Annotated in this window: 43 protein-coding genes, 1 tRNA gene and 1 riboswitch (1 of these 45 cut by a window edge); of the genes, 17 read left to right on the forward strand and 27 right to left on the reverse strand. The window is 53.8% G+C overall.

Going from position 1 to position 57671, the window contains the following annotated elements; all coding sequences use genetic code 11:
* The 3 genes from ACGG9R_RS10620 to ACGG9R_RS10630 form a co-directional block, all read left to right on the forward strand.
* Positions 1–247: the 3' end of a GntP family permease gene (locus ACGG9R_RS10620; protein WP_390154869.1), read on the forward strand. The gene continues 1139 nt to the left of window position 1, outside the view; the window shows 247 of its 1386 coding nt (coding positions 1140–1386); its start codon lies beyond the left edge, outside the window; it ends in the stop codon at positions 245–247.
* 18 nt (positions 248–265) lie between these two features.
* Positions 266–1405: a glycerate kinase gene (locus ACGG9R_RS10625; protein ID WP_390154872.1), complete on the forward strand. Its 1140-nt coding sequence runs from the start codon at positions 266–268 to the stop codon at positions 1403–1405.
* Positions 1406–1865: 460 nt separating this feature from the next.
* Positions 1866–2441: a nitroreductase family protein gene (locus ACGG9R_RS10630; RefSeq protein ID WP_390154874.1), complete on the forward strand. Its 576-nt coding sequence runs from the start codon at positions 1866–1868 to the stop codon at positions 2439–2441.
* 619 nt (positions 2442–3060) lie between these two features.
* Here ACGG9R_RS10630 and ACGG9R_RS10635 read toward each other — a convergent pair.
* From ACGG9R_RS10635 to ACGG9R_RS10660, 6 genes are all read right to left on the reverse strand, one after another.
* Entirely contained in the window at positions 3061–3774 is a 714-nt protein-coding gene (locus ACGG9R_RS10635) for an SIMPL domain-containing protein (protein ID WP_390154877.1), read from the reverse strand.
* 424 nt (positions 3775–4198) lie between these two features.
* The gene (locus ACGG9R_RS10640; protein WP_390154880.1) at positions 4199–4639 is read right to left on the reverse strand and encodes a DUF523 domain-containing protein; all 441 of its coding nucleotides are present in this window, start codon (positions 4637–4639) and stop codon (positions 4199–4201) included.
* Positions 4640–4919: 280 nt separating this feature from the next.
* Positions 4920–5891, reverse strand: a complete 972-nt coding sequence (locus ACGG9R_RS10645; protein WP_390154883.1) for an ATP-dependent 6-phosphofructokinase — start codon at positions 5889–5891, stop codon at positions 4920–4922.
* 210 nt (positions 5892–6101) lie between these two features.
* Positions 6102–6644, reverse strand: coding sequence for a shikimate kinase (locus ACGG9R_RS10650; protein ID WP_022105026.1), 543 nt, complete (start codon positions 6642–6644; stop codon positions 6102–6104).
* A complete protein-coding gene (locus ACGG9R_RS10655) occupies positions 6598–7113 on the reverse strand; it encodes a hypothetical protein (protein ID WP_390154886.1) in 516 nt (171 codons plus the stop codon). The genes ACGG9R_RS10650 and ACGG9R_RS10655 overlap by 47 nt, the downstream gene beginning before the upstream one ends.
* Before the next feature lie 645 nt (positions 7114–7758).
* Positions 7759–8544 (reverse strand): LytR/AlgR family response regulator transcription factor, encoded by a 786-nt coding sequence (locus ACGG9R_RS10660; protein ID WP_390154888.1) that lies wholly within the window; start codon positions 8542–8544, stop codon positions 7759–7761.
* Positions 8545–8621: 77 nt separating this feature from the next.
* Here ACGG9R_RS10660 and ACGG9R_RS10665 point away from each other — a divergent pair, with 77 nt between their 5' ends.
* Entirely contained in the window at positions 8622–9008 is a 387-nt protein-coding gene (locus tag ACGG9R_RS10665; protein WP_390154890.1) for a fluoride efflux transporter FluC, read from the forward strand.
* A 474-nt stretch (positions 9009–9482) separates the two neighbouring features.
* Here ACGG9R_RS10665 and ACGG9R_RS10670 read toward each other — a convergent pair whose 3' ends face one another.
* Positions 9483–10541 carry an iron-containing alcohol dehydrogenase family protein gene (locus ACGG9R_RS10670; protein ID WP_390154893.1) on the reverse strand — a complete coding sequence of 353 codons (1059 nt, stop codon included), beginning with the start codon at positions 10539–10541 and terminating at the stop codon, positions 9483–9485.
* Between the two features lie 474 nt (positions 10542–11015).
* Between ACGG9R_RS10670 and ACGG9R_RS10675 the strand changes: the two genes are divergently transcribed.
* The 4 genes from ACGG9R_RS10675 (at position 11016) to ACGG9R_RS10690 (ending at position 15200) form a co-directional block, all read left to right on the forward strand.
* Complete coding sequence (locus ACGG9R_RS10675) at positions 11016–11255, forward strand: hypothetical protein (protein WP_390154896.1); 240 nt, start codon at positions 11016–11018, stop codon at positions 11253–11255.
* A 97-nt stretch (positions 11256–11352) separates the two neighbouring features.
* Entirely contained in the window at positions 11353–11895 is a 543-nt protein-coding gene (locus ACGG9R_RS10680; protein ID WP_390154899.1) for an exonuclease domain-containing protein, read from the forward strand.
* A 109-nt stretch (positions 11896–12004) separates the two neighbouring features.
* Positions 12005–12769, forward strand: a complete 765-nt coding sequence (gene rnhA, locus ACGG9R_RS10685) for a ribonuclease HI (protein ID WP_390154902.1) — start codon at positions 12005–12007, stop codon at positions 12767–12769.
* A 214-nt stretch (positions 12770–12983) separates the two neighbouring features.
* A riboswitch (cobalamin riboswitch) is annotated at positions 12984–13167 on the forward strand.
* 92 nt (positions 13168–13259) lie between these two features.
* Positions 13260–15200, forward strand: a complete 1941-nt coding sequence (locus ACGG9R_RS10690; protein WP_390154905.1) for a TonB-dependent receptor plug domain-containing protein — start codon at positions 13260–13262, stop codon at positions 15198–15200.
* Between the two features lie 98 nt (positions 15201–15298).
* On the opposite strand, the gene ACGG9R_RS10695 is transcribed toward ACGG9R_RS10690, so the two are convergent.
* The gene (locus ACGG9R_RS10695; protein WP_390154908.1) at positions 15299–16564 is read right to left on the reverse strand and encodes an ATP-binding protein; all 1266 of its coding nucleotides are present in this window, start codon (positions 16562–16564) and stop codon (positions 15299–15301) included.
* A 528-nt stretch (positions 16565–17092) separates the two neighbouring features.
* Here ACGG9R_RS10695 and uraA point away from each other — a divergent pair.
* Entirely contained in the window at positions 17093–18358 is a 1266-nt protein-coding gene (gene uraA / locus ACGG9R_RS10700) for a uracil permease (protein ID WP_390154911.1), read from the forward strand.
* A gap of 278 nt (positions 18359–18636) precedes the next feature.
* On the opposite strand, the gene ACGG9R_RS10705 is transcribed toward uraA, so the two are convergent.
* The 3 genes from ACGG9R_RS10705 to ACGG9R_RS10715 all read right to left on the reverse strand — a co-directional run bounded on the left by ACGG9R_RS10705 (position 18637) and on the right by ACGG9R_RS10715 (position 19903).
* Positions 18637–18984 carry a TM2 domain-containing protein gene (locus ACGG9R_RS10705; RefSeq protein WP_390154914.1) on the reverse strand — a complete coding sequence of 116 codons (348 nt, stop codon included), beginning with the start codon at positions 18982–18984 and terminating at the stop codon, positions 18637–18639.
* Between the two features lie 190 nt (positions 18985–19174).
* On the reverse strand, positions 19175–19360 hold the full coding sequence (locus ACGG9R_RS10710; RefSeq protein WP_022105079.1) for a hypothetical protein: 186 nt from the start codon (positions 19358–19360) through the stop codon (positions 19175–19177).
* A 54-nt stretch (positions 19361–19414) separates the two neighbouring features.
* Positions 19415–19903 (reverse strand): pyridoxamine 5'-phosphate oxidase family protein, encoded by a 489-nt coding sequence (locus tag ACGG9R_RS10715; RefSeq protein ID WP_390154917.1) that lies wholly within the window; start codon positions 19901–19903, stop codon positions 19415–19417.
* Between the two features lie 396 nt (positions 19904–20299).
* Here ACGG9R_RS10715 and ACGG9R_RS10720 point away from each other — a divergent pair, with 396 nt between their 5' ends.
* The 4 genes from ACGG9R_RS10720 (at position 20300) to ACGG9R_RS10735 (ending at position 24719) form a co-directional block, all read left to right on the forward strand.
* Positions 20300–20608 (forward strand): hypothetical protein, encoded by a 309-nt coding sequence (locus ACGG9R_RS10720; protein ID WP_390154920.1) that lies wholly within the window; start codon positions 20300–20302, stop codon positions 20606–20608.
* Positions 20609–20956: 348 nt separating this feature from the next.
* The gene (trkA, locus tag ACGG9R_RS10725) at positions 20957–22303 is read left to right on the forward strand and encodes a Trk system potassium transporter TrkA (RefSeq protein ID WP_390154923.1); all 1347 of its coding nucleotides are present in this window, start codon (positions 20957–20959) and stop codon (positions 22301–22303) included.
* Positions 22304–22766: 463 nt separating this feature from the next.
* Entirely contained in the window at positions 22767–24215 is a 1449-nt protein-coding gene (locus ACGG9R_RS10730; protein ID WP_390154926.1) for a TrkH family potassium uptake protein, read from the forward strand.
* A gap of 138 nt (positions 24216–24353) precedes the next feature.
* On the forward strand, positions 24354–24719 hold the full coding sequence (locus tag ACGG9R_RS10735; RefSeq protein ID WP_390154929.1) for a hypothetical protein: 366 nt from the start codon (positions 24354–24356) through the stop codon (positions 24717–24719).
* 3 nt (positions 24720–24722) lie between these two features.
* On the opposite strand, the gene ACGG9R_RS10740 is transcribed toward ACGG9R_RS10735, so the two are convergent.
* Complete coding sequence (locus ACGG9R_RS10740; protein WP_390154931.1) at positions 24723–25313, reverse strand: nitroreductase family protein; 591 nt, start codon at positions 25311–25313, stop codon at positions 24723–24725.
* 72 nt (positions 25314–25385) lie between these two features.
* Positions 25386–26249, reverse strand: coding sequence for a 4-(cytidine 5'-diphospho)-2-C-methyl-D-erythritol kinase (locus ACGG9R_RS10745; RefSeq protein WP_390154934.1), 864 nt, complete (start codon positions 26247–26249; stop codon positions 25386–25388).
* A 545-nt stretch (positions 26250–26794) separates the two neighbouring features.
* Between ACGG9R_RS10745 and ACGG9R_RS10750 the strand changes: the two genes are divergently transcribed.
* Positions 26795–27706, forward strand: a complete 912-nt coding sequence (locus tag ACGG9R_RS10750) for a radical SAM protein (RefSeq protein WP_390154937.1) — start codon at positions 26795–26797, stop codon at positions 27704–27706.
* A 514-nt stretch (positions 27707–28220) separates the two neighbouring features.
* Here ACGG9R_RS10750 and ACGG9R_RS10755 read toward each other — a convergent pair.
* Together ACGG9R_RS10755 and aroD are read right to left on the reverse strand one after the other, a co-directional pair.
* Positions 28221–30401: a hypothetical protein gene (locus ACGG9R_RS10755; protein WP_390154939.1), complete on the reverse strand. Its 2181-nt coding sequence runs from the start codon at positions 30399–30401 to the stop codon at positions 28221–28223.
* 246 nt (positions 30402–30647) lie between these two features.
* Positions 30648–31403 carry a type I 3-dehydroquinate dehydratase gene (gene aroD / locus ACGG9R_RS10760; protein WP_390154942.1) on the reverse strand — a complete coding sequence of 252 codons (756 nt, stop codon included), beginning with the start codon at positions 31401–31403 and terminating at the stop codon, positions 30648–30650.
* 277 nt (positions 31404–31680) lie between these two features.
* On the opposite strand from aroD, the gene ACGG9R_RS10765 reads away from it, so the two are divergent.
* Positions 31681–31757, forward strand: a tRNA-Arg gene (locus tag ACGG9R_RS10765).
* Positions 31758–32100: 343 nt separating this feature from the next.
* On the opposite strand, the gene ACGG9R_RS10770 is transcribed toward ACGG9R_RS10765, so the two are convergent.
* Complete coding sequence (locus ACGG9R_RS10770) at positions 32101–33255, reverse strand: hypothetical protein (protein ID WP_390154945.1); 1155 nt, start codon at positions 33253–33255, stop codon at positions 32101–32103.
* Between the two features lie 392 nt (positions 33256–33647).
* On the reverse strand, positions 33648–38204 hold the full coding sequence (gene gltB, locus ACGG9R_RS10775) for a glutamate synthase large subunit (protein ID WP_390154947.1): 4557 nt from the start codon (positions 38202–38204) through the stop codon (positions 33648–33650).
* A gap of 671 nt (positions 38205–38875) precedes the next feature.
* On the opposite strand from gltB, the gene larA reads away from it, so the two are divergent.
* Positions 38876–40177, forward strand: coding sequence for a nickel-dependent lactate racemase (gene larA, locus ACGG9R_RS10780; RefSeq protein ID WP_390154950.1), 1302 nt, complete (start codon positions 38876–38878; stop codon positions 40175–40177).
* Positions 40178–41276: 1099 nt separating this feature from the next.
* Here the strand turns inward: larA and ACGG9R_RS10785 are convergent.
* The 6 genes from ACGG9R_RS10785 to ACGG9R_RS10810 form a co-directional block, all read right to left on the reverse strand.
* Complete coding sequence (locus ACGG9R_RS10785) at positions 41277–42671, reverse strand: glucose-6-phosphate isomerase (protein ID WP_390154953.1); 1395 nt, start codon at positions 42669–42671, stop codon at positions 41277–41279.
* 290 nt (positions 42672–42961) lie between these two features.
* Entirely contained in the window at positions 42962–44191 is a 1230-nt protein-coding gene (locus tag ACGG9R_RS10790; protein ID WP_390154956.1) for an ATP-binding protein, read from the reverse strand.
* A gap of 319 nt (positions 44192–44510) precedes the next feature.
* A complete protein-coding gene (locus ACGG9R_RS10795; protein ID WP_390154959.1) occupies positions 44511–45188 on the reverse strand; it encodes a nitrogenase component 1 in 678 nt (225 codons plus the stop codon).
* Positions 45181–46431, reverse strand: a complete 1251-nt coding sequence (locus ACGG9R_RS10800) for a nitrogenase component 1 (protein WP_390154962.1) — start codon at positions 46429–46431, stop codon at positions 45181–45183. Before ACGG9R_RS10800 ends, ACGG9R_RS10795 begins: the two co-directional genes overlap by 8 nt.
* Positions 46428–47393, reverse strand: a complete 966-nt coding sequence (locus ACGG9R_RS10805) for an ABC transporter substrate-binding protein (protein ID WP_390154965.1) — start codon at positions 47391–47393, stop codon at positions 46428–46430. The genes ACGG9R_RS10800 and ACGG9R_RS10805 overlap by 4 nt, the downstream gene beginning before the upstream one ends.
* A gap of 73 nt (positions 47394–47466) precedes the next feature.
* The gene (locus ACGG9R_RS10810) at positions 47467–49269 is read right to left on the reverse strand and encodes a TonB-dependent receptor plug domain-containing protein (RefSeq protein WP_390154967.1); all 1803 of its coding nucleotides are present in this window, start codon (positions 49267–49269) and stop codon (positions 47467–47469) included.
* A 128-nt stretch (positions 49270–49397) separates the two neighbouring features.
* Here ACGG9R_RS10810 and ACGG9R_RS10815 point away from each other — a divergent pair, with 128 nt between their 5' ends.
* Complete coding sequence (locus ACGG9R_RS10815) at positions 49398–50234, forward strand: MerR family DNA-binding transcriptional regulator (protein ID WP_390154970.1); 837 nt, start codon at positions 49398–49400, stop codon at positions 50232–50234.
* A 107-nt stretch (positions 50235–50341) separates the two neighbouring features.
* Here ACGG9R_RS10815 and ACGG9R_RS10820 read toward each other — a convergent pair whose 3' ends face one another.
* The 4 genes from ACGG9R_RS10820 to ACGG9R_RS10835 all read right to left on the reverse strand — a co-directional run bounded on the left by ACGG9R_RS10820 (position 50342) and on the right by ACGG9R_RS10835 (position 57484).
* Entirely contained in the window at positions 50342–51115 is a 774-nt protein-coding gene (locus ACGG9R_RS10820) for an ABC transporter ATP-binding protein (protein ID WP_390154973.1), read from the reverse strand.
* A complete protein-coding gene (locus tag ACGG9R_RS10825) occupies positions 51115–52173 on the reverse strand; it encodes a FecCD family ABC transporter permease (RefSeq protein WP_390154976.1) in 1059 nt (352 codons plus the stop codon). Before ACGG9R_RS10825 ends, ACGG9R_RS10820 begins: the two co-directional genes overlap by 1 nt.
* A gap of 99 nt (positions 52174–52272) precedes the next feature.
* The gene (locus ACGG9R_RS10830; protein WP_390154979.1) at positions 52273–55215 is read right to left on the reverse strand and encodes a BadF/BadG/BcrA/BcrD ATPase family protein; all 2943 of its coding nucleotides are present in this window, start codon (positions 55213–55215) and stop codon (positions 52273–52275) included.
* 139 nt (positions 55216–55354) lie between these two features.
* Positions 55355–57484, reverse strand: coding sequence for a TonB-dependent receptor (locus tag ACGG9R_RS10835; RefSeq protein ID WP_390154982.1), 2130 nt, complete (start codon positions 57482–57484; stop codon positions 55355–55357).
* Positions 57485–57671 lie beyond the last annotated feature (187 nt).

The following is a 57671-nucleotide window of genomic DNA, read 5'->3' on the forward strand; positions in this document are numbered from 1 at the left end:
CACGGACTCGGCTTCCATGATGTCTGCTCTGGGTCTGCAGTCTGAAATGGCTGCGCTTCTGACGGTCATGGCGATCGGCGCGGGCGCGATGACTGTCTCGCACGCCAATGACAGCTACTTCTGGGTCGTCACCAATTTCACCGGGCTTGATCCGCAGGATGGCTACCGGACACAGAGTATGATGACGCTCGTCGTCGGCATTGTTTCCATGGTCAGCATTTTCCTCGCTTCTCTTGTTCTACTGTAACCGGCAGGAGGGTCACGCATGAAAACCATCATTGCCATGGATTCTTTCAAGGGCTGTCTCTCGTCTCTGGATGCAGGAAATACGATCAAAGAGGCGATCCTTTCCCGCTATCCGTCTGACTCGGTCGAGGTCTTTCCGCTGGCAGACGGCGGGGAGGGGACGGTCGATGTGCTGACGGCGGGTCTTGGCGGAGACATCGTCCCCGTCACGGTGACAGGGCCTCTGGGGCAGCCGGTCGCAAGCCGCTATGGCTGGCTTCCGAAGAGCCACACGGCTATCATCGAGATGGCGGATGCCTCCGGACTGCCTCTTGTGCCGCCGGCTTTTAGAAATCCGATGAATACCACCACCTACGGCCTCGGCGAGCTCATCAGCGCTGCCTTGTCCCGTGGATGCCGCCACTTCATCATCGGCATCGGTGGAAGTGCGACGAATGATGCCGGCATCGGCATGCTGACGGCGCTGGGCTATCATTTCTATCAGGAAGATGGCAGCCGTGTCAAAGGCTACGGCCGTGATCTGGCAAAGATCGTGCGCATCGATGACAGCGAGGTATCTCCGCTCCTTCGGGAATGCCGCTTCGACATCGCCTGTGATGTGACGAATCCGCTCTGCGGCAGCGAGGGCTGTTCGCATGTCTTCGGTCCGCAGAAGGGCGCGACTCCCGAGATCGCCACCCGCATGGACGCTGACATCGCCCGCTTTGCCGCTCTCTCCGAACGCTTCACTGGAAAGGCGGCAGCTCTTGTCCCCGGAGCAGGCGCCGCCGGAGGTCTTGGCTTCGCATTCCATACATTTCTAAATGGATCGCTGACGCCCGGGATCACACTGGTCCTCGAAGCCATCCACATCGCGGATGCACTTCCATCCGCCGACCTTGTCATCACCGGCGAGGGACGAATGGATCATCAGACCGCGATGGGCAAGGCGCCTGTCGGCGTCGCACAGCTCGCCAAGCGCTGCGCGCCTTCCTGCCGCACCATCGCTCTCTGCGGCTGTGCGGCAGAAGAAGCCGCCTCTGTCAATGAGCATGGCATCGATGCCTATTTCCCCATCCTGCATGAGGCGATGGATGCGGAAGAGGCCATGCGGAAGGATGTCACGACGGCCAATCTCCGTCAGACGGTCACCCAGGTCCTGCGTCTGATCCATGATTGAGGGTTCAGGGTTTGCCCATGAGGCGTACTGCCCTTGATTGGGGATGAAAGCCTCTCTTGAATGAGAAATGGTGGTGCGGCGCATTTCGTCATCCTGAGCGGAGAAAAACGTCGTATGAAATGGCTTATCTGAAATAGGAGAACTGAGTCGAAGGATCTAAGCGCCGCGGAAATTTGAAATTAACGATTTTCTCGTATCGCCAACCTAATCCCTAGCTACTAATTCCTAGTCACCAATCACTAGCTACTCGCCCCTGCTTTCAAACTTGTGGTAGCGGCTTCGCCGAAAGTATATATGGAGCGATGCCCGAAGGTTCCCTGGGTAGCAGGTTTCCCGTTTCGAAATTCCAAACATCGACCGCCTAACCGCGAATGACAAAGATTTCTCGCTTCGCTCGAAATGACGATACGAGAGTCTTCTAATCCCTAATCCCTAGTCCCTACGCAAAGGAGCACATCAAATGGATTTCAATGAATTATGTCTGGGTTGCCGGACGTACCGCAGATTCCAGCCAAAAGAGATCGATGCGGGCATTCTGGATGAACTCATGGAAAATGTCCGCATCGCAAACAGTGCGATGAATGCCCAGGTGCTGCGCTACGTGCTGGTCAGAGAGCCTTCTCTCACCGCCGCCATGCAGCCTTTGATCCATTGGGCGGGAGCGCTCCCGCCGGAGCTTGGCACGCCGAAAGCAGGCGAAACGCCCGTGGCTTTTGTCCTCATCTGCAAAGAGGGCCGCGGAAATCCGTGGGACGACATCGACGTGGGCATCGCCGCACGGACGATCACGCTGAATGCGTATGCACACGGCATCGGCTCAGCCATGCTTGGCGCGGTGGAATTTCCGAAGGTGAAGGAGATTCTTTCGCTTCCCGCGGACTGGGATCCGCGCCTTCTCATCGCCCTCGGTTATCCGGGATGCGAGAGCCATATCGTAGACGTACCTGAAAACGGCTCGACCAAATACTTCCTCGATGAGAAAAAGGACTACTGTGTACCGAAGCGTCAGCTGTCTGATATTTGTATCAAGAAATGATGCACGCAAAAAGGGGCTGTGAGAAAATGAATCCCCATTTCTTCGCAGCCCCTTTTTACTTTGCTTTCATTTGGTTCAGGGTTCAAGGTTCAGGTGGCGGCTTCGCCGCCTTTTTTAGAAGATGGTATTCTCGTATCGCAGCCTTCCCCTCTAGGGGAAGGTGCCCCACAGGGGCGGATAGGGTGACTATGGCATGAAAGACAGCTGGGATAAGGTTTCCCGGTCACTCCTATGAGAGCTGCAAGTCCCCCGCCCGCAGCAGATTGAACGCAAAAATGAGATGATCGTTATCACATCGCCTTTTATATTAAGACTTAGCGGATTCCGGAGGTTCAATGGGGGACTACTCAATCATCATGCAATTCCGAGCTATCGTTTTCGACATTCCCATCTATCCCGCTTACTGATAACACAAAGATTTCTCCACTTCAGTCGGAATGACGATACGGGATAACGATTAGCACAAATGGATACTGACCGCTACGGTGAATTGTGCCCTTATGGGGCACTCTATCCTGCGCCTTTGGCGCAGCCCTTCTCCAAGGGCCTACTCCATAAGGGAGAATTCCTTGATCCCTAATCCCTAATCCCTAGTCACCAGTCACCAGCTACTATTTACTTATCCGATCTCAAACACCACGGTGACACGGCTATGCAGCTTCGTGTCTCCGGGGGAAAGCGAGGTCGACTCTTTGGCATCTGCTGCCGCGCCTGCCATCATGCGTACATTCATCGCGCGGTACGGGGTGATATCGGCGCTGTCTTCATTGACAGAGATCACATTCACGACCGAGCGGCCCAGCGTGCCTGCCATGATCTGTGCCTTGCGAAGCGCAGCGGCAGTCGCCTGCCGCAGGGCTTCCTCCTTGTACTCCTGCGTCTTGCTCACAGAGAAATCCACGGAGTCGATGCGGTTCGCTCCGGCTTCTACGGCTGCATCCATGACGGCGGCCGTTTTATCCAGACGGCTCACCACGACCTTCATGGAATTCGTGCATTTATATTTCTTCGACTTCACGCGGCCCTTATCATCATAGATATTCTGCGGATACACATTGTAATTCTGCGTCTCGATCCTTGACGCATCTGCACCGGCAGCAATGACGGCATTCCGCACATCGGTCATGATCTGGGCATTCTCACGAGCCGCATTCTTCACCTGCGCCGACTCCGTCTCCACAGAAAGGTAGATGGCAGCGGTGTCACTCTTTGCCGTGACCTCTGCGCTCCCCGATACGGTGAGGCTCCTGCGCGGCAGCTCCTCCGCCTGTGCGGTCATCGTAGAAACGAGCAGCAGTCCGGCTGTTGCGATGGCGATCCATTTCTTTTGCATAGGTCTTCCTCCTTTGAAATTGACTAACGGTCATTTTCTTCATTATAGGGAAAGAAACCAAGTTTGTCAAATGGAAGGGAACGGGTTCAGGGTTCGTCCCTGGGGCGTATCGCCCTTTGATTGCGGATGAAAGCTTCGCTTGAATGAGAAATTAGAAATGCGAAATGGTGGTACGGCGCATTTCGTCATCCTGAACGGAGAAAAACGTCGTATGTTAAGGAAACGCTGATTCAATCGCAGAATCAGCGTTTCCTTAAAAATAGCTTATCTGAAATAGGAGAACTGAGTCGAAGGATCTAAGCGCCGCGAAGGTTTGAAACTGGCGGTTTTCTCGTATCGCAAACCTAATCCCTAGCCACTAATCCCTAGCTACCAGTCACTAGTCACAAGTCACTCGAGGCTCCTAATCCCCAATCCCTAGCCACTAGTCACCAGCCACTCCTGATTCCACATCCTCCTCATCGATCACACGCACGCCCGCCTGACGCAGCGCCTTCGCAAGGATCCCTTGGCCCTTGATCTTTTTTCCGCTGAATGTGCCGTCATAGATCTCATGGACCCCGCAGGTGGGACTTTTTGCCTTGAGGATCGCACACTCGATCTCTTCCCCCGCAAGCGCTTCCAGTGTCCGTGCGACGCCTGCGCGATACACGGCATCCAGATCCTTCCCTTCGCAGGAGATCACACGCCCCTCGCGAAGCTCCACCGGCGGCCGCGGGACCGGCATACCGGCGGCGACCTCCGGGCAGACAGGGATCACCTCTCGCCCCTTCACATAGGAGAGTACAGCTTCATTCCGATTGTTTCCGCCGCTGTACTTGCAGTTTCGCCCCAAAAGGCAGGCACTGACGATGATCTTCTTCATAAAGACTCCTTTGGTAAACAGATTCTATGGGTTCTAGTATTGCGTTTTCTAAATCACTGGCATGTAAGTCAACTTCCGAATCAAGTGAGGAGTGAGGAGTGAGGAGTGAGGAGTGAAGGTACGGCGCATAAAACGAGGAAGCGCCGCGGAGGTTTGAAACTGGCGGTTTTCTCGTATCGCAAACCTAATCCCCAGCCACTAATCCCTAGCTACCAATCACCAGTCACTGGTCACCAGCTGCCCAAAAAGCGGCGCCCTACGAACAGTGCGCCGCTTTGCTTCATTCCATCCCCGTCGCTCCCAGCATGACGGCGAGATCGTAGAGATCTCTGCGGAATGGTTCTTTCTCTTTTTTTGCCTCTTCGTAGGGAAGAATGCGCACGCGGCCTCTGTGCATACCGATGAGCGCTCCGGTCTCTCCCCGGAGGAGCGCAGTCACCGCGCACGCGCCCAGGACGGAGCCGAGCTGGCAGTCTCTGGCCGTCGGCTGACCGCCGCGCTGGATGAAGCCGAGCGTGGTCGTACAGACGTCGATCTTTGTATGCTCTTTCAGCCACTCCCCCAGCGAGCGGGCATCGCCCGCGCCTTCCGCACAGATGATGATGCTGTTCGTCCGTCCCAGCTTCATCTGCGCCTCGAGGCTCCGTGCCAGCGTCTCCCGTTCAAAGGATACCTCCGGCACCAGAATGTACTCTGCTCCGCAGGCAAGGCCCGCATCGAGTGCGATGTGTCCCGCGAAACGTCCCATGACCTCCACAATGGCGGCACGTTCGTGGGCAGACGCACTGTCGCGGATGCGGCTCACGGCAGAAACGACCACGTTCACCGCCGTATCATGACCGATGGTCTCATCCGTCCCATGCATGTCGTTATCAATGGTACCCGGTACCGTCACTGTCGGGATGCCGAGGTGCGTCAAAACCTCTGCTCCCTGCACAGAACCGTCGCCGCCGATGACAACGAGCCCGTCGATGCCGTGCTTCCTTAAAATATCCGCCGCTTGGATCTGATTCTTCCGTTCAAAGAAAGCCTGACAGCGCGCCGTGCGCAGCATCGTCCCGCCGCGCAGCACGATCCCGCCCACAGACGCCGAAGTCATCGGCGTGATGTCTTCATCCAGAAGTCCTGCATAGCCACGCTCAATGCCATATATCTCGGCATCCATGGCAAGCGCCGTCCGGACAACGCTTCTCACAGCTGCATTCATGCCCTGTGCATCACCGCCGCTGGTCAGTACAGCCAGTCGTTTCATAAGAGTACCTCCTTGGGAAAATGGGTTGAAGGTTCAAGGTTCAAGGTTCAGGGTTCAGGGTTGTGGTGGCGGCTTCGCCGCGAATATTTATGGGCGCGAAGTCTGAAAGTCATATTCAAGTCACTAGTCACTCATCACCATTCACGCAAGGTTCCTCAACCCGTTGAACCTGTGAACCTTTTGAACCCGCAGAACCTGCTGCACCCTTTATCACAATCTCCGCTCAGCGAACTCCACATGATGCTGGTCCAGATAGCGGGCGATCAGGATCGCGGTCTGCTCCGGGTGGCAATTGGTCGTATTGATGACCACATCCACACGGTCGCGCCACTTCGCCCATTTCCGCAGCATCTGCCGCACGTAGCCATCCACATCGGAATAGTCCATGGTCGGGCGCTTGCCGATGCGGCGGCGCACCCGCTCTGCGAGGCGGTACGGCTTCGCATAGAGCAGCACCATCACGCCATGCTCCGCAAGGAGGTGAAATTTCTCCTCCGTCATGGGGTAATTGCCCCCCATCGCGATCACCGCTTCATGGTAGTAACGGACGCGGCTGATCACCTGCATTTCCTTTTCCGCGAAGGCCTCTGCCCCCGCATCGCGATAGAAGTCGGCGATCTTCATCCCCGTATCCCGCTCCATCATGCGGTCTGTGTCCGCAAGCTGCCAATCCAGCCCATCGGCCAGGATCTTCGCCGCTCTGCTTTTACCGGTCCCCATCGGACCGATCAGTACGATATTTCTCTTCTTCATAGGTACCTCGGCTTTGAAATGCAGTGATCTCGATCGCAAAGGACAAGACCGTCCCTTCCCGTTTCAATCGGACGAGCTTCACCGCATTCCACACTTCTTTGCTTTTTATTATATCAAAGCCGCGGACAATTTGTGAAAAACTGCCAGTGCCAACTACATGAATTTTATGAAAATTTCCATCCTTTTCCTCTGAGATCTCTTCCACGGAGACGCCTGCCTCCTCGAGCAGCTTCCCATAGGCCGAAGCCGGTGTCTTTTGAAAGAGCGATGAAAGGAGATCCAGATGCGCCGCATCCCGCTCCGCGTGCCGATACGACAGCAGGAGCTGATTCTCCGCGGCCATCCCTTCCGCCCTCTCCCGCAGCTGCCCCGCCTCCCGGAAAAGAAGAGCGCCGGACAAAAGGAGCAGCAGTGCCAAAAGCCCATACATCAGTGCGTACTTCGGATCATGCAGAAATCGGGATGCCATGGCGTCTCCTTTCGTTTCAGTGTTCAGGGGTTCAACAGGTTCTACGGGTTCAGGGTTCAAGGTTCAGGGTTCAGGGTTCAGGGTTCAGGGTTCAGGGTTCAGGGTTCAGGGTTCAGGGTTCAGGGTTCAGGGTTCAGGGTTCAGGGTTGTGGTGGCGGCTTCGCCGCAAATATATATGGGGCGATGCCCGAATGTCTCTTGATGACAGGTTAGCCCACGGGGCGTGCCGTCCCTTGAGTGGGAATGACAGAGGAGGAGCGGGTTCAGAGGGCTCAAAGGGTTCAAAGGGGGTGGTGCGGCGCTTTTCGTCATCCTGAGCGGAGAAAAACGTCGTATATTAGAGAATGGCTTATCTAAAGCATGAGAACTGAGTCGAAGGATCTAAGCGCCGCGGAGTTTTAGCATATAGGATATTCTCGTATCGCAGCCTTCCCCTCGAGGGGAAGGTGCCCCGTAGGGGCGGATAGGGCACTGGCGGTATGAAAGAGGGTGAGGAAAGCGGAGAGGTGCGCGGCACATGCGGGAAAAGCGTAAGCCCCTGACCGCGAATGAAAAGATTTCTCGCTTCGCTCGAAATGACGATACGGGAATCTGATGTCTTCCAGTCTCTCAGTCTCTTAGTCCCCAGTCATCAGCTATTCGCTCTCACGACCGGCAGAGCGCCTTCTCCCATTCCCTGCGGAAGATGCCCGCCTTCCGCTTCACCAAGGGAAGCTCGCGGCCGCCTTCGAGCGTCAGTGTATCCTGCCCGATCGCCTTCACCCGCTCCGCATTGACGAGTATGCCGCGCCCCGGCGAGAGAAAATGGAAAGCACTCCGTCCCCTGAGCCTTTCCGTCAGGGAAGAGAGCGTCGATGAAAGGCAGAGCTCCTCGCCGCCGGAAAGATACAGGCGCTGCACATGGTCTTCGGAGATCACCGCTTCTATGTCTGCCAGCGCGACCGAGCGCCAGCCATCGGCCGTCTTGAGAAGCACCTTCCGCCGCCAGCTCCCCTCCAGTGCGGAAAGGCAGCGATCGATGGCCTCTCTCACCTCCGCCTCCGTCGCTGGAAGGAGCAGGTAGTGCTGCGCCCCCAGACGGAAGGCAGCGAGTGCGCGGCTGTCATCCTCTGCAAGAAAGACCATTTCCGTATCACTCCACCGCTCCCGCACATCGGCCGCCGTCTGCATCGCCCCCTCGGGCAAAAAGGACAGATCCCAAAAGAGCAGGTCGAAGCGCTCCTCCCCGCGTCGCCAGTCGCCCAGAAAGGCGTAGCTGTTGTCATACGACACGCAGGAGAGCGACAGCCCCCTGGAGCGCGTCATCTCTCCCAGAAAACGCCGGATGAGTCCGGCCGTCTCTTCGCTGTGACTGATAATCCCTGCCAGAAGCATCGCCACTCCTCCTCTCTTGCTTCTCATATTATAATAGATAATATATTTTTTGTTCAAGGCAGAGAGCCTCCTCGCCCCCTCCGCCAAGGAAATATCTCATCCGCCTTTGCTCTCTGTCAGCAGAAAGGATCCCTATGTCCTCCTATCTCACACCGCTTCTTGTCGCTTTAGGCGGCGCACTGGGCGCACTCACGCGATACACCGTCACACTACTTGCCGCCTCCTTTCTGGGAAGCAACTTCCCCTATGGCACGCTCCTCGTCAATGGAGCCGGCTCTTTCCTGATCGGTCTCCTCGCCTTCTTTTTCACCCAGCACTTCCCCTCCCCCCTTGCCTCTGCCTTTCTGGTGACGGGATTCCTAGGCGGCCTCACGACCTTCTCCTCCATGATGAATGAGATCATGCAGTTTTTCCTTGCCGGTCACCTTCTCGAAGGATGCACCTACCTGCTCTCCCAGCTCCTCATCGGACTTCTTGCCGTCTTCGCCGGATACCTTCTCATGAGCCGGATCAGCCTGTAGCTTCCCGCAGCCAAAAGGCGATGTGAAATAACGATCATCTCATTTTCGCGTTCCATCTGCCGCGGGGGACTTGCAGCTCTCATAGGAGTGACCGGGAAACCTTATCCCAGCTGTCTTTCATGCCATAGTCACCCTATCCGCCCCTTTCGGGCACCTTCCCCTAGAGGGGAAGGCTGCGATACGAGAATACCATCTAAAAAAAGGCGGCGAAGCCGCCACGAGAGCCCTGAACCTTGAACCCTGAACCAAATGAAAGCAAAGTAAAAAGGGGCTGTGAAGAAATGAGGATTCATTTCTTCACAGCCCCTTTCCTTAGGAAACACTGATCAAATCGCAGAGTCAGATTTTACAAGAATTTTTATACATAGCTTCGTCATAGCCTTCCTTAAATAGCTCGCTATTCGCGTCAGGCTATTCCTTGCTATGCATAAAAATTCAAGAGTAAAATCTGACAACGATTGAATCAGTGTTTCCTTATTTCAATTTCTCAAGCTCCATCATAGCCTTGTACACCATATCGAAGGTGATCTCATACGGCTTCACACGCATATCCTTCGTGTGCAGGCAATTCTCTACCAGCTCATCCGGATACGCGGGATCGATGCCGATGTCAGCTAGACAATGCGGAAGACCGATGGACTTGGCAAAGCGGTAGATCTTATCCCGTTCTTCGATCTGTCCATCCATCGTCAGCATGACCTGCAGGCCGTAATTCACGACTGCGCCGTGCAGATGATTTCCCTTGTGCGGCGTGCGGGTATGGCTGTTGTAGATCGCATGCGCCAGGCTCGAGTCCAGATCATCCTCGATGCATACAGACGCCATCCCCGGCGCCACGATGATAGAAAGGATCGCCGGCTCCAGTGCATCCGTCACGATGCCCTTGTCCACTGCTTCGAGCGCCGCCTTGCCATACTTCAGGATGCCGGGCGCTACATTCTGCGCGTTTCTGACGCCCGTCTCCTGCACCCATGTGAGATCCATGCCGCGTGCGGAGAACGGCACCTCGTACTGCTTCGCCAGCGCATCACCGAGACCGGCCCAGAAATATTCACGAGGCGAATGTGCGATGACCTCCGTATTGATGAACGTGTGATAGGCATTGCGGTCGCGATAGATCGAGCCCTTGAAGCTGTGATCCGGATGGTACATGATGCAGACCGCCGTGACGGACGCACAGTTCGACGCAAGCGTCGGGAACGTGAAGAGCGGCTTCTTCAGAAGATGCGTCGCCCACTTCGCCGTATCCGTCGCACGGCCGCCGCCGACTGCAAAGACCATGTCCGCCTTGCGGATCTCCGGGATCCTCGTCAGCGCCTCTGCATTTTCAAAAGTCGCGTCATCCCCGTACTGGAAGCTGCCGAGAAGCTCGATCTTCCCTTCGATCGCCTTGCGGATCAGCGGCTCCGCTGCCGCTCTCGACTTCTCACCGCCCACAATGACCGCCGTCTTGCCATAGTCCAGGCAGATATCCGGGATGGCATCATATGCATCGACCCCGATCGTGAAATGAGGGAAAAATGTACTTTTCATAGGAGTTCCTTCCTTTATACTCATAGGTAAAATTTTATGTGAACTATTATAAGCAGGAAGCGCGAGAGATGCAAGAGAGGAGGCAAGGATTCCAGTGGCGGCTTCGCCGCATTTTAGATGACGGTATTCCCGTATCGTCAGCCTTCCCCTCGAGGGGAAGGTGCCCCGAAGGGGCGGATAGGGTACTGGCGGTATGAAAGGCAGATGATGCAGATGAAAAACGTTTTTACACAAATCACTACTAACGAAAGCACCCGAGCGCCGCTCCGCGTCGATTTTATAAAGGGCGATGCCCAAAGGCTGAAGGATAGAAGTCTGATATCTGATGTCTCCCAATCTCCTAGTCTAATCCCTAGCTGCTCATCCCTGCTTTCAAGCTTCAAGGCGCGCCCCACGACCTGACCACATTGCCCCTAGCATTCATCGCCCAATAATGATACCATAGGGACATATCTCTAAAGGGAAGGAAGCACTATGAAACGACCGCAGAAAGTGACCCCGGAAAGCCGGCTGAACCAGTACGCCCGTAAAATGTACGGCAAAGAAAAATTCGAAAAGCAGTGGGACGAAGACTACGAGACAGAAAGCCTCACCGGCAAAAAAGGCGACAAGAAAAAGATCCGCACCACCCTGAACCGCAAGTTCCGCCACAGCAGAAAGCAAGACATCGCTGACGGCGGCGCCTATAAAAAAGAAACCTCGTGGGAAGAATAGAGACCCGGTGATCGCGCCTTTTAGACCGCGTGCGCGCAGCACGCACCATTCCTGCCCCCGCCACGCATCCCATGATTATCAATGAAAGCGTCTTACTATGATCAAGAAAGAAGACATCCTCGTCCTGGACACCGAGACCACCGGCTTCGGCCCATCAGCCGAGATCCTGCAGCTCTCCATCGTAAACGGACTGGGCGAGATCGTGATGAACGAATATTTCCGCCCTGCACGCGCCACCTGCTGGCCCAGCGCCGAAGCGGTGAATCACATCTCCCCTGCCATGGTCGCAGGCAAGCCCCTCATCAGCGAGAGGAAATTGGGCATCGAGAAAATCCTCCACGCCGCCAAGATCATCTCCGGCTACAACCTCCCCTACGACCAGAAGATGCTCATTCAAAACGGCATCTACATCCCGAGCCGTTCCAAAGTCCGCTACATGGACCTCATGAAGCCTTTCGCCAAGACCTATGGCGAGCCGAGCAGCCGCTATCCGGGAAAATATAAATACCAGAAACTCATCACCTGCGCGAAATACTACGGCTACTCCGAGGAAGGCTGGCACGACAGCCTCGCTGATACGAAAGCCACCCTCTACTGCTTCTGGAAAATGGTCGAAGACGGAAGCATCTGCATAGAATAAGAGATCATCGAGCGGCGCCCCTTCACAGAGCGCCGCATTTTCATGAAACGAAAAAGGGCGCGGCACACCTCCCCTTGCCCCCGCTCTCCATTTCCCCGAAAGGAACCCCATGCCCAAGAAATACTACGTCGTCAAGCGCGGACACCATGCGGGCGTCTACTACAGCTGGAGCGACTGCCAGAAAGAAGTCACCGGATTTCCCGGAGCCATCTACAAAGGCTTTGCCACCCAAGCCGAAGCGGAGGCCTGGTACGGCAAGCCCATCGCCCCGCCGCCGAAAGCCGCAGTCCATGCGGCCATCCCCAGAAAGCCCGCACCAACGATCGAAACACTCGAGAAGAAATACCCCGCCTACGCCGAACCCATGGACATCAGCTGCATCTCCTACGACGGCAAGACCGAGCGCATCATCCTCCCCGAGACACTCATCATCTACACCGACGGCTCCTGCCTCGTGAACCCCAATGGGCCCGGCGGATTTGCCGCCGTCTTCCTCACTGCCGAGGGCAGCGAGCTCCTCACCCTCTCCGGCGGCGAGCCCGCCTCTACGAACAACCGCATGGAGCTCCGCGCCGCCTACGAAGCACTGAAGCTCCTGGATGACGGCATCCGCCGCACCATCACCTTCCACACCGACAGCAAGTACCTGCAGAAAGCCATCACCAACCGCTGGCTCTACAACTGGAAACGCAACGGCTGGCTCACCGCCGCCAAGACCCCCGTCTCCAATCAGGACCTCTGGAAAGCCCTGGACCGTGTCATGACGCCCCACCGCCTCACCTTCGAATGGGTCAAAGGCCATGTCGGGACAAAGTACAACGAAATGTGCGACACCCTTGCGAAAGGCGAAGCGATGAAGTTCAAGAAATGGTGACTGGGGACGCTCCTTCCCACTTTCTTTCATACCGCCAGTACCCTATCCGCCCCTTCGGGGCACCTTCCCCTCGAGGGGAAGGCTGACGATACGAGAATACCGTCATCTAAAATGCGGCGAAGCCGCCACCGGAACCCTTTGAACCTTGAACCCTCAATCATTAAAATTTCATTTCCCTTTTCTGCGTGAATGCTGTATAATACATACAGCATTTTTATATTGAATCAAAGAAGGTCTTTCAAAAAATCTTTGAAAGTAAAAAGAGAAGACGGCGCAAATCCGTCGCGGTCCCGCCGCTGTAAGGCTGAGCCCTCCTCACGATGTCACTGGGAAACCGGGAAGACGAGGACAGGCGAGGACGCCGAGCCAGAAGAACTGCCCTCTTTGATGAAGACAACTGATCCGCTGCGGATGGTGCGATGTATACCGGAAGCAGATGGCGCAGGTTGTTTTCAAGTTTCCATCCATACGGGATAAAGGAGGAAGTAAAATGAATCAGAAAATTTTGACAGCGTCTTTGGCAGCTCTTGTGCTTACCACAGGCGCTTTTAGCGTGCAGGCAGAAAGCACCCCCCCGAATTTTTATTCGTTAGATGAGGTGGTCGTTACTGCGAGCCGTACACCGGAAAAGAAGATCGACGCCAATGCGGATGTCGCAGTCGTAACTGCGAAGGACATTGCCACAAAACACTATAGTGATGTGACCGAAGCTATTCGTTCTGTACCCGGTGTCGCTCTTGGCTCTCAGAATGCCTCTAGCCAGATTTCTTTCACCAATCCACTAACAATCAATGGTAGCCAAAATGTAGTTATCATGGTTGATGGTATGAGAATCAACACCAATGGTGTTATGAGCAGAACCACCGCTTTAGGCACCTTGACCAACATGAACTCCATCGACCATATTGAGATATTGAAAGGAGCCGCGTCTACTCTCTACGGCAGTGATGCGCAAGGTGGTGCCATCAACATCATCACAAAAAAGCCAGAAGACGGTCAGGTACACACAAAGCTCGATCTCTCCCGTGCCAGCTATAATGGAGAAAAGTATGGTATCTATAACGAAGGTAGCAGCAATGGTTTTTTCTGGACAGTAGATGCTCACAAAGAATTACAGGGCACGTACAAGGACGGCTGGGATCGTCATACCATCAATCACTTGAACGCGAAATCAATTTCCACTAAATTTGGATATGACTTTGGCAATGACTCCAATCTCGTTTTCAATTATGAAAAATATAAATTAGACTATACGCGCCCCGATGGCGGCACTACCAGCACACAAGCTGATCACGGTAAAAAAGATAATGACCGTATCAGCCTGCAATATAACGCAAAAATCAGCGATCGTGTTTCTAATCAGTTCTCAATCTACAGAAATCAAAATCGCATCGAAGATAACTATAACAACCTCACAAACATAGCAGATGGAAGTGGCTATACAGATATCCACATGAAGACCACCGGTATCTCCGATCAACTCACTTATAAAGGAAACGACCAAACAATTATCGGTGGCTTCGATTGGTACAAAGATGAGATTCCTCATTATAAATATTCTTACGGTGGTGGATCCCCTGCTAAGGAGTCTCCGGAAGAAGGTGCCAGCGTAACCACTACTGCCTTCTATGTGCAGGATAAATGGGACATCACAGACAAGTGGAATGTAACCCCAGGCATTCGTATCACACATAACAGCCAATACGGAAATAATACTTCCCCAAGCCTTTCCATTGGCTACAAGGCCAGTGAAAACACAAACTATTATGTCAATTACAAAAAATTCTTTAGAGCGCCTTCACTCCTTGAACTGTACTATATGAGCAAAAATGCACCCAACTTGGACCCAGAAAAGGGCTATACCGTAGAAATGGGTGTCAATCATAAGTTCAATTCCACCCTTACCGGCACACTCAATATTTACACCCAGCGTGCCGACAACCTCATCGGATGGGATAGTGCCGCTTTTAACTATGGAAACTCTGGGAAAATCAAAAATAATGGCGTCAATCTGTCTCTGCAGAAAGAATTCAATAAACATGTCAGCGCCACTTTAGGCTACACATACATTAACGCAGATTCTTCCACCAAAAACACGGTATATGCCAACATTCCAAAGCATGAACTTAATATCGGCATCAATTACCAGAATAGCAAGTTGACTGCCTCCTTATGGGGACGCGGTATCATGGATCGATACACGACAAAGGATACCATGAAAGACTACTCTAGCTACTGGGTATGGGATATTGCTGCCAACTACCAGTTCACCAAAGAAGCCACCCTCTTTGCCAGAGTGAACAACATCTTTGACCAGTTCTACACTGATGTCGGCACCTCCTACGGCCCGAATGCTGATCCAACAAAGTATCAATACTGGTACTCCGCTCCCGGCCGCAACTTCGAGATCGGCCTCCAATTCCAGTTCTAAGAAGCAAGCATGTGCGAGCACTGCATCACACACAATAAAAGCGATGAGACAAAAATCTCATCGCTTTTATTGTGCATCGTTGCGCCGCAACCGCTGCCCTACGCAAACACCTCATCCAGCCCATGAGGATAGAGGAGGAAGTCAAAGACGCTCATAATGAGGATCCCGTCATCACCGCGGCGCGGGCGCATGACATCCTTGACGAGTATGATCTTCTTGAACCCATCTGAAAGGGCGAGGAGAGAGGCCTTCTCCTGACGAAGCTTCTCCTCATCCGGCAAGTGGAAGGCGGACTGGATGTAGTATCGCTTATTTCCCAGACTCGCGATGAAGTCCACTTCGAGCTGACGGCTCAGCATCCGCCCACTCTCTTCATCGAGTATTCTCCGATTCACTACGCCAACGTCCACCAGGTAGCCGCGGCAACGCAGTTCATTGTAAATGATATTCTCCATCAGGTGCGTTTCCTCTACCTGTCGGAAATCAAGCCGCGCATTTCGGAGTCCCACATCCTCGAAGTAGTACTTCACTGGCGTGTCGATATATTTTCTGCCCTTCACATCGTAGCGGACGGCCTTCTGTATCAGAAAGGCTTCTTCAAGGAAATCGATGTACTGGCGAATGGTATTCAGGCTGAGTTTCGAATGGAAGCGGCTCTGGAAGGTCGCCAGGATCTTGGTCGGATTCATCAGCGTACCGATAGAGGAGGCGAGCACATTCACCAGGTCTTCCATCCCCTCCGGATATTTGAGCTTATGCCGTTCCAGGATGTCCTTCAGATACGTTTCCTTGAAGAGGCTCTGCAGGTAGGTGATCTTTTGCTGCTCTGTCTTCATGGACGCGACCTGCGGAAGACCGCCATAGGTCGCGTAGTCAGCCCAACCGTGGTACATATCCCCGTCGTACTGCTCCATGAATTCCGAAAAGACCAGCGGGTAGACATGGATCTCGTCCCCGCGCCCGCGGAAGGCAGTCAGTATGTCGTTGGAGAGAAATTTCGAATTGCTCCCTGTCACGTACACATCCACATGTGACTCATACAGGAGGGAATTCAGCACTTCCTCAAAGTGATCGAGAAACTGTACTTCATCGAGAAGGATATAGTAGTCCCCTTCATCCGTCATGCGTTCGTGAATCCAAGAGAGGAGCATGTCGGGATCTCGGTAGCGCCGCATATCCCATCGGTCGAGCTGCATGGTGAGGATATGATCCATCGCCGTTCCCTGCTGCATCAGGTAACGGACAAAGAGATTGAAGAGAAGATAAGACTTCCCACTTCTGCGAATCCCGGTCACCACTTTGATCATGCCATTGTGCATGCGCTCCACCAGCGCATCCATGTATTTCTGTCGTTTGAACTCCATCGTAGCACTCCTCTTCACTGAAAATCAGACGCAATATTACGTCTAATTTTCAGTGCATCTATCTTTTGAAATTACCCATTATGAAATGTATAATCAGGTTTTTATCCTGTATGTATCGGCTCTTTCATGATTATTATACCACGCACGCATAACTCTGTATATAAATCACAGACTGAAAAGCAGACGCAATATTGCGTCTGCTTTTCAGTCTGTGAATTTCCCTCCCGACGTTCCCCACTTGCTTTTCTTTCGCAAAAAGAATAAAATATGACAGGTAAAAATTCACAGTCAGGCAAAGGAAGGAGGCTCTTTCGTTTTTTCGAAAGCCTCCTTTTTTCTAGGAAAACACTGATTCAATCGTTGTCAGACTGAATCAGCGTTTCCCCAGGACTCGCCCCCACTTATCCCGCTTCCGTATGTTCCCAAAGTGGGAAAGGGGATACATGAAGGCAAGAAGTCTCCCCGTCTGATTTTCCTAATCCCCAGTCACTAGTCACTAGTCACTATTTCCCCAAAAGGAGAACGCTTATGAGCAAAAGAATCATCGAAGTCGAGGAGCGGCTCCCGCTCCTCCCCACCATCCCCCTCTCGCTGCAGCACCTCTTCGCCATGTTTGGCTCCACGGTGCTGGTGCCCTTCCTATTGAATGTAGACCCCGCGACCTGCCTTTTCATGAACGGCATCGGGACGCTCCTCTACCTCACCATCTGCAAGTGGAAGCTCCCTGCCTACCTCGGCTCGTCCTTCGCCTTCATCTCGCCGGTGCTGGCGGTGACGGCGACGGCGGGCATGACGTATGCGGATGCCCAGGGCGGCTTCATCGCCTTCGGTCTCTGCTTCATGATCATCGCACTCCTCGTGAAGAAGATCGGCGTCGGCTGGATCGATGTCCTCTTCCCGCCGGCTGCCATGGGCGCGATCGTCGCGATCATCGGGCTCGAACTGGCACCGCTCGCCATGACCATGTCCGGCTTCATCGGTGAGCCGCAGGGCATGAGCGCAGCGACTTCCATCACGATCTCCATGTTCACCTTGATCGTCACCATCCTTGCGACCGTTCTTGGGCGCGGATTCATCTCCATCATCCCGATCCTGATCGGTGTCATCGCCGGCTATATTCTCTCCGTCTTCATGGGTGTCGTAGACTTCACGCATGTAGAGGAGATGCCATGGTTCGCCCTGCCGACCTTCTATGCGCCGCATTTCAATCTCTCTGCCATCATGATGATCCTTCCGGCGCTCTTCGTGGTCCTCGCCGAACATATCGGCCATCTCTTCGTCACGAGCGATATCGTCGGACACGACCTCATCAAAGACCCGGGACTTCACCGCTCGCTCTTTGCAGACGGTCTGTCGAATATGATCTCCGGCTTCGTCGGCTCTACGCCGAATACCACGTATGGTGAAAACATGGGCGTCATGGCGATGACGGGCGTCTACAGCACCTGGGTCATCGGCGGTGCTGCCTGCTTTGCCATCCTCTTCTCCTTCATCGGAAAGATTGCCGCGCTCATCCACGGCATCCCGACTCCGGTCATGGGCGGCGTCTGCATCCTCCTCTTCGGCTTCATTGCGGCTTCCGGTATCCGCATGCTGATCGAAAAGCATGTGGACTATACGAAGTCCAGAAATCTGATCCTGACCGCAGTCACGATGATCTCCGGCCTCTCCGGTGCAACCATCGTCCTTGGGCCGGTGCAGCTGAAGGGCATGGGGCTGGCGACCGTCGTAGCGATCATCACTTCGCTCGCCTTCCTCGCCTTCGATAAGATGCATATCTCGAATGAACAGTAAGAAATGAGGGGAAAGGGTTAGTCCCGGGGACGTGCTGTCCATTTGATTGGAAATGAAATCCTCGCTTGCATGAGAAATTAGAAATGAGAAATGGTGGTGCGGCGCATAAAAATAAGGAAACGCCGCGGAGTATAAATAAGACCATGCCCAAAGGTGGCATTTCAGTCACTAGGCACTAGTCTCTAGTCACCAGCCAAAGAACGTGCTATACTACAGTTGACATCGTGATTGACCGCAAAAGGCCGCCCTGCTTACAGGGCGGCTTTTTGCGATGAGATCTACTTTTCAAAATGCACGGGCGGCACGGGGCTCGGGTAGAGCTGCTGGGCTTCCGCGATACAGATCTTCAGGATCTCCTGATTCTTCCGCTTCACCATGCCGGAGATGCGGAAAAGGTCGATGATCCACCAGATAATGCCGATGAAGCAGCCGCAGAGGATCCAGAGAAGGATATTCTTCACCGGATGTCCGAGGTAGAAATAGTACACGCCAAAGAACACCCATAGGATGTAAGCAGTCGATACCTTCTTTTCACGGTTCGCATACAGGGTCAGCGCATAGTCCTTCTGCTTCTCCGTGAGCAAATTCAAGAGGGCGATGGATGTCGGATCGAAATGGGTGTCCATAATGGTTCTCCTTTTCCATGGTTTTTCTTAAGGAAACACGGATTAAATCGTTGGCAGATTTTATTCTTGAATTTTTATACATGGCGAGGAATAACCTGACGCGAATAGCGAGCTATTTAAGGAAGGCTATGACGAAGTCATGTATAAAAATTCTTGTAAAATCTGACTCTGCGATTTAATCAGCGTTTCCTTAAAACAGCCGTTCCTTCAGCTTGATGGCCTTCCACTTGGCGAGCGCCTGCTTGGCTTCTTCACTCGCATGTGCGGTGAGGCGTACATGGCCATCGAGACGCTCCTTCATCGTGACGGCAGGGTCGATGTAGGGCTCGAAGGTTTTATACAGATTATTCTTTGTGATTTGTTCTGATAGATTCATGATGGGCTCCTTTTGTGAGGGACTGGTGACTAGGGATTAGGGACTAAAGCCCGGTCAACGATTGACCTTCACTTGAAATTCTTCTGCGTCCAGACGAAAGATCGCCGTCCTTTCAGCCATGGCATCGCTGATATCCCAGTCCCGCGGCGAATAGTGTTTCATAAAAAGGGAGAGGGCCGTCTTCGCCTCTTCCCTTTCTTGGATCATGGATACACGCCCGCTTCCGATGACGGACTTGTAGTGTGTGGTGAAGCGGCCCGCATCTTTTTCATCGGGGATCACCACCTGATCGCCGTCGATGCAGAAGCCGACGTCCGGCTTTTCTTGCAGGATCTCGTACTTCAGTCCTGCTTTGGCGCCATGAAAATAGAGAGCCAGATGCCCGTCCTCATAGGTGAAGGCATAATTCACCGGCACCACGTAGATCCGATCGCTGTCAGAAAGTCCGAGATGGAGGACCTCCTGATTCATCAGGATGAAACGGATGGCATCTTCGTCCGTCACCTTTCGGTCTTTTCTTCGCATGGGTGTGTTCTTGGGCATGGTTTTGCCTCCTTCTTTGCACTTACCCTTATTATACGTTTTTTCCTGCATTTTTGTGAAGTCCGCTCTTGCCATTCCCCATCGCGCCGCGTACAATGGGGAACGAAATCATTAACAGGTCCTGAAGTTTCAACTTAAGGAAACGCTGATTAAATCGCAGAGTCAGCTTCTACAAGAATTTTTATGCATAGCTTCGTCATAGCCTTCCTTAAATAGCTCGCTATTCGCGTCAGGTTATTCCTTGCTATCCATAAAAATTCAAGAGTAAAATCTGACAACGATTGAATCAGTGTTTCCTTAAAACTCTACGGCGCTTTATGATGATGCGCCGCCCCTCTGCGGAACCTTCAGAACCTGTAGAATCTGCTGAACCTTTTTATGAAAGAAGATCTTACTATGTACAAAATCCAAGTCTATATCCCCTTAGAATCTGTCGATACCATCCGCGAAGTCATTACCCAAGCCGGCGGCGGACGGATCGGAAATTATGCAGGCTGCATGTCCTGGTGGCAGGTACACTCCTCCTGGACCAGCCTGCCCGGCGCACACCCTTACGACGGCACCGTCGGAGAAACGACGGAAACGGATGAATACATCCTCCAGTGCCGCGTCGATGATGCCCACCTCCCTGCTGTCCTTGCCGCGATCCGTGAAGCCCATCCCTACGAAGAGCCCGTCATCGACGTGGTGAAGCTTTGGAAATAGGGTGACTGGGGAGAAGTTTGAAAGCAAGGATGAGTAACCTCGAGTGATTGGCGACTAGAAAACATCATATCCCGCACGCCTTTTCACGTTCCTCATCTATCTTTCATACCGCCTGTACCCTATCCGCCCCTTCGGGGCACCTTCCCCTCGAGGGGAAGGCTGACGATACGAGGAAACCTGCTATCAAGAAGCCTTCGGGCATCGCCCCGTTTCGTCATCCTGAGCGGCGAGAAACGTCGTATGTGAGATAACGAATGCCAGAACAGCTGCGACCTGAGCCGAAGGATCTCGGCGAATCCGCCGCCACCATTTCCAATTTCTTATTCCTCATTTTAAGAAGGATTTCCCATGCGTATTACCATCATCGGAGCCAGCCACCTCGGGCTGACCATCGCGAAGCTGCTCGCGAATGAATCTTATGACGTGATCTTGGTCGATGAGAACGAAGCCATTCTCGAATCCATCCGAGATGAGCTCGACATCCTGACCATCCATGCCGACGGCACAAGTCCGTCTCTCATGCGGGACCCCGACATCCGGAAGAGTGATTTTCTGGTCGCCGCGACAGCCTCTGACGAAAGCAATATCATTGCCTCCATCCTTGCAAAGCAGAACGGCATCCCTCACACCATCGCGCGCATCCGCGAGATGAAGTATTTATCCGAGCCGGCGTCCTACCTGCATGAAAATTTCGACATCGACCTCATCCTCTCGCCGGAGCTCATCACGGCGCGTGAAATTTTCCAGCTGCTCCGGACACCGCACGCGCTGAACATCGAGGACTTTGCCGGCGGGCGGGTGCGCCTGCTCGAGACGAAGCTCTCCACCACTTCGCCGCTGATCCATATCCCGCTTCATGCGCTCTCCCTCCCGCCTTCACTTCTGATCGCCATGGTGCAGCGGGACCATGACATCCTGATCCCGCACGGCGACGACTGCCTGCTCCCGATGGACAATGTATATTTCCTCGGGACACCGGCCTCCCTTTCCGAAATGGAATCCCGTGCAAACCTTCGCGTGCAGCGAAAGGCGAAGAAGGTCGTCATCATCGGCGCGGGCCGCATCGGGCAGGCGCTCGCCCCCATGCTCGAGGCGCAGGGGCTCTCTGTCAAGGTCATCGACAAGGACAGGCAGCGCTGTGAGGCCATGGCGCAAAAGCTCCGGAAAGGTCTGGTCCTTGCCGGTGACGGCACAGACATGGATCTCCTCACCGCCGAGGGCATCGGTGAGGCAGACACCGTCATCTGTCTCACCAAGGACGAACGGCTGAATATGATGATGGCGCTCCTCGCCAAGCACCTCGGCGCGCGGCAGACCATCGTGCGCGTCGTCAGGAGCGAGTATGCCCTCCTCATGCAGCAGGTCGGCATCGACATCGCACTCTCCACCCACATCCTTGCTGCCGGTGAAGTCCTGAGCTACATCCGAAAGGGCAGCGTCGTCTCGATCTCCTACCTCGAGGGCGCCCGCGTCCAGGCCGCAGAGGTCATCCTGCAGACAGGCGCTCCCGCCTGCGGCCGCTCACTCATGGAAGCGCGTCTCCCCAAGGAATGCCTCGTCGGCGCACTCGTCCGCGGCGAAGAGATCCTCATCCCTGATGGACGGACCGTCCTCTCCGCAGGTGACCGCGCGATCCTCATCATCCAAGCCGATCACACTGATCAGGTGCTGCGATACTTTAGAAACGGTGACTAGGAGACGTCAGACTCTCTCGCACGGTCATTTCGAGCAAAGCGAGAAATCTTTGTCATCCGCGGCGAGGGACTCACGCTTTCCCCACATGTGCCGCGCACTTCTCCGCTTTCCTCATCTGTCTTTCATACCGCCGGTGCCCTATCCGCCCCTTCGGGGCACCTTCCCCTCAAGGGGAAGGCTGTTTTTATACTTCGCGGCACTTAGCTCCTTCGACTCAGTTCTCATATTTTCAGATAAGCAATTTTTTAATATACGACGTTTTTCTCCGCTCAGGATGACGAAATGTGCCGCACCACCCCCTTTGAGCCCTTTGAACCCGCTCCTCCTCTGTCATTCCCACTCAAGGGACAGCACGCCCCGTGGGCTAACCTGTCATCAAGAGACCTTCGGGCATCGCCCCATATATATTTGCGGCGAAGCCGCCACCACAACCCTGAACCCTGAACCCTGAACCCCCGAAATCATGAATATTCAAATCATCTACTCTATGCTGTCCCGCGTCCTTGCGGCCAGCGGAGCGGCATTGTTGCTGCCGCTCCTGCTCTCGCTCTATGAGCGGGGGCCGATCCTTCCCTTTCTCGCGCCGATGCTTCTTTCCGCAGCGCTCTCGCTATTTCTGAAAAGAAAAGGAGCGGCGATCGAAAGCAGCCTGACGCCGCGGGAAGGGACCGCCATCACTGCGCTCTCTTGGATCGCCGTATCCCTGCTCTATGCGCTCCCCTACTGGGTGAGCGGGAGCCTCTCTCCCTTAGACAGCCTGGTCGAGAGCATCTCGGGCCTCACCGGGACAGGCGCGACCGTATTTACCGACCTCACCTGCGTCCCTGCGAGCCTTCTCTTCTTCCGCTCGCTCACCCACTGGCTGGGCGGCCTTGGCATCATCGTCTTCTTTGTCGCCCTCTTCCCGCAAGCCGGGCGCGGCACCGTGCGTATGATGCAGACAGAAAGCACCGGCCCCACCTCATCGAAAGCGCTTCCCCGCATCCGCGAGACAGCACGCGCTCTCTTTGCCGTGTACGCCGTCTTCACCTCCGTCTGCTTCCTTTCCTACCTTCTCTGCGGCCTTTCTCCCTTGGACGCACTGAATCACGCCTTCTCCACCATTGCGACCGGCGGCTTTTCGACAAGAAATGAAAGCATCGCCTACTACCACGACGCGCGGCTGGAAATGGTCATCGCTTTCTTCATGATCATTTCCTCTGCGAACTTCGGCATCTATGTCGAAGCATGGAAACGCGGCGTCTCCGTCATCTGGAAGGATACGGAATTTCACACCTACCTATCCATCGTCGCCATCGCCACCGTCCTCATGACGCTCTCCCTCGTCCTACAGGGCGGCGCCTCCCTCCTGCCAGCGCTGAGAGAGACCTTCTTTCACGCCGCATCGATCTCCTCCACCACCGGCTTTGTCGCCGCTGACTTTGACCGGTGGCCCGACTTCTGTCGCTTCCTCCTCCTCCTTCTGATCCTTGTCGGCGGCTGCGGCGGCTCCACCGCCGGCGGGATGAAAGTCATCCGCTTCATCCTTCTCGGGAAAAGCATCTTTTCCCTGCTGAAGCTCCACCTCCACCCCCGTGCCGTTCAGGCCGTCTCCGCCGGAGAAAACCGCTACTCGGCCGACGTCCTTTACCGCGTGCTCTGCTTCTTCTTTCTCTACATCATGCTCGCCTTTCTGTGGGCTGCGATCATGATGTTTGACGGGCTCGCCTTCCTAGACGCTCTCGGCGTCTCCTTCTCCACCATGGGCAGCGTCGGCCCCGCATTTGGTCAATTCGGCGCGACACAGACCTACGCCGCACTCCCCACCCTCTCCAAGATGGTCGTCTGCCTCTCCATGCTCTTCGGCCGCCTCGAGTCCATCACCCTGATGTGCATCTTCATCCCTTCCTTTTGGAAACGAAGCGGATGGTGAGAAGCAAAGATCCGCTGCCCGCGTGATCGTCAGAGAGAAATATGTCCCAAGCTCGTATCCCTCAAGATCCCGCGGCGCTTTGGTCAAGGATGCGCCGCTGTGCCATTTTCCATTCTTCATCGTATAAAAGGAGCTATCATGTCCACCATCCACACCTTTCCCGTCCGCTACTTCAGCATCGTCACCGTACCGAAGGAATTTACTCATCAGATGGGCCAAATCGAAAACACCGCCCTTTCGGGCGGTGCGTCACTCAATCATGATGAAATTGTGAAAGCGATTTCTACAGGAAAGAGCCAGCTCTCAAGCCTCACTCCTTACCTTTTCGTCCTGTTTGAGATCGAAAACGGCGGCGCTTACTGGACCTACCTCGACCTCGCCGGTGAGCTGTCGAAGATCCATTTCACCGATAAAGAGACCAGTGAGATCAAAGCCGAGAAGGTCACCTTCGCCAATGGCGGATATATGTATGTCATGAAGGAAGTGTACTTGAAAAGGAACTAGGGCTCAATCCCTCACCTCGATCACGTCCGTCTCCTTTTTCCTCGGCAGCGGATAGCCTTCCTTTTCTGCATAGCCGAAGGACATGGCAAGGATCATCTCGCCCTTGCCGATCCATTCCGTGAGCTCATCATAGGCGAAGAATACATTGCCCACCCAGAGACTTCCGATGCCGCGCGCCGTAGCTTCGAGAGCCATATTCTCCGCCGCGGCCCCGATGGCCTGCACATCGCTCATCTCATGGATCTTCTCGGCAGCGCTCCAGTCCTCATACACCGAGCGCCCCGTCGGATTCACCACCAGCACCGTCACCGGTGCTTTTTTCATGCACTCCATCGTGAAGCGTGCATTGGCGATGAGTCCTCTGTCTCCCGGAAGGACGCCCTCTCCGGCTTCGGAACGCTCGATGCCCTTCTCCATCAGTCGGATCATCATATCCCGGCTCATGCCCTTCACGACGATGAATTTCCAAGGCTGTCGGTTCTTCGGCGAGGGCGCCCACTGCCCTGCGCGAAGGATCTCCTTCATATCGCTCTCTGCGATCGGGTCTTTCTTGAAAAAGCGGACGCTCCGCCTTCCGGCAATGATATCGTGCATCAGGATCCTCCTTCTAAAAAAACTTTGCGCAAGAGTGAAGAGCAGGGTACGGCGCATACGAATGAAAAATCGCTAAGCCTCCCCGTCCCTTCCGACGGTCTCCGCCATCTCCACAAACCATGACGGCTGCTCGGCGCGGATCCGAGAGGCCAGCCCAGCCTGTTCCTTCGTATCCTTCGCCAGCACGAAGAAAGCGGAGCCTGAACCGGTCATGAGAGCAGGCCGGCCCAGTGTCTTGAGATACGCAGACGTTTCCCAAAGGATCGGCTCCACAGGAAACAGCCCCGCCTCGAAATCATTCGAGAGCGCGCGGGCCAGTGCGCCCTTATCTCTGCCGCTGAGCGCTTCGATGGCAAGGGGCGTCGTATCGGCAGGACGCTTCCCCATGTGATCGAGAAGCTGGTACGCCTTCCCCGTCGAGACCGAGACCGGCGGACGCAGGATGACGAGCGGCAGATGCGCCCATGGTGTGAGCGGTGTCAGCTTCTCGCCGATGCCCTGACAGCGCGCGGCCCCCGCCATCACGCAGAAAGGGATGTCCGCGCCGAGCGATGCCCCCCAGCGGGCAAGCGTCGCCAGAGAAAGATCCGTCTCATAGAGCCGTGCCAGTCCGCGCAGCACGGCAGCCGCATCGGACGAGCCGCCGCCCATCCCCGCCTCAGAGGGGATCCGCTTCGCCAGCGTCATGGAGACGCCGCCGGAAAGACCGGTCTCTTCGAAGAAACGCTCCGCGGCGCGCACCATGAGATTCTCCCGCCCCAGCGGAGCCTCGCCCTCCGTGACGGAGAGCGTGATCGCCTCCGCTTTCGTCAGTGTGATGCGGTCCGAGAGAGAAATGCTGTGCATGAGGCTGTCGATGGAGTGATACCCGTCAGCACGCTTGCTTCCGACGGAAAGTGTGAAATTGATTTTGGCATGCGCCGTTTCTATGATCATAAGGTTATCCTTTGCTATGAAAGTATGCTGTCAGGTTCAGGGTGAGCCCGTGAGGCGTGCGAAAGAGGGGGAACGGGTTCTATGGGTTCAAGAGGTTCAAGGGGGAAGGTGGCGGCTTCGCCGCCCTGTTAGATGATGGTATTCTCGTATCGCAGCCTTCCCCTCGAGGGGAAGGTGCCCCGTAGGGGCGGATAGGGCACTGGCGGTATGAAAGAGAGTGGGAAGGAGCGTCTCAAGCAGGCGATTTATGAAAGCACCCGAGCGTCGATTTTTATAAAGGGCGATGCCCGAAGGCTGGAGGATACAAGTCAGATGTCTAGCGTCTGATATCTGATGTCTCCCAGTCTCCCAGTCTCCTAGTCTTTTAGTCTAGTCACCAGTCCCTAGCTGCTAACTCCCCCATTATATCACATATAAAAACTTTTCTATGCGTCTTGCATTTTGGCAGATCATCATGTACAATATTCACATAGAAAAAATGCTATGTGTTTATTCGATAAAAATTTTTGTAGACCATTCATGAACAGAAAGAAAGGAACAACTCTATGTCAGGTTTATTTTTTGACAACTGGGACACCCCCGTCTTCCGCCCGCCGAGTGAATCGGGCAGCTTCATCCTCCGTGTCACCCGCGGGTGCGCGCACAACAGCTGCACGTACTGCAACATGTATCGCGGCGTACGATTTGAAAAGCTCTCTGACGATGAGATCATGCGCCAGATCGCGATGGCGTACTCCGTCGATCGGGATGGCGTGCGCCGCGTCTTTCTTGCAGACGGCGATGCGCTCGTGCTTCCGACCGAGCGACTGCTCCGCATACTGGAGACGCTCCGCAAATATTTCCCGAATCTCACGCGCGTCTCCTCATATGCAGCGCCGGGCGACATCCTCCGAAAATCGCCCGATGAACTCAAGCAGCTCAAGGAAGCCGGCCTCACCATGCTCTACTATGGCATGGAAAGCGGAGACTCGAAGACGCTGAAGGACATCCGCAAGGGCGTCGACGGCGAGCAGTCGATCGAAGTCGGAAAGCGTGTACGCGCCGCGGGGATGGATCTCTCCATCATGATCATCCTCGGCATCGCAGGCGCGCCGGGGAGCATGCGGCATGCACTCGCGACGGCACATGCCATCAACGAGATCAAGCCGACGTACCTCTCTGCGCTTTCTCTCATGCTGTACCGCGGCAGCGAGCTCAAGGCACAGTTTGAGCGCGGCGAATTCACTCCGCTTCCCCCTTATGGCCTCATGGAGGAGCTGAAGGTCATCATCGAGCATCTCGAGCTGCCAGAGACCGATCCTATGGTCTTCCGCAGCAATCATGTATCAAACTATATCCGCCTCGCGGCGACACTGCCCCGGGATAAGGACAAACTCCTTGAGGATATCGATGCCAGCATCCGCTATCTGAAGCAGCAGAAGAACTGGGATATTTACAATCATGACTGGAGCGAATAAAAAGGGCGATGTGAAATAACGATCATCTCATTTTCGCGTTCCATCTGCCGCGGGGGACTTGCAGCTCTCATAGGAGTGACCGGGAAACCTTATCCCAGCTGTCTTTCATGCCATAGTCACCCTATCCGCCCCTTTCGGGCACCTTCCCCTAGAGGGGAAGGCTGCGATACGAGAATACCATCTTCTAAAAAAAGGCGGCGAAGCCGCCACGAAAGCCCTGAGCCCTAGTTACCAGTCAACGCACTCTGCTTTTCTCCCTCCTTCCTTTGGAAGGAGGTGCCCCGAAGGGGCGGAGGTTGGCTGCGTGAATCGGTATTTTCACACACGGGGATGCCAACCCCGCCTCGCTTCGCTCGTCTGCCCCTTCCAGAGGAAGGGGCGAGAATGATTCTTGATCGGGCATCGCCCCATATATAATTGCGGCGAAGCCGCCACCTGAACCCTGAACCTTGAACCCTGAACCAAATGAAAGCAAAGTAAAAAGGCGATGCCATGCGTCCATCTCGCCCGTCCCTTACTTTTTCCACTTCATATCGGCGAGCCATGGCATGTAGAGCGACTTGAGGTCTATTTCCTCTCGCGCCGCCTCCTTGGGCGGATCATCATGGATCTCAGGGCAGGCAGAGCCCTTCTCGAGCTCAGCGCGCACGTCAGCTTCCGCATCGCCGTGGACGGCGATGGCTTTTTCAAACCATTCCTTGGCGCGCTTCAGATCCGGCTCACCGTAGAGACCGTGCTGATAGAAAAGGCCGAGATTCATCATGCCCCAGTCACTGCCGAGGGCGGCTGACCTTTTATACCACTCTTCTGCCTTTGCCATGTCTCCGATCTCCTGAAAGAAGATCCCGAGATAGTTCGCGACGTCTTTCGCCTGCGGCCCTTTTTTCTCATACGCCTTGACCAGCCAGCGAAGACCTTCGTCATGGTTGACGGGCGTGCCGTTCCCGTAGAGATGCATCATGCCGAGATCGATCATGCCGGTCTCGTTATCAAGAGCCGCCGCCTGATTGGCCCAGTGGAAAGCATTCATCCAGTCTTTCTTCATGCGGTATGCGGCGCTGATCTGACTCGCAATGTCGCCTTTGGCCTGGTCTTCGAAGATCTCCTCTCCCCTTTCCCAGGCTTCCTTCAGGTAGTGAATGGCTTCCTCCGGCTGCGGGGGCCTCTGCTGGAGCGCACCATTCCCCAGATTGATGAGGCAGTACACATCGCCCATGTCATACGCCTTCTGATACCATGCTTTGGCCTCTTCCTGATCTCCCAGCCAGAACGAGCACATCCCGGCCATATTCGCCGCCTCGCCGCGAATGCTCCTCTGCATGTCCTCCGGCATCTGGGGATCTGCCTTCGCATCGTAGCAGCTCTTGAACCAGTGGAACGGCTCACTCGCATCCGCCGTATCCGAAAGCGTATCCAGAAGATACTGTGCATAGTGCAGCATGCCAAGCGGCGAGCCCAGCTCCGCCGCCTTTTTGACCCAAACGGCGGACTCCTTCATTTCATCCATGAGCGAGCAGCAGAGCGCGATCTGGTCCGCAAGGCTGCCGCTTGGCAACATGTCAAAGGCCTTCTTGTACCAGAAAAGAGCTTCTTTGAAATCTCCTTCCACGTGGTAGAGCTGTGCGAGCTGGACCAGTATTTCCGGCCGCCCGCTCTTGGCTGCGACCACCGTGTACTTCAGCGCAGCGCCATAGCGCTCTGCATCCATCGCGAGCAGTGCGAGCCGCTGCGCCGCTTCCTCTTCTTTGTAGCCGTGAAAGGCAAAGACCTTCTCCAAGAGCTCCTCTGCCATTTCGATGTTTTGCTTGCAGCCGCGCCCGTCCTGCAGGCAGCAGCCCAGAGAGAACATGCCCTGCACATTGCCCAGCTTCACGCTGGCACGGAGCCATGCGATCCCCCGCTTCGGCGTCGTTTCCAAGAGCACCTCTCCCAAAAGGGCCGCCGCATCCCCCGCGCACTCGCTCTTCCAGTCATAGGCCTTCGCCAGCGCATTCTCCGCCTTGATGAGATCCACCTTCACGCCGTAGCCATACGCATAATGAAGCCCCAGATAGAACCAGCCCCAGATATTTTTCCATCGCACAGCAAGCTCGCTGTAGTAGAAAGACCTCTTGAAATCCTGCTGAAACAGATAGTGCTCCGCAAGGAGGCGCGCCGCCTCGCCGGCGGATGCCTTCGGCTCCTCCGCGATCTCTTTCAGAAGGGCTTCTCCGTCTGCGCCCATGTCTGCGGCCAGCGTCTGATCAAAAATGAGGTGGGAAGCCCAGCGGATGCGGCTCTGCCAAAGCCCCGCTTTCATGCACTTTTTATTCCATGCCCAGCGCTTCTTTTCATTCGCCTTCCTGACAAGTCCGACGCGGTACACATCCGCCATCTCATACATCGCCAGCACATCGCCCGTCTTGGCCAGTGCTTCCACCTGAGGCATGTACTGACGGAAGATCCTCTTCTGCGTAAGAGTCCCCGGCCGGCTGGCATAGCCCACATTCAGGGCCGCCAGCACATCGCCCGCCTTCTTCCCCTCCTCTGCATAGCGCTTCGCCAGCTTTTTGTCCGCCGGAGCGATGTAGCCATGCTTGGCGTATTCGCCCAAAAGGTACATGGCGCGGCCGCTTCCCTCCGACGCTTCTCTTAGCAGTACGTCATAGGCTTCCTGTAATTGTCCATCGATGAAAAGTTTTTCGCCTTGTGTCATAAAGAATTTCCTTTGGGATAAAATAGCAGCCACAAAGTGGATGTGGGGAAATGAGATTCGGGGTGAGCCCATGGGGCGCAGCGTCCTTTGATTGTTTGCGAAAGAGGTTTGGCGGGTTCAACAGGTTCAACGGGGGTGGTGCGGCGCATAAAAATATGGAAGCGCCGCGGAGTATAGGTAGTGGCGATGCCCGAAGATGGCATTTCAGTCACTAGTCACTAATCCCTAGCTACTAGTCACTAGTCACTACGAATACAGTACATCCAGCACGGCTTTCACCTGCGCTGCTGTCAGCTGGCCGGGTGCGCTGGCTTTTTGACCGGCCGCGAACGTGATGGGAGCACCCAGATCGCTGCCTGCGATGCGGGTAAGCTGACCCGCCTGCCCCATACCGATCGCGATGACCGGCGTCTCCGGAAGATCCTCCCGCGTGCGGGCCGCCGCCGAGAGGAGCGACGCGGTATCACGAGGCGCTCGTGGCATGACCGCGATCTTCAAAATATCCGCCTTGAAGGACGCCATATTTTCATACGTATCGATCAGCTCCGTCTCGCTCATTGCCCGCTGGAACTTGTGATAGCTCATCAAGACGGGGATCCCCTGCTCATGCGCCTGCTTGATCAAAACCTTCGTATCGAGTACTTCATGTCCATACTCCACATCGAGCACATCCGCCCAGTGCGAACGGATGATGAGAGAAAGCAGCGACACGTACTCACCGCCCGGGGTCTTGTGCGCCCCGCCCTGGCTCTTCGTACGCACCGTCGTCAAAAGAGGCACATCCTTGAAATGCCTGCGGATGACCGCATAGGCAGCTTCCAGATCTTTTGTCGCATGGAAATCCTCCTGATTCAGGAGGTAGTCCACACGCCACTCGAGCATATCCAAAGGACAGGATGATAGTGATGCGCATTCCTTTTCCAGATCCTCCAGTGTGGAAGAGACCAGCGGAACGCAGATCTTCGGTCGTCCGCTGCCGATGGTAAGATGTCTGATATTCATAAAGTTCACGCTTTCTGTAAAAAACAGGGCTCCAGATACGCCCATGGATGGCCCAAGGAAAAGGGTTCATGGGGCTGAGGTTCTTGGTGATGGTTTTCCCGCGTCGCCTTCCCCTCGAGGGGAAGGTGCCCCGAAGGGGCGGATAGGGCAGGGGCGGTATGGAAGACAGATGGGATAAAGTCCCTAATCCCTAGCCACTCATCCCTAATCCCCAGTCACCCCTCCAACTTCTCCCTTCTCACATGTTCTCTCCCATGCTATAATAGGAAAGATTCATGCGTTTGTAGCTCAGCTGGATAGAGCGGCGGTTTCCTAAACCGTGTGTCGGGGGTTCGAATCCCCCCAAGCGCACCAAGCAAAGCACTCCGAAAGGAGTGCTTTTTGTTTGTGTCCATGGCTATGGCTCGCCAATCAGAAATGCGAAATGATGGCGGCGGCTTCGCCGCGATCCTTCGACTCAGGTCGCAGCTGTTCTGGCATTCGTTATCTCACTTACGACGTTTCTCGCCGCTCAGGATGACGAAACGGGGCGATGCCCGAAGGTTTTGTGGATAACAGGTTTCCCGTTTGGCGTTTACAAACATGGTCCGCCTGACCGCGAACGAAAAAGATTCGAGGGCTTCGCTCGAAATGATGATACGGGAGAGCCTAACGTCCCCTAGTCCCTAGTCCCCAGTCACTAGTCACCAGCCACCAGTCAAAACAGCTTTTTGATCTTTGCGAGAATCCCTTTCTTCTTTTTTTCTTCTTTGGGCGGAGCCGGTTTCTCGATCTCCTGCGCGGGAGCTTCCTTGGGCTTTCCGACCTCGCTCGGGCAAAAGGGGGCGGGCGCGGCGAAGGTGGGCATCCGCAGGACCGGAGGCGCCATGATCTTCGGCTTCACGATATGGCGGGTGCGGGCGGCGGGGCGGGCTTCGCTCCGGCCGTAGGGGACATAGTGGTACGCCCCCGAGGAAGGATCCGGGACATTTCTGTCGCAGATGTACTTCGTGCCGTTGAAATCAATGCCGCGGAGACGTTCGAGCAGCATGGAGGCCATGACCTGCGGGGAGAAGTAGGAGAAGGGCAGCGATGGCGCCATGCGGGCGATGGAGGAGAGGAAGGAGCCTTTCACATCGTCCATCGTCATGTGCAGACCTTTCCTGATCTCATCCATGAGCAGGATCATGCCCTTCTGCGTCGGGAAAAGGTTCTCGTAGGGCACGAGGTTGTTCTTATTGCCCATACCGGACATATCCATGAAGAAGACGAGGTAAAGGTAGGGCAGTGCGTAGTCATTGTGCTTGATGCGGATGTAGAAATTCGCCACGGTATAGTACATGTTGCGCAGCTTCGACCATTCCCCTGCCATGGTGTAGAGGGAAATCTTCTGCTGAAAAGCGCGGTAAAGGATGCCGCGGGCGGTGTAGGACTCGCCGCGGGCGGAGAGAGCGGTCTGCGACTCACCGATCTCGCCCTCGGTCAGACCGTAGTTCTCACGGACGTTCAGTACGTAGGCCATGTGGTGTCCGACCTCCGCCTGCCCTTCCTTGGTAAGGACGTAGATCTTCGGGACGCCATGAGCATAGTCCTTCTCCGGCACTTTGGCGATGACACGGCCCACGAGCTCGGCGTGTGTGCCTTCACCGGAGAGATCGTATCGTTTGAGGAAATCGGAGAGCGCTTTGTCCGGCAGCATGGTGAGCGTCTCCTGCGGACGGCTCATGCGGATCCAACCGTCATCAAAAAGCTCTCCGATGCGGTCATTCGCATCACGCCCGTAGATGCTCTCTTTATAGGGTGGCACCTTGTGGTGCGCCGGCTTGCCATCGAAGTAGTCCAAGAGCAGGATGTCTTTGATCGATAGTCCCATGGTATCCCTCCTTTCTTCCGTAATTCAGATGGGCGAACGATGAAAGGTCGATCGCCCGTCACAAAAAATGGGATCGGGCATCGCCCTTCTTCTATGGACGGCGAAGCTGCCGTCACCATTTCTCTTTTTGTATCATCGCTATGTATCTATCCTCAAGTATAATACAGCCGGGGTATGCTTGGCAATCAAAAAGGCGATGCCCGTTAATGAGCATCGCCTTTGGGGTCATGGATATGACGTGAGACTTCCGCTGCAGACGCTACGCCGCCAGCCTTCGCCCCTTCGGGGCACCGCCTTCCAAAAGAAGGAAGTGGGTGATACAGGATAAAGAGATTTTCAGTCCCTAATCCCCAGCCACTAATCCCTAGCTACTAGTCACCAGTCACTAGTCACTATTTCCCAAACTTCTTATCATACGCTTTTCTGATGGCTTCTTCGCGTGTGAGGCCTTCGGCCATGCCTGTCCTGATCGCTTCTTCCATGGCCTCGTATTCCTTCGGGATGACCTTGGTGAAGCGGGAGTAGTAGACATCCCAGCGTGCAAGGATGGATTCCGCCTTGCGGCTTCTGGTCGAGAGGTAGTGGGCGTCGATCAGCTTCTTGACGCTTGCGATCTCCTCTTTGTCCGTGAGCGGTTCCAAATGGATCAGCTCTTGATTGCACAGGCGTTCATCGAGGTCGAGCACATAAGCGACGCCGCCGGACATACCGGCTGCGAAGTTTTTGCCCGTCTCGCCGAGGATGATGACCTTGCCGCCGGTCATGTATTCGCAGCCGTGGTTGCCGATGCCTTCGACGACGACGGTCGCACCGCTGTTTCTGACGCAGAAGCGTTCCCCGGCTTTGCCGGAGACGAAGGCTTCCCCGCTTGTCGCGCCGAAGAAGGCGACGTTTCCGATGATGACATTGTCTTCCGCGCGGAAGGTGGCTTCTCTCGGCGGATAAATGATGATCTTGCCGCCGGAAAGACCCTTGCCGACGTAGTCATTCGCATCGCCTTCCAAGGTGAGCGTCAGACCCTTCGGGATGAAGGCGCCGAAGCTCTGTCCCGCAGAGCCGACGAAGGAGAGGGATATGGTGTCTTCGGGCAGTCCTTCATCGCCGTAGCGGCGGGAGATCTCGCTGCCAAGGATGGTGCCGGTGACGCGGTCGGTGTTCTTGATGAAGAGCTTTGCGATAACGCGCTTCTGCTCGTCGAGAGCCGGCTTGCACATGCGGACGAGCTTGGCCATATCGAGGGTCTTTTCGATCTCATGATCCTGTGCCTTCATGAAATGGTGACCGACGGTGATGTCTGTATACGGACGGAAGAGCAGGGCATCGAGAGAGAGGGTATCTGCCTTCTTGTTTCCGGTGAAGCTCTTCTGCTTCAGGCGGTCGCTTCGGCCCACCATGTCTTCGAGCTTGTGGAAGCCGAGGTGCGCCATGATCTCACGCAGGTCTTCTGCGACGAAGCGCATGTAGTTCATCACATACTCGGGCTTGCCGGCGAAGCGTTTCCTGAGCTTCTCATCCTGCGTGCAGATACCGAAGGGGCAGGTATTTTTGTTGCAGACGCGGAACATCTGACAGCCGATCGCGATGAGCGGCCCGGTGCAGAAGCTGAAGAGCTCTGCGCCCAAGAGACAGGCGATGGCCGCATCCCGGCCGGTCAGGAGCTTGCCGTCCGTTTCGAGCTTCACACGGTCGCGGAGCTGATTCAGGAGGAGGACCTGCTGCGCTTCGGAAAGTCCAAGCTCCCATGGAAGTCCCGCATGGCGCATGCTGGTCCTAGGCGATGCCCCCGTGCCGCCATCGCAGCCGCTGATGGTGACGCCGTCGGCTTTCGCCTTGACGACGCCGGCCGCAATGGTGCCGACACCCGCACCGGCGGTGAGCTTGACATTGATCTCCGCCTTATGGTTGGCATTCTTCAGGTCGAAGACCAGCTCTGCCAGGTCTTCGATGGAGTAGACATCATGGTGCGGCGGCGGCGAAATCAGGGCGACGCCCGGGGTGGAGTGGCGTGTCTTGCCGATGGCCGGGTCGACCTTGCTGCCCGGAAGGTGTCCACCTTCGCCGGGCTTGGCCCCCTGCGCGCACTTGATCTGGATCTCTTTGCCGTGGACGAGGTAATTCCCCGTGACGCCGAATCGTGCTGTCGATACCTGCTTGATCTCGTCATTGACCGAAGAACCGTCAGGGAGCAGCGCGAAGCGCTCGGTATCCTCGCCGCCTTCACCGGTGTTGCTGCGGCTGCCGAGGGCATTCATGGCTTTTGCGATGCACTCATGGGCTTCCTTGCTGAGTGCGCCATAGCTCATCGCGCCGGTACGGAAATGATGCACGATGGAGTCCACGCTCTCGACCTCTTCGATCGGGATGCTGCATCCGGCAGGGTAATTGAATTCCAGAAGGTCACGAAGACGGATGAGCGGCTCATTGACCACCTTCGCAAATTCCTTGTAGACCTCATAGCTTCCTGTGCGGCATGCCCGCTGCAGAAGGCGGATGGCCTCCGGCGTCAGGATGTGCGGTTCGTCGCCATTCCGGTGATACATATAGACATCGCCGGAGGAGAGTCCCTTGGTCCCCTCGTACGCCGCCTCGTGGCGCATCTCGGCTTCCTTGGCGATCTCCTTCAAGCCGATGCCTCCGATCGGAGAGGTGATGCCGCCGAAATATTTCTCCGCCACCTCCTTGCCGATGCCGACAGCTTCGAAGATCTGCGCGCCGTGGTAGCTCTTGACGGTGGAGATCCCCATCTTGCTCATGACACCCAGGATGCCGTTCACCGCTGCCGTGAGGTAGTTTGCGAGCGCTTCCTTCGCGCTCTTGCCGTGCAGGCGGTTCTTGTCCGCGAGATCCTTCACCGTCTCCAGTGCCAGATACGGATTGATCGCCGTCACGCCGAAACCGATCAGCGCGGCGAAATGATGGATCTCACGCGGCTCGCCCGACTCCAGAATGATACCGACATCCGGACGCACCTTCTCACAGATGAGATCATTATGCAGCCCCGCCGAAGCGAGAAGCGCCGGGATCGCCATGTGATCCTTATCGACACCGCGGTCAGAAAGGATCAGGATATTCTTCCCATCCCTGACCGCAGCAAGCGCGGCTGCGAAAAGCTCATGGAGTGCCTTCTCCATCGCGCGGCCGCCGCCGGCTGCCGGATAGAGCAGCGAAAGCACGACCGGCTTTAGCTGGCTGCTTTTGAGATGCTTGATGACTTCCATTTCCTCATTCGTGATGAGCGGACGGTCGATAAAGAGCGCCGCCGTCCCCTTCTCATCCGGATCCATGATATTGGCCATGTTGCCGATCACGACCGAGGACGAGGTCACGATCCTTTCACGGACACCGTCGATCGGCGGATTCGTGACCTGTGCGAAATTCTGCTGGAAATAGTCGTAGAGCAGCTGCGGCGTCTCCGACAGGACCGCGAGCGGCGAGTCCATCCCCATAGCGCCGATCGGCTCCTTGCCGTTCTCCGCCATCGGCGTCAGGATATCGCGCAGATCCTCGACCGTATAGCCGAAATTCTTCTGCTCGAGAAGGAGATCCTCCGGCACTTCCGGCTCCTTCTCCTCCTTCGCTAGATCCTTCAGATCGAGCAGATGCTCCTCGCACCACTTCGCATAGGGATGCGCCTTCGCCATGGTGTGCTTGATCTCCTCGTCACTGATGATGCGCTGCTGCGCCGTATCGATGAGGAAGAGCTTGCCCGGTTCGAGGCGTCCTTTGTAGAGCACATTCTCCTGATCGACCGGCACCGCCCCCACTTCCGAAGACAGGATGACACGGTCATCCTTCATGACATAGTAGCGCGCCGGACGCAGACCATTGCGATCCAGCATCCCGCCGATGGCGACGCCATCGCAGAAGCACATCGCCGCCGGGCCGTCCCATGGCTCCATCATGAAATTGTGATACCGGTAGAATGCCTTCTTCTCCTCATCCATGGACGGATCCTTCTCCCACGGCTCCGGCATCATGACCATCATCGCATGCGCCAGCGAATGCCCCGCCATGTGGATGTACTCCAGGCAGTTATCAAACATCGCCGAGTCGCTCCCCGTGTCATCGACGACAGGGAAAGCCTTCACCAGCTCCGGATCGTTCGACGGGCGCGACTTGCTCTCACGCGCATTCAGCCAGTTGATATTCCCCTTGATCGTATTGATCTCCCCATTGTGGACGATGTAGCGGTTCGGATGAGCGCGCGCCCAGCTCGGGAATGTATTCGTCGAAAAACGCGAATGCACCATCGCCATCGCCGTCTTATAGTCCAGATCCGACAGATCCAGATAGAAATGGCGCAGCTGCTCACTCGTCAGCATCCCCTTGTACACGATCGTACGCGAGGACAGGCTGGCGATATAGAAATCCGTCCCCATGCCTTCCGAGAGCGGAATGATCTTCTTCTCCGCGAGCCGCCGGATGATGTAGAGCTTGCGCTCGAAATCCATCTGATCCCGAAGCGATGGATTCCTGCCGATGAAGACCTGCAGAAAACGCGGACGGATCGAGCGCGCCGCCTCACCGATGATGCTCTCATCGATCGGCACCTCACGCCAGCCAAGGACCGTCTGTCCTTCCTCCTTCACGATCTCCTCGAAGACCCTCATCTGCTCCTTGCGGAAATCCTCATAGCGGTGCGCAAAGATCATGCCGACACCGTACTCTCCCTCCGGCGGAAGCGAAAAGCCCAGCACCTCACACTCGCGATGAAAGAAATCATGCGGGATCTGCGTCAGGATCCCCGCACCATCCCCGCTCTTATGGTCTGCGCCCTCGCCGCCTCTGTGCTTCAGATTCTCCAGGATCTTCAAAGCATCATCGACAATACCATACGAGCGCTCGCCGCGGATATTCGCCACAAAGCCGATCCCGCAAGCATCATGTTCATTTCTGGGGTCATACAGCCCCTGCGCCTCTGGCATATCTCTCCATTTTTTCATGCCCATTCCTTCTCTCCTACAAAAAAAGCCGAGCGAAAACAGCGCTAGCTACCTCGCCCGACCTCGGACCTTCCTATGAAGTGTGTAATTCGTATTATATCATGGAAGGAAATTGTTTGGAAAGAGGAAATTTAGAAATAATAAGTGACTGGTGACTGGGGACTAGTGACTTGTGACTAGGGACTAGGGACTGGTCACTAGAAGACTAGGGGACTGGGAGACTAGGGGACTGGAAGACGTCAGACTTCCACATCGTCATTGAAAGCGTTGCCGAGAAATCTTTGTCATTCGCGGGCAAGCGATCGATGTTTGGAACCCCAAAGCGGGAAACCTGCTATCTTGAAAAATCGTTGACAAGCCGCGCCCATTAGGCATACGATGGGGATAGTTAGTGCCTGGGGACTGGGAGACTGGGAGACTGGGAGACTGGGAGACGTCAGACTCCCACATTGTCATTTCGAGCGAAGCGAGAAATCTTTGTCATCCGCGGGCAAGCGGACAATGTCAGAAAAACGAAAACGGGAAACCCGTCACCCCCCAAAAAACGGTCGGGCATTACTTTCCTTTATACTGCGGTGAAGCCGCCACCACCATTTCTCATTTCTCATTCCCTCTCCCCATTCATGCTATAATGAGACGACATACCCATTTCCATACCACCAAGGAGGATCTCATCCATGAAAGAATTCAAACTCGCATTCGGCCGCGGCGTGCAGTCCGTCATGCTGCCGGAAGACCATATTTCTGACATCTTGGAAGGCGTCCCGACACCCGCCTGCGACGTCAAAGAAGCGACCCTTGCTGCTATGCGAAGCCCGATCGGCAGCGCCCCGCTGAAGGAAGTCGTAAAGAGCGGCGACAAAGTCTGCCTCGTCGTCGCCGACATCACCCGCGCCTGGAACCGCGCCTCCGAATTTTTGATCTACGTCGTAGATGAGCTGAACCTAGCCGGCGTCCCCGACAAGGACATCTATATCGTCTTTGCACAAGGCACCCACCGCCCCCACACCGACGAAGAGAACATCACCTGCGTCGGCGAAGAAGTCGCCCGCCGCATCACCATGTACCAGCATATCTCCACCGACAAATCCCAGCAGACCTACCTCGGAAAGACCACCCTCGGCACCGAAGTCTGGATCGACAAGCGCGTCGTAGATGCTGACAAGGTCATCCTCATCAATGCCGTCTCCACCCACGACATGGCCGGCTTCGGCGGCGGCCGCAAGCTCATCCTCCCGGGCGTTGCCGGCTTCGACACCGTTCAGCAGAACCACTGCCACGCCCTCGGAGCCACCCTCGGCAGCGGCCTCAACCCTGACGCCAAGCTCTTAAAGATCGAAGGAAATCCCGTATCCAGCGACATGCAGGAAGCCTGCGACATGGTACACCCCTGCTTCCTCGTCCACTCCATCATCAATGAAGAAGGCCGCATCTCCTCCATGGTCGGCGGCGACCCCTACGAAGCATGGCTCGAAGGCACGAAGGAGACCTACCGCCTCCAGAAAGTCCCGATGAAGCAGCAGGCCGACGTCACCATCGTCTCCGCCGGCGGCTATCCGAAGGACACGAACCTGTATCAGGGAACCAAGTGCTACACCACGGCTGAGATCGCCACCAAGAAAGGCGGCATCATCATCACCATGATCGAAGCCGAAGACATCATGGAGCCTGCCGCCTACCTCGGCAGCTTCAAGTACAAGAACCTGGTCGATATGGAAAAAGGCCTGCGCGACTGCTTCACCATCCCCTTCTTCGTCGCCTTTGAAAATCTAAACACCGCCCTCACCCACACCGTCTACATCGTCACCCGTCCGGAAAACTTCGACATCCTCCGCGAAAAGACCCACCAGATCCCCGTCGCCACCGTCGAAGAAGCCTGGCAGCTCGCCCAGAAGCAGCTCGAAGGCGAAGGCAAGACCGACTACGCCATCAATATCATCCCCCACGGCAGTGCCGTCGTGCCGTACTTGAAGAAGTAGCTGGTGACTAGTGGCTAGGGATTAGGGGTGATACTCCCGTATCATCATTTCGAGCGCGAGCGAGAAATCTTTGAAGAGGGACACACCGAAGGAAGCGGATGGATGGCAGCGATCTGAAAACGAGTGAGAAACCATCCGCTCCCCGTTTCGTCATCCCGAGCGCAGCCGAGGGATCTTTCTGGCAGACCCATAACAGCCGACGTGATACAGCAGGAAAACGAAACACAAAGACGTCGATTTTCATTTTCACACTGACATGGATAACCGCAGGGCAAGGAAGATTTCTCGACTTCGCTCGAAATGACGTTACGAGAAAACCGCCTGCTGCCAATGTCCCCCCTTTCCGATTATACTCTGTGACGATACGAGAAGAACGCTCTCCGCAGTCCTGCGGGCATTCCTCCCCGCTGCGAACTCGTTGAAGAGGGACACACCGAAGGAAGCGGATGGATGGCAGCGATCTGAAAACGAGTGAGAAACCATCCGCTCCCCGTTTCGTCATCCCGAGCGCAGCCGAGGGATCTTTCTGGCAGACCCATAAACGGCCGACGTGATACAGCAGGGAAACGAATCACAAAGACGTCGATTTTCATTTTCACACTGACATGGATAACCGCAGGGCAAGAAAGATTTCTCGACTTCGCTCGAAATGACGTTACGAGAAAGCCGCCTGCTGCCAATATCCCCTTTCCGATTATACTCTGCAATGAATCCGCCTTTCCTTAGCGCATTCCTCCCCACTGCGAACTCGCTGAAAAGGTACATACCGAAGGAAGCGGATGAATGGCAGCAATCTGAAAACGGATGAGTAACCATCCGCTCCCCGTTTCGTCATCCCGAGCGCAGCCGAGGGATCTTTCTGGCAGACCCATATACGGCCGACGTGATACAGCAGGGCAAGGAAGATTTCTCGACTTCGCTCGAAATGACGTTACGAGAAAGCCGCCTGCTGCCAATGTCCCCTTTCCGATTATACTCTGCAATGAATCCGCCTTTCCTTAGCGTGCAAAAGACCGCAGCGACATCGCCGCTGCGGTTTTTTATTCCTACTCCCTTATTCCTAGTCCCTAGCCACTAGTCACCAGCCACCAGTCCCTAGTCACTTCTTATGCTTCACGATATACTCTTTCAGATCCGCATGGAGGATCTTCTTGTAACTCTCCACCCCCGGCTGGTCATAGGCATTGACGCCCGCAAGCGCCCCCTCGTAGGCGATCGTGAGGAAGAGAAAATACATGAGCGCCCCCACATGGAACGGCGTACACCTTCTCATGATGAGATCACAGCTCATGCGTCCATCATGGGCCAGCGCCTCCTCATCCGAGCGCTGCGCCGCACGCATCATGTAGGAAAGCGGGACCGGGCCGCGCTCTTCCCCCTCATCACAGAGGATGGCCGCGTCTTCCCGCGATTCCCTGACCGTGATGAACTGCACGAGCTTATTCCGTTTCCCCTCCTGATGCTCCTGCGTCAACGAATGCATATCCGTCGTCCCCACCGCTGCGACCGGGATACGGCCATAGTGGATCTCTTCCCCGGAGACCGTGAGCGCCTTGCCCAAAGACTCACCCAGAAGCTGTGCATACCACCAGCCGAGCGAGCGGAGACTGTCCCCATACGGCATGATGATCTCCGCATCGACGCCATGATTTTCCCGCGCCAGATACTTACGGACCGCCAGCTGCAGCGCCGGATTCTCCGAAAGCGAAAGACTGCGGCAAGCCTCTTCCGTCATCCTCGCCCCCGCCAGGAAATCCCGGATATCGATCCCCGAAAGCATCGCAAAGACCAGCCCCACCTGAGAGAAAATACTGAAACGTCCGCCGATGCCATCCGGCACCGTGAAGCACGGCCAGCCATTCTTCTCCGCCAGAGGACGCAGCGCCCCCTTCTCCTTGTCCGTCACCGCAATGACGCTCACATCGCAGAACTTCCCCAGCATCTCACGCAGCGCCCGCTCTGCCATGACCGGCTCCAAAGTCGTCCCGGACTTCGAATTCACGACCAGCAGCACCTTGTGCTTCCACCACGCCGTCTGCGAGCTCCGCCGGATACGCTCCACCAGCGAGAGAAGACTCACCGGATCCAGATTTTGCCCCGCAAAATACAGCTGCGGATACCCGTGTCGCTCCTCCTTCGTCATCAGATTCCAGTACTGTCCGCAGAAAAGATCAAAAAGCACCTGATTTCCAAGATACGAGCCCCCGATACCGATCGACACCACGATATCCTGCCCCTTCGCCAGCTTCGAGAGAGCAAGCAGCCTCTCCCGCTCCTCTTTGGAGATCAGGATCTCTTCCTCCAGAAGATACGGCAGATGCGGGAAAAGCACGAGACTGCCGTCCGGCCCCTTCCCGCTCTTCCGAAGCCGCTCCACAGAAAGCGCCGCCTCACGGATGCGCTCCTTGCAGGCATCGATCTCCTCCTCCGCGATCCCCCAGCCCTCGCCGGAAAAATGCGTCATATCGATGGTCAATTCATCCTGAAAATGCATACATATACCCCTCTTCACCGGGCAGCCCATAGCTGCTGTCATTTATCGACAATTATTATATCATATTTTTGTCCTGCACGGGAGTATGTTACGCCCAAAGGGCCGATTCATAGATTTTATGGGCTTTTATAGGCAGTTTCCCGCTGGGAAAGAGTTGAGTCAGGAAACGTCTGAGAAACCGTTTCCTCAAACTCCTTCTTGATGGGAACAGAAATCGCGATATGCATAGGAATGACCTTCTTGCTTCATACGATAAGTTTGAAGGCTGTATACTGTTAATGAAACGCTGATTAAAAACGTCTCTGTTTTTTCATAAAATCAATTATATTGATATGCTGGATTCCATTTCTTTGCTGGAGGAATGCGTCTGACGTGGCGACATACTTTGGATAATTGTCCCTAATCATCTCCAGCGGACGATACTCTCTATCTTCCGTTTTCCGGCTGCTGAGGATAGTGAGCGCGACTTGCACATAAGCATACTGCATATCACCGCCTCGCAGGATGAAATCACATTCCAGCGCCCCGATGCGCCCAATGCTGACCGCATAGCCCATACTTCTTGCATAAATGAACACGATATTTTCCAGTGCAGGACCATAGTTGATCCGATTGTCAGTGTTTAGCGCGAAGTAGAAGCTCAAATCTGCCAGATAATATTTCTTCTCTCCGCTCAAAGCACGTTTGGATTTCATGTCAAATCGATCACAACAGTAAAGAATTTTGGCGTCTTCCAAAATCTGAATGTACCTCGCGATGGTCTGGCGGCTGATCTCCAACCCGTTCTTGCGAAGCGAATCATGCAGACTGCTGATGCTTGTCGTCGCCCCGAAGTTGTTGATGATGAAATTTCTCACCGTCTCAAAAGACTGGCGATCGCGGATCTTGACCCGTCGACGAATGTCTTTCTCAAAGATTTCCTGTATGATCCCTTGGACATAGGTTCTCTTGTCAGCAAGTTCAGCGAATCCGATAGCCCGAGGAAAACCTCCCTCCAAAATATACTGGGAGAGTTCCTGCAGGCGGTCTGGATCAATCGCCTTGTGATAAAACTGCTTCATCTCTTCATACTCGTCGAAGCTCAGGGGATAAAGCTCGAACGCAATGTATCGGCCGGTCAGCTTGGTGACAAGCTCACCGCTCAAAAGATAGGAATTCGATCCCGTAATGAAAATGGAAAAATCGCCGTCTTCACGAGAACTGTTAATGACTCGCTCGAACTGGCTGACATTTTGGATTTCATCAATGAACAGATACTTGCGCCCGGGGAGCGATGCATAAGAAGCGATAAGCTGATCCAACACTTCAGCGGTCTGTACATGGCGATAGCTCCGGCTGTCTAAATTCAGATAGATGAGGTGATCCGCAGGGACCCCGTTAGCGGAAAGTTCATCCATGATGGTCTGCATCAGGCAGGATTTGCCGCAGCGTCTGACCCCGGTGATGACTTTGATCATATCATCCGCATCATAAAATCCACGAATTTTGGATAAATATTTCTCTCGTTTGAACAGTTCCATAGTAGAAAGCCTCCTTTCTTTATTATATCTGCCCACGAGAAAAAGGCCAGTTAACGTTGCAGTTTTTATGAAAATCTCAATATCTGCAACGTTAACTGGCTTCCCCTAATGAAAACCCAAGAATAAGCGCGAACTTCCGCGCCGCTTAAAAGTCTATACGATTCCCCAGTCTTTCTCGAATGATTGCATGCCTTTTATCCACGCTGCAGGCTATAGCTAAAGGGCGTCATTATATATAGGGAAATACTGACTCTGTGATTGCATCAGCGTTTCCTTAGAAGATGCCAGAATCACCGAGCATTGGGCACAGGCTTGACTCCTACTGAATGCTGTACGGCACCTGCGTATTTTCTTCCAGCCAGCGCGCCACAGCAAGGCCTCTGGGATGCACGACCAGATTCATTTCTGCTTCCGACAGCCAGGCTAGCTCTTCGTACTTCATTGGCTGCCCGCCAGGAATGAACAATACATTCTCCCAGCTTTCATCGGACGCAGGATCCAGGATGCACTGACCGATCACATTGATTTTCCCTGCCTGCTTCTTCTCTGAAAAGTGAGGCACTTTACGCAGCAGAGAAATCATAGCATCCGACCAACCCCGATCGGCATCACCGTTAAACCCGCTGGCGTCAGATACGCACACGGGAATGTCCATCACAGACTGGCAGATCCCCTCGATATCATCCCCCATCAGCGCAGGGCCGCAGTTTACCGCTACCCCCACGACAGCATAGTCCGCCTCCTGCCGCATATCCTGTGCCACTTGCAGCAGTTTCTTCTTTGCTCCAAAGACCAGGTCATTCTCCTCGATCAGCGTGCTGTACATCCGCCTCGCCCAAAGAGGCTCACACTCTGCGATCCTCCGAGCGGTCAGAGTCGAGCACCACATGGGCGAATCCAGAACCAACCCCAGATCGGAAATACTGAGCAGGGCCGCAGCCGCTCCCGCCATGGCCGTTTCTTCTTTGCACACCCGCCATCGATCCAGCTTACTCATCACAGCCTCCATAGGTTTTTACGATCTGCGTGATAAAGGAAATCCATCCCGCATACCCCAGACATGACGGAATCAGGATCTCATGACTTTGCCGCAGATCAAAAGAAACGGTAGACAGCCGTACATCCGCTGATACCTCCTGCCTGCTCCATTTCAATGCCCCGCACTCTGTTTCCACGACAGAGCGTATCGACGCTTCATCCTCCCGCGGGATCATCGCCGCCAAGACGATGGTGATATCTTCGATCCCCATCGCCCGAAGAAATGCCACCGGCTGCCTCAGCCCCTCTGCCTGCCGGGTAATTCCCAGCCGCATCCGGCAGCTTTTCCCACGAGCAGCACGTTTCCCCTCCTGCAGCAATTTCACCAGACGGGTTTCCTGCTTCCGGCAATACATTTCCATGACCTCTTCTTTCTCTCGCAAAGAAGCCATCCCCATAAAAGCACGTCGGCTTTCTGCAGGCGTGCGGACATGGGTCCAATTCACCATGGGTACATCCAGTCTATGTGCCATATACAGAGCATTCTCTGTCGATGCCGGTTCCTGAAAAGCCCCCCTGGTGAACGATACGACCTGTGACGCACGCCCCATATCCATATAATCGTTCCTGCTGACACCCACGGGCGGACACAGAATGCGTGTGAACCCCAAAAGGCGCAGCACCTCCATGAACTCATGATATTCTTCCGGCGAACTATAAGCCGGTGACAAGCCGGACACCAGGCAGATCTCCCGGTCTTTTTCTGCCTTCACCTGCGGAAGAGTCCACGTATCAAACAGCAGCCGCGCCATGGAAGTAACAGTATCCACCAGGCCCGGCACCATAAAGCCGTGCCCGGGCAGCAGAACGACGGTCGTGCCGGTTTCCGCTTCTACCTCCTGACACAGCGCCTCGGTATCATCCCCAATGACACCCGGCACACATCCGCAAACGACTAAAATCACTTCGGGATGGATCTCATCACAGATATCTTCCAGACAACGTCTGAGCTTTTCATTGCCGCCAAATACAGCATCCTGATCAGTCAAACCCGTACAGAAAAGAAAGCCATCCATTTTCCTGTTCCCAGTGATTTCTCTGTATTTTTCCCCCAACGACCGGAACGCATCCCACACCACCTTGGAGCAGGATCTGACATTATGAATAACCACCGCACATCTTGAATTTTGTACTGCCCCCAAGGCAGCCTGCATGAGATTACAGTGAATGATCTTTCTCTGCTTTCCCGGCGTGAAAATCATGACGCGCTCCCCTTTCCTTCATAGACTGCCTGATACACGGTCTCGATCCCTTCCGTCACATGATGTGAGAGACAATTCACATTCCGCTGCGGCAGGATGACGACCTGCTTGTCCCGTATCGCTCTCATAGAGGAATAGGCCGGATTCTCATACATCTCCTGCAGCTGCTGCTCGCTGTCTTTAAAAGCGCCCCCTTGTGACCAGTTCCCCATGATAAGCATATCCGGATCTGACTTTACGAATTCCTCCTTGCTTAAAATCATGGATGTCCCATTCCCAGAAAGTGCCGGCGGACGCACATCATTATAGACGTCTATCGTCCCTGCGCGGGTCAACACATCATGAAATATATTTCCTTCCCCGCCGATAGGACCAAAGCGAAGCACCAGCATCACCCGCTTCTTCTGATTTTCCGGAATGACCGCCACCTTCTTCTCTATGTCCCGCAAGCGGCTTTCCATCTCTGCGATCAGCGTCTCTGCCCTGTCATTCTCTCCCACCGCTCTCCCCAGCGAGCGGATCTCATCCGGTATATCCTTGATCAACTTGGCATCCTTGTAAACAAAGACCGGAAGCCCCGCACTTTCCAATGACTGCACCATCTTGATCTGACTCTCACCCACCACCACCAGATCCGGGCGTAGCGATATCATGTGCTCAGGACTGTTATCGACCTCTGTCGTGACATCCTTTGCACTCTCGACTGCCATAGATAGACCCGGGTCGTGGATCCATTTGTCCATGGCCACGATGCGGTCATGCGATACCAGATCGAGTAAGATCTCATCTGCAAAGATATACGTGGAAATGATACGTTTCGGTTTCTCCTTTATGTGCAGCGTCTTCCCGCGGGCATCCGTCACCGTGTACCCGCCCCCTGACTGCGGCGCATCACTCATGCATCCGCCTAGCGCGATCGCACAGATCGCTGCCAGAATGAGGCTTAGCAATTTCTTCAGCATGGATCTCTCCTCATAGAAAGAAAAGGGAATTTCAGTTGATTGAAATTCCCCTTTTCTGCCATCTTATAAACTATCAGAACTTATGCTCATAACTCAGCAGCCAGCTTCTTTCCTGCATGCAGGCTCCCGGCGTCGAGCCTCTGTAATCATCTCTGTCCAAAACGTTGCTGATTTTCAGAGAAACAGCATCATTCTCCGTGAGTTTCTGTCGAACATTCATATCCAGAGAAAACATCGGATCAGTATCCTTCACCCTTTGTCCTGCATAGTTGAAGAACAGGTTGACCGAGGTATTTTTCATATTATATGAAAAATCCGAGTGAATACTCAAACGGTTTTCCGCCCGTTCCCAGCTAGAGCCCGCTTTTTTCTCCAACTGTTTTGGATTGCTGCTGGAAATTCCAATATTATAAGAGAACCCCTGCGGTACCGTCCATCCGTAGCTCAATTCTACACCCGTATTTTTATACTTATCCGCATTGTAATTCATCTTAAGACTGGTGCTTCCATTGACATAATCAGAATAAATACGGTCTGAAATTTCCATGTGATATACATCAAACTTCCACATGCCATGTTCGCCCACCTGCTTCTTCAGGCCAGCTTCATATGTCCAGGCTTTTTCAGACTTCAAGTCCGGATTTGGCAGTGTTGTCGCATTGCTGCCATATCGTTTTGACAGATCCGGCTTTCTCAAAGATTTATTGACATTGATGTAAGCGGAAGACGTATTGTTTAATTTGTACAGCAGCTGGAAGGACGGGCAGAATGCATTCCCCGAATCGCCAGTAAATACTTCACGCGCGCCAAACAGAAACTTTGTTTTTTCATTCAAGTCTGTGTCCGTCAAAAAATAAACAGCCCCATAGTTTCTATCTCGCTCGATCCAATGATTCCCCGATAAATTTCTAAAGCGTTCATTTTCGAACATACCGCCCGCTGTGAAATCCGTCCAGCCAAGATCCCATTTATTGACTACGTCTACGCCATAAGAGCGGCCCGTGTCTTTACCGCCGCGGCCATTATAGATATATTTCCAAGCTCTGTCCTGATAGTAAGTCGTCACACGCAGATTCTTATTGGTATACGTGATCTGAGAAACATCATACAGCGTATTGCTGTCATATGAGCCGGTCTTAGCCAGCGTTCTGGCGTTCAGCGTATCTACATCAGAATGCCTGTCGCTATAGAGGTACATGAAATTCCAATGTTCATTAGGCGTATAGTTTACGTTGACGCTATCCCGATACATATTTGTCTGATCATACAGTGTGGATGGCGATTTCGAAAGAATCCCTGCATCTTTAATGCCATAGTGTTCATAGGCAACGGACAGCCCTTTCGCATTTACATAGCCGGAAATATTTCTCTGGGTATGATCACCAGCACCTACTACGATTTTGTTTTCGTTATCCTTTTTCGTGATGATATTGATAACACCCGTCGTCGCATTGCTGCCGTATAAAACAGCTGAACCCCCTTTGACCACTTCGATCCTGTCGATGCTGGTCGCAGACAAGGTTCCCATTTGGAAATAGTAGTCCTGATTCAGAGGAATCCCATTGATCATAATGCTCATATGACCAGAAATTCCGCGAATCCCCGGATTGCCATTACCAAACGGAGACTCCGAAATAACAAAGCCAGGAATATTCTTCATGACTTCCATCACACTCTTGGCGCCCATGTTTTCGATCTGCTGCCCTGAAATAACTTCCGTTGCCGCCGGAATTTCCAGATCCGGAACACTGTATTTATTGGCCGTGACCAGTACTTCCCCCAACTGGTACACCTCTGCCTCCGCAGCCATACTCTGCATCCCAGAGAGGGTTGCCAAAACCATCGCACCGATGACGATTTTCCCTTTCAATTTCATTGCTTTCCTCCTCAACAAACTGAATGATATAATATAAAAAACACTCACCTTTTGCTTTCTATCATTCATGTGAAATTTATCTTTCCTTAATCTATCAAGTACAACGACTTTATTGTCAAGGGGAAAATATGGAAAATAAAGAATTTTACTTTACCACAGGCGAATTGGCCCGGCTCACCGGTCTATCCAAGCAGCTTCTGATCTTCTATGACAAAAAGAACTTCTTCACCGCTACCGCGACAGGAAGCAACGGCTATCGGTATTATCTGCTCTCCAAGTATTTCCAGCTAAAGATACTCATCACTTTGAGAAAAATGGACATCCCGCTGGAAGAAATCTATCAATACTTGCAGCATGGAAACGACGAATTTCTTCTTAGTATCTATAAGCGGAAGCTATCCGAGTACGAGGAGCAAATGAAGCAGCTGCAAAAGAAAAGCCAGATCCTCGAAAAACGCATCCATTCTATGGAACGTCAGCCCCATCTCATTTTGAACCGGATATTTATCACCGAGCTAGAGAAAGAACGTCGATATTATCGCTGGGATATAGACATGTCTGCACCAGTAAAGGATCGCGTCTCACATATGGCTGCGGCTCTCCGTCCCTATCTGCAAGACGAGAACTGCTTTCGAGACAGCATTCTCGGCTTCATTTTACCATCGTCGTCCCTGCACGAGAAACAGCCCGTCACAACCTACTCTTTCTTGACACATTACATCCCGCACATACCTGGTATAAAAGAGCAAGCCGTATACACCATGAAGCCGGGTATCTATCTCAAAGTCCATGGATATGGTCATTATGGTGTCATTGATACAGAAACGAAACGTACTCTGCTTGATTTTATCGAGCGGAATCATATGAAAGCCGATGATCACTTCATGGTATTTCCCTTGAGTCAGTATTGGATGACAGGGCAAAGTCGATGGATCATGACCACCATGATTCGAATTGACTCTTAAAAGTAAAGCTGCTTTACACCGGAATAGCATCACAAATCAAAAAAGCAGGCACGTCACTGACGTCCTGCTTTTTTGATTGCAGCTTGAATCATCATCGCACGCATTCTTTACTTCTTCCAATGCTGCGGGATATAGACGATATTCATCCTTTCATCCTCCCCATAGTGGATCTCACAGTCCACATCATAGAGCTTCTTGATGAAAGCCGGTGTCAGAAGCTCCTTCGGCGTCCCCGCGCCGACCACCTTCCCGCCTTGTATTGCGATCAGTCTATCACAATACATCGCTGCGATATTCAGGTCATGCACCGCTGCGACCACGGTATGACCGAGGCTCTTCACGATATCCATGATCTGGAGCTGGTACTTGATATCGAGATGATTCGTCGGTTCATCCAGTACGAGGCACTCTGATCCCTGCGTCAGCGCACGCGCCAGGATGACGCGCTGCTGCTCGCCGCCGGAGAGCGTCGAGAAATTTCTCTCTTCAAAGCCATGAAGCCCCACGATATCCAGCGCCTCATGCGCCAATCGGTAGTCCTCTTCGTTATCCCGCTCCATCATCTTCTTATGCGGCGAGCGCCCCATAAGGACGACATCGAGCACGGAGAAATCAAAATTGTAGTAATTGTGCTGCGCCACGACCGCAAGCATCAGCGCCGACTGCCGATACGACAGCTCATCCAGCGCTTTTCCGTCAAAGAGGATCTTCCCCTCGGTCGGTTTCTGCACGCGATAGACGCACTTCAGAAAAGTACTTTTCCCGCTGCCATTGGGTCCGATGATTCCCAGGAATTCTTTCGGCGAAAGGTGCAGGTCGATACCCTTTAGGATCTCCTTTTTGCCGATGAAATATTTCACCGCCTCTGCCAGTATCTCCATCAGTCATTCCCTCCAAAGCCATACGTTTTCTTGATCATCAGATAGATAAAGCTCGGCGCGCCGATCATAGAAATCAGGATACCGATAGGAAGCTCGGTATGCGGGATGATGATGCGGCACAAGCCATCGCAGATGACGAGGAAAATCGCCCCCGTCAGCGCCGATACGGGGATCAGCCGCTTATGATCCGGCCCCGTGAACATACGAATGACATGAGGGATGATGAGTCCCACAAAGCCGATCATGCCCGCCGCGTATACCGCAAAGCCGACAATGAGTGAGGAGATCAAAAGATACCACTGGCGATAGGCATGAAGGTCTGTCCCCATGGTAATGGCCGATTCATCCCCAAGAAGCATTAAATTCAGCACGCGGCTCTGTGTCCAGAAAAAAATAACCGAAGCCATGATGATCGGTGCAATGATCGCAAGCTCTCCCCACTTGGCTCCCGCAAGACTCCCCATCATCCAGTACGCGATAGTCTGCATGCCTTCTTTATTATTCGCAAAATATACAATAAAGCTGGAAAACGCCCCACACACCGCCGAAAGTGCCATGCCGGCAAGAAGCAGCTTCATCGAGTTCGAGCGCCCGCCCAGATTCGATATGAAAAGCACCGCCAGCGAAATCGCAAAGGCGCCGATAAATGCCGCGATCCCCACAAAATTCGGCCCCAGCGAAACACCGATGCCCAAGAGAATCGCCGACGTCGCTCCCAGTGATGCGCCGGAAGAAATGCCTAATATATAGGGGTCCGCCAATGGATTCTTCACGATCGCCTGCATGATGACCCCGCACACTGCCAGCCCGCAGCCAACAAGGGACGCCAGGATCAAGCGCGGCAGACGAAGCAGCCAGACGATATCATGGACAGGCCCCTGTCCTGGCGCCGTGATAGGCTCTCCGCTGGTAAACTGCGCGAGCACCGTCTCGTAAATTTCACGAACCGGCAGCTTCACTGTCCCGATACTGAGCGCCCAAAACAGGGAGCATACGAGCAGCAAAGCGAGCACAAGCAAAAGACAGGCAAATCCGATTTCTCTAAACAGTTTCTGCATCTTACCCTCTTCTTGATCTTTATAAAAAAGTTGCAAATTTATTATACACAAAAAACATTCTCATTCACAGGAAGATCAGATCCATACTTTTTCGTTTTATTAGTAAAGACGATTCTGCTTTTCCTGAATTTCTGCCATCAATGATCGGATGCGTATCTGTAACGCTCCCGTACTGACTCCCTGATCCAGTGAGATCATAGTGTAGCGCTTCCCTGCCCGTTCCAGCCTCTTCTGCAGCGCATCTATCGTCGTCATATCCCAGCCGCAACTGGTCGACTGCAGCTGTACAAAATGCAGATAAGGATTTGCACAGACCATTTCCGCAGTAAATAAAGCTTTCTCCCGGAACGTAGGCGTATCATGTCCCTCATTCTGCAGCAAGTACAATCCCTCTGCAGACAACACAGGGATACCCAGTCCTGCCATGACAGCAGGTATCCCCTTATTGATCTCGGGATCCAGCTGATAGCTTCGTCCGACCAGTACCAGGGCGTTTTTCTTTTCCCTTTCGATCCATTCCAGGACATCCCTTGTTTTCTTTCCCAAACGCGCCTTATAGCCACGCTGTGCCTTCTCTGCTGCCGTCGTGGCGCGCCTCAAAGCATGCGGTGTCACCTGCGGAAGATTCTCCCTCATGAAAGCAAGCAACGACTGATGGTCATAAAAAGAGATCTGCGGGTGATAGAATGGAATGCCGGCTGCAGAAATCTGCTCCTTCATCTGCTCTGCCAATATATCCCCATAGGCTGCATGTGTCGCTTCATCAATATCCGGCTCTTCTTTTCCCCCGCTTATCACAGGCATCCAGATACCATCGGGCTTACATTGTTCCAAAAAGTACATCAGATGTCCGTGGGCCAGCCTGCAGGGATAACAGTAAATCCCATGCGGTATGGTCACGGTACTCTTTCCGAGTGATGCTGCATCAAAAGCAGAGAGCATGACGCGATACCCAAGCGTCTGCCAAAAGACCTTCCAGTAAATCATATCTTCCCATCGCCCCAGCACCGCCGGAATACCCATTGTTTTTTCAGCTGACGGGTTTACCTTCGATGACTGCAGCAACTGGTTCTTTTCCCACTCATAGAGATTTGGCACCTTCCGAGAAACAAAATGCTCTTTCGCCAGTAGCCGTTCACCATAAGAGCATCGATTTCCTACAATAAAGCAATGTCCATTAGAAAAGGTTTTTTTCTGCAAGAGACAGTGATTCCCGCACCCCGGGCACCGGCTTGACTCCTCTCTGACACTCAGTTTTCGTATTTCATCCGCGGAAAGCATCTTCGACCGTGCAGCCTCCGGCATCCTTTTCTTCGTCAAGAGCGCCATCCCATAAGCACCCATGATGCCGGAACCATTCGGACGAACGACCGGATGACCGACCAGTGTCTCAAAGGCACGCAGAACAGCATCATTCTGAAAGGTCCCTCCCTCTACCACGATATGCGACCCCAGTTCCTCTATCGAGTCCAAGCGCATCACCCGATACAGTGCATTCTTCACGACAGAAAGACAAAGTCCGGATATCAGCCCGCCTGTGTCCACGTTTTCATTTTGCACCTGATGTACCTTGCTATTCATCAATACGGTGCAATGATGCCCCAGATCCAGACAATATGGGGCGTGCACAGCCTTCTTCACAAATTCATCCATTGAGAGTCCCATGGACTCAGCAAAGGTTTCCAAAAACAAGCCGCAGCCGGAAGCGCAGGAACCATTCAAAACGATTTTCTGAATACTCCCCTTTCTGACGCGGATATACTTCATATCCTGTCCGCCGATATCCAACAGATCTGTAACCTCCGGGCAGAAAAAACGGGCTCCCTGTAAATGTGCGACGGTTTCCACTTCTCCGGTATCGATCTGAAAAGCCTGTTTCAAAAACGCCTCTCCATATCCGGTGATGCCGGATGCGGCGATGGAAATGCCCGCAGGCAGTGCTTTATACATAGCAAGCAGCATCTTCTTGGCTGTCTCAAGTGCGTCGGCCTCATTTTTCCTGTAATCCTCATAACAAATCTGACCCTCTTCATCCACGAGAACCAGCTTGATCGTCGTAGAGCCTGCATCCATCCCCAGCCACAATCTAGCGGGCGGCTGCGGCATCGGCCTTCGGGGAAGTCGGAAACGTTGATAATAGCATCGAAAGCTGTCATACGCTGCCATATCCGGAAAGAGTGGTTCCAGTCGTTCGGCAGCCACTTCTTGTAAATGATCCTGATCCAGCAGTCTCTTCACATCCTGCCATGCAATTGGAGCAGCTTCCCGACCCAGCAAAGCCGCTCCCCAAGCACAATAAAGCTCCCCGTGCGTGACAGGAAGGACATCTGCCGAAGAGATTCCGATCGTCTGCAAGAATCTACGGCGAAGCGCCGGCATGAAAGCGAACGGTCCGCCCAGAAGCGCCAGCTTCCCCTGTATCAGCCGCCCTTTGGCCAGATCAGAAAGCACCTGATTCACCACCGCCTGGAAAATAGATGCTGCCAAATCCGCTTTACCGACGCCCTGATTCATCAGCGCCTGAATATCAGTTTTCGCATAGACCCCGCACCGGGAGGCAATGGGATAGAGATGTATCCCATTTTCTGCCAGCGCATTCAACGCCTGGATATCCACACCGAAGAACGCCGCCATATGTGCCAGAAACGTTCCCGTCCCACCTGCGCATTTCCGATTTGTTCTGAGATCCATCTCGCCATTTCTCTCGAAATACATCATCCGCGCATCTTCCCCACCCAGAGAAACAGCCACATCGACCTCGGGGTGAAACCTCCGCAAGGCCTCTGTCTCTGCCTGCACTTCATCCACGAACGGGATCTGCAGTGCCGAAGAGAACTCTGCCGCTCCCTTCCCCGTAAAAGCCAGATGCAATGCCCCCTCGCTCACTTTCGCCATCAGCTGCCGCCACAGTATTCGGAGCGTTTCCCGTACGCGATAATGATGCGGCACATACGCAGAGTGCATCAGCTGCCCCCGCCCAGAAAGCACGACCACTTTGATGGCAGCGGAACCGATATCAACTCCTACTGAGATGGACTCCATGTTGGTGACCCCTTTCTTATAAAAAACTCTCAATAGATAATTGCAGATTAGTTATCCATTGAGAGTATTTTAACATATTTTTGTTGATCTTTACGGAAATATTGGAAGCGGAATGAAATCAGATGCGATCAATATTTCCTTAGAACTTGAACTGCGCAGAGATCGCATAGGTTCTTGGTGCACCGAGGCCGATATTATTTCCACCGGCTGCATACCAGTAGTCTTTATCAAAGAGATTGTAGCACCACGCCGAAAGTGTCACTGGCTGTTTTCCGAAATGCGTATCCCAGGAAACGCCCAGATCCACCAGCGTCTGCCCGCCGATTTTAATCGGTGCATCATAGCTGGCTGTATTTCGAATCAAAGCAGAACCGGTATAGGTCAGACGTCCTGTCACCTGAAGCGCATCTGTCGGCTTGTACATCAGCGCCAGATCTGCCGACCACTTCGGCATCGCATCTACGCGTCTGCCGTCATTCAGCCCTTTCTGTGTCTTTGTCTGTTTGGAGTCCAGATAAGATACGCCGACGATGTAGCTCAGTTTCTTTCCGGCATCGCCAGACAGAGAGTATTCGATCCCGCGATTTCTCTGTTCTCCATCCAGTTTATACGCTTCTGTGCCATCCCCATTCGGCACAGCGATCCCATTGGCTTTTTTGATTTCGAAGAAACTTAAAGTGCTTAACGTATCTCCATTCTTATACTTGAAGCCAAATTCGTTCTGTTTTGTTTTAGACGGTGGAAGGATTTCATTTCTATTGCTATAACTCTGTCCCACTGTATTGCCCTGTACAAAGTTTTCGGTATGGCTGGCATATACAGCCACATTGGGCGTGATTTTATAATTCAAGCCCAAGATCGGAGCTGTCGCGCTGGACTTCACGACATGTCCCTTCTGGTCATCTTCCTTGACTTCATGTCCATGATAACCAAAAGTAAAGTGCAGTCTGTCATCTGGAGAACTCAGTGTATTCACCAAAGTCCAGCCACTCATGATATCCGACTGGCTGGGATTGATGGCATCCCATACTACATTCGGACGAGCAGAAGATGTTCCGCTGTAAATGTTTCCGGTAATATTATACTTATTAGACGCACTAACATTGGTATCTTTTTCTCTTGTGAATTTCGTCCAGTCAAACATGGCTGCCCATTCATTTTTCCACTGCCCTACATTGAATTTTCCTTTGAATCCGGTATTGGCATACGTGTAGTGATGGAAAACCGGCATCTGTGTATAGGTACCTGTGTAATTTCCATCAAAATCAATCAATTGACGACCAGACCACTGCTGCAACCAGCTGGAATAATCCTCCCAGCGCCAGCCAAAATTGCCAAACCAGGTCAGATCATCTGACAAATACTGCTCATGATTCAAAATAAAAGTGGTGTTTTCATATTTATCATTGGACCAGTGCGGAGAAAGATTCTTTTTATTATTCGGTACCTTTGGAAGACCGCTCAAGCTGCCTAGGCCAATGGTATTGGACCGACCATACTGGTTGTCATAGTCGTAGCTGAAGAAAATATTGGTCTTGCTGCGTTCAGCGCGATGGTCGATATTCACTGCGATATCTCTCTTGTAATCTCTGGTACCATCTACGGCGAGACCCCCCGTCGCATTCAGCGCATTGATGCGCACGCCCCAGGCACCATCTTTACCAAAACGTTTACCCACATCGACCGTCTGCGTATAGTAGGAATCACTAGACCAGGAAAGACCCGCATTCAGCATTGGCTTTTCCTGTGCTTTTTTCGTTGTGACGCCGACCGTCCCGCCGACAGAGCCTGCCATGAAAATGCCAATCCCATTGACACCAATGTTTGGCCCTGCCAGTACTTCGACGCGATCCATATAGTTGGTCGGCATGGTCATCTGATGACTCATGCTGGGGATGCCATTCATACTCCAACTGCCGCTGCCTGCCGAGAAACCGCGGATATACAGATTCGTATCCGTAGACCCGTGTGTAACACGGACAGATGGAGACAGCGACAGCACATCCATCACGCTTCTCTGCGGCTGGGAAAAGGTTTCCATCGCCTTCTTGGTAAATGTCATCTGTTCAAACGGTGTATCCAGTACATCCTGGCTGCCCAGTGTCCCCACATTCTGCTTCGTACCTACCATGCCGGATGCGACCGGCGCCAGCTGCGCAGTATCTGCATCATAGCGATCAGCTGTGACGATCACTTCATCGAGCTGATTGCCCGCTGCCAGTACCCCCCCGAAATTCCGTTTGCTGTCATCAATGCGGCTACCAGCCATGCTGCTCGTTTTTTGTTCATAATCTCTCTCCTTATATGAATTCTGATAAGAAACGTCTGCATTCTCATTCGATCCCTCGCGATTATTGCTTTTTGCTTCTCTTGATTCTCACGATTTGAACAAAATGACTCATGCGTTCTTAACAATTGATAATCGTATTATAAAGTAGTGGGTTACCCACATGTCA

It is taken from the genome of Dialister sp. i34-0019-2H8 (genome assembly GCF_042846925.1).
GTDB lineage: Bacteria > Bacillota > Negativicutes > Veillonellales > Dialisteraceae > Dialister.

Excerpts from the sequence above, each read along its gene's own strand:
- ACGG9R_RS10770 (WP_390154945.1), bottom strand. The coding sequence starts at position 33,255 with ATGGGACTATCGATCAAAGACATCCTGCTCTTGGACTACTTCGATGGC.
- ACGG9R_RS10650 (WP_022105026.1), bottom strand. The coding sequence starts at position 6,644 with ATGAAGAAGAGAAATATCGTACTGATCGGTCCGATGGGGACCGGTAAA.
- ACGG9R_RS10690 (WP_390154905.1), top strand. The coding sequence starts at position 13,260 with ATGAATCAGAAAATTTTGACAGCGTCTTTGGCAGCTCTTGTGCTTACC.
- ACGG9R_RS10835 (WP_390154982.1), bottom strand. The coding sequence starts at position 57,484 with ATGGCTGGTAGCCGCATTGATGACAGCAAACGGAATTTCGGGGGGGTA.
- ACGG9R_RS10705 (WP_390154914.1), bottom strand. The coding sequence starts at position 18,984 with ATGGACACCCATTTCGATCCGACATCCATCGCCCTCTTGAATTTGCTC.
- ACGG9R_RS10805 (WP_390154965.1), bottom strand. The coding sequence starts at position 47,393 with ATGCTGAAGAAATTGCTAAGCCTCATTCTGGCAGCGATCTGTGCGATC.
- ACGG9R_RS10745 (WP_390154934.1), bottom strand. The coding sequence starts at position 26,249 with ATGATCATAGAAACGGCGCATGCCAAAATCAATTTCACACTTTCCGTC.
- ACGG9R_RS10795 (WP_390154959.1), bottom strand. The coding sequence starts at position 45,188 with ATGAGTAAGCTGGATCGATGGCGGGTGTGCAAAGAAGAAACGGCCATG.
- ACGG9R_RS10730 (WP_390154926.1), top strand. The coding sequence starts at position 22,767 with ATGAATATTCAAATCATCTACTCTATGCTGTCCCGCGTCCTTGCGGCC.
- larA (WP_390154950.1), top strand. The coding sequence starts at position 38,876 with ATGAAAGAATTCAAACTCGCATTCGGCCGCGGCGTGCAGTCCGTCATG.
- trkA (WP_390154923.1), top strand. The coding sequence starts at position 20,957 with ATGCGTATTACCATCATCGGAGCCAGCCACCTCGGGCTGACCATCGCG.
- ACGG9R_RS10665 (WP_390154890.1), top strand. The coding sequence starts at position 8,622 with ATGTCCTCCTATCTCACACCGCTTCTTGTCGCTTTAGGCGGCGCACTG.
- ACGG9R_RS10715 (WP_390154917.1), bottom strand. The coding sequence starts at position 19,903 with ATGCCCAAGAACACACCCATGCGAAGAAAAGACCGAAAGGTGACGGAC.
- ACGG9R_RS10830 (WP_390154979.1), bottom strand. The coding sequence starts at position 55,215 with ATGGAGTCCATCTCAGTAGGAGTTGATATCGGTTCCGCTGCCATCAAA.
- ACGG9R_RS10820 (WP_390154973.1), bottom strand. The coding sequence starts at position 51,115 with ATGGAGATACTGGCAGAGGCGGTGAAATATTTCATCGGCAAAAAGGAG.
- ACGG9R_RS10630 (WP_390154874.1), top strand. The coding sequence starts at position 1,866 with ATGGATTTCAATGAATTATGTCTGGGTTGCCGGACGTACCGCAGATTC.
- ACGG9R_RS10810 (WP_390154967.1), bottom strand. The coding sequence starts at position 49,269 with ATGAAATTGAAAGGGAAAATCGTCATCGGTGCGATGGTTTTGGCAACC.
- ACGG9R_RS10755 (WP_390154939.1), bottom strand. The coding sequence starts at position 30,401 with ATGACACAAGGCGAAAAACTTTTCATCGATGGACAATTACAGGAAGCC.
- ACGG9R_RS10750 (WP_390154937.1), top strand. The coding sequence starts at position 26,795 with ATGTCAGGTTTATTTTTTGACAACTGGGACACCCCCGTCTTCCGCCCG.
- ACGG9R_RS10740 (WP_390154931.1), bottom strand. The coding sequence starts at position 25,313 with ATGCACGATATCATTGCCGGAAGGCGGAGCGTCCGCTTTTTCAAGAAA.
- ACGG9R_RS10785 (WP_390154953.1), bottom strand. The coding sequence starts at position 42,671 with ATGCATTTTCAGGATGAATTGACCATCGATATGACGCATTTTTCCGGC.
- ACGG9R_RS10675 (WP_390154896.1), top strand. The coding sequence starts at position 11,016 with ATGAAACGACCGCAGAAAGTGACCCCGGAAAGCCGGCTGAACCAGTAC.
- ACGG9R_RS10625 (WP_390154872.1), top strand. The coding sequence starts at position 266 with ATGAAAACCATCATTGCCATGGATTCTTTCAAGGGCTGTCTCTCGTCT.
- ACGG9R_RS10640 (WP_390154880.1), bottom strand. The coding sequence starts at position 4,639 with ATGAAGAAGATCATCGTCAGTGCCTGCCTTTTGGGGCGAAACTGCAAG.
- ACGG9R_RS10635 (WP_390154877.1), bottom strand. The coding sequence starts at position 3,774 with ATGCAAAAGAAATGGATCGCCATCGCAACAGCCGGACTGCTGCTCGTT.
- ACGG9R_RS10680 (WP_390154899.1), top strand. The coding sequence starts at position 11,353 with ATGATCAAGAAAGAAGACATCCTCGTCCTGGACACCGAGACCACCGGC.
- ACGG9R_RS10815 (WP_390154970.1), top strand. The coding sequence starts at position 49,398 with ATGGAAAATAAAGAATTTTACTTTACCACAGGCGAATTGGCCCGGCTC.
- ACGG9R_RS10800 (WP_390154962.1), bottom strand. The coding sequence starts at position 46,431 with ATGATTTTCACGCCGGGAAAGCAGAGAAAGATCATTCACTGTAATCTC.
- rnhA (WP_390154902.1), top strand. The coding sequence starts at position 12,005 with ATGCCCAAGAAATACTACGTCGTCAAGCGCGGACACCATGCGGGCGTC.
- ACGG9R_RS10735 (WP_390154929.1), top strand. The coding sequence starts at position 24,354 with ATGTCCACCATCCACACCTTTCCCGTCCGCTACTTCAGCATCGTCACC.
- aroD (WP_390154942.1), bottom strand. The coding sequence starts at position 31,403 with ATGAATATCAGACATCTTACCATCGGCAGCGGACGACCGAAGATCTGC.
- ACGG9R_RS10790 (WP_390154956.1), bottom strand. The coding sequence starts at position 44,191 with ATGGAACTGTTCAAACGAGAGAAATATTTATCCAAAATTCGTGGATTT.
- ACGG9R_RS10645 (WP_390154883.1), bottom strand. The coding sequence starts at position 5,891 with ATGAAACGACTGGCTGTACTGACCAGCGGCGGTGATGCACAGGGCATG.
- ACGG9R_RS10710 (WP_022105079.1), bottom strand. The coding sequence starts at position 19,360 with ATGAATCTATCAGAACAAATCACAAAGAATAATCTGTATAAAACCTTC.
- ACGG9R_RS10695 (WP_390154908.1), bottom strand. The coding sequence starts at position 16,564 with ATGGAGTTCAAACGACAGAAATACATGGATGCGCTGGTGGAGCGCATG.
- gltB (WP_390154947.1), bottom strand. The coding sequence starts at position 38,204 with ATGGGCATGAAAAAATGGAGAGATATGCCAGAGGCGCAGGGGCTGTAT.
- ACGG9R_RS10825 (WP_390154976.1), bottom strand. The coding sequence starts at position 52,173 with ATGCAGAAACTGTTTAGAGAAATCGGATTTGCCTGTCTTTTGCTTGTG.
- ACGG9R_RS10720 (WP_390154920.1), top strand. The coding sequence starts at position 20,300 with ATGTACAAAATCCAAGTCTATATCCCCTTAGAATCTGTCGATACCATC.
- ACGG9R_RS10670 (WP_390154893.1), bottom strand. The coding sequence starts at position 10,541 with ATGAAAAGTACATTTTTCCCTCATTTCACGATCGGGGTCGATGCATAT.
- uraA (WP_390154911.1), top strand. The coding sequence starts at position 17,093 with ATGAGCAAAAGAATCATCGAAGTCGAGGAGCGGCTCCCGCTCCTCCCC.
- ACGG9R_RS10655 (WP_390154886.1), bottom strand. The coding sequence starts at position 7,113 with ATGGCATCCCGATTTCTGCATGATCCGAAGTACGCACTGATGTATGGG.